Below are 56,273 nucleotides of genomic sequence, written 5' to 3'. Positions count from 1 at the left end.
TCTGCGTTAAAAGCCTTGGAAGGGGACCCAGATGCTGAAGCAGCGATCTTAACGCTGATGGATACAGTAGATGAATATATCCCAACGCCTGAACGTGATACAGACAAACCATTATTGTTACCAATCGAAGATGTCTTTTCGATTACAGGACGGGGAACCGTTGCTTCTGGTCGGATTGATCGTGGCATGGTAAAAGTCGGGGATGAAGTAGAGATCGTCGGAATCAAACCTGAAACACAAAAAGCAATTGTCACTGGGGTAGAAATGTTTCGCAAAACGATGGACTTTGGCGAAGCTGGCGATAACGTAGGGGTATTGTTACGGGGGATCACCCGTGATGAAATTGAACGTGGCCAAGTGTTAGCAAAACCAGGTTCCATCACACCACATACGAAATTCCAAGCAGAAGTCTATGTGTTGACGAAGGAAGAAGGCGGTCGCCATACCCCATTCTTTAATAACTATCGCCCACAATTTTACTTCCGTACAACGGACGTAACTGGGAATATCGTTTTACCAGAAGGAACGGAAATGGTGATGCCTGGTGACAACGTAACGATCGATGTGGAATTGATCCATCCGATCGCTGTAGAAAATGGAACGACCTTCTCCATTCGTGAAGGTGGACGAACAGTTGGTTCTGGTATCGTGACCACGATCGAAAAATAAAAAATAGTGAAACAGTGCTTCCATTATCTGAAGGAGCACTGTTTCCTTTTTTCATGTCAAACCATCAACAATCCCTCCATCAGCTTAGGATTGCTTGTTTTTTTCTAAATAATCTTGTGATTTTATTAAGGATTTTTTAGGAGAGAAAAAATTCTAGTCAGCCTGTTCATTTCATAGTACGATAGATTCTGACTTAGAAAAGATGGGATGTATTTGATGAGAAAAATTCGACGTTTCCTAGGATTTGTACTGAAGCTTGCGCTCTTGCTGCTGCTGATCGGAGCAGGGGTTTGGGGCTATCGAAATTACACGGCATTGAAAGCTGTCTATGCGTATGAAGAGGAAATCGCACAGCAGACACAAGCCCACGACATCTCTGAATATCAGTCTTTAGCAATGAGTATCATGCTGACGGAGTCAAAAGGACAAGGCAATGACCCGATGCAAAGTTCTGAAAGTGTATATGGAAAACAAAATCAATTTGATACGCCAGAACAAAGCATCGAACAAGGGGTTTCTTATTTAGCCGAGTTGATCGAAAAAGCCGAGCAAATGAACTGTGATCTTTGGACCGCAGTCCAGGCTTATAATTTTGGGACAGATTATATTGATTATGTCGCTGAACGGGGTGGCATGAACACCTTAGAATTAGCAGAAACATATTCCAGAGAGGTTTTATCCCCGTTGTTAGGCAATGATACAGAACAAACCTATCGTTATTGGGGCATCCAATCCGTTTTTTATAATGGTGGTCACTTGTATCATAACGGCGGCAATTTATTCTACGCTGATTTAATAAAAATGAATCAATGGAAGATCAATGTTACGGCGCGTTTCTTTTCATAAGCGTTGTAAAATAAGTGAAACAAAAAAGCTTGAAATACAAATAAAATATGGTAAAATCATTATGAGTGATTCTGTCTAATTATTCTTCGCACTGATATCTATTAGTGCGTTTTTTTACCTAGTAAACCGATGAATACTTACCAAATGGAGGTGAGTGGATGGCACGAATTCCTCAAACGGTCATTGACGACATTCGCGAACGTAGCAATATCGTCGATATCGTGGGACAGTATGTCCAGTTAAAGAAGTCTGGAAAAAATTATTTTGGTTTGTGTCCGTTCCATAATGAAAAATCACCTTCTTTTTCCGTTGCAGAGGACAAACAAATTTTTCATTGCTTTGGTTGTGGTCGTGGTGGAAATGTGTATGGTTTCTTACAGGAGCTTGAAGGGATCAGTTTTCCAGAAGCAGTCGTCAAAGTAGCAGAAATGAACGATATTCCTCTTGATCCGCAATATCAGCAGTCTGAAGGCATCAATGAAGCGACCTCACAAACGAGTCAATTGATTGCGTTACATGAAAAAGCCGCCGAAGTCTATCATCACATGTTGGTGAATACGGCTGCTGGACAAGAAGCGCTTGATTATTTATTAGATCGTGGCTTGACGATGGCACTGATCGAAGAGTTCAATATTGGCTTTGCACCGAATGAACGCTCGTTTTTGGAGAAAGTTTTTTTGAATGAAAAAGCCAAAGCAGAGTTTTTTCCTGATACAGGACTCTTTGTTCAGCGCAACGATGGCTCACTGGCGGATCGCTTTTACCAGCGAATCATGTTTCCGATCCGCAATCCTCAGGTAAAAACGATTGGTTTTTCTGGTCGTTGGTTAGCAAGCGAAAAAGTCGGTGATCAAGACCAACCAAAATATTTAAATAGTCCTGAAACGATTCTTTTCAATAAACGCGAGGTTCTTTTCAACTTTGACAAAGCGCGACGAGCGATGCGTAAAGATGGCCAAGTGTATTTATTTGAAGGATTTATGGACGTGATCGCCGCTTGGCAAGCAGGGATCGAAAATGGGATCGCCTCGATGGGGACCAGCCTGACCAATCAGCAGATCGCCCACATCGAGCGAGTGGCACAAGAAGTGATTCTTTGTTACGATGGAGATAGTGCAGGGGTTGAAGCCACGAACCGTGGGATCGATCTTTTGCAAAACAATAGCCGCTTGAAATTATCTGTGGTTCGAGTGCCGGAACGGATGGACCCAGATGACTATTTGCGCAAATATGGGACAGAAGCTTTTTATAAATTAGCTGTACATGGGAAAGAAACCGTCTTTGCTTTCAAAATGGATTACCATCGAGCGAATCGAAATTTGGCCAATGAGAAAGAGCAGCTAGATTATGTCCAAGTAGTATTAAAAGAATTACAGCGGGTGGATTCTTTGCTGGAGCAAGACCGTTATTTGACTCAGTTGTCCACAGAGTTCAACTTGAGCCGTGAGACCTTGCAGCAGCAGCTCAAGCAAAACCGGCAAGAGCAGCAGCCGCGGCAAGATGCACCGCCGCCAGCGCCAACAACCAATAATCCTATGGTCTTTACGCCGCCAACGCGGCAACAGCCCAAAACACAGGTAGAAAAAGCACAAGAATTATTATTGTACCGTTTGTTTCATGACAGTACGTTAAACCATCGCTTTCGAGCGAGTGGCATATCCTTTATCCATGATCGTTACCAACAGCTTTATCTGCTGTTTGATGCGTATATGGAAACAGAAGAACACTTTGTTTTAGCAAAGTTCTTAGATTTTTTAAAAGAAGATTCAATGAAAAAAATGGTGATCGATATTGCAGATCTTAAAGCTTCTGAGGAAGGGACTGAACAAGAATTTCAGGACATTCTGCAGGTATTTCAAAAGTCGGGCATTGCTGAAGAAATCAATCAAAAACGAATCCAGCAGCAAGAAGCAAGACAAAAAGGAAACCAGCAATTAGAACTTGAACTTGCGATCGAAATCATTGATTTGACCAAACGGTTGAAACAAGCTAAATAGCGAACTGAAAGGGGCTTTCTTTCATGGCAGAAGAAACAAAAAAAACGTATGACAAAGCAGTTGCCGAATACATCCGAGAAAACAAAACAAAGGGGCAAGTTGTTTACGATGACATTACGAATCGTTTAGCAACGCCGTATACTTTGGATGCTGATGCAATGGACAAATTAATTCAAAAACTGGAGGATTCAGGCATCAGTGTCGTGGATGAAAATGGAGAGCCTTCAGTCCATAGTCTAAAGAGCAATGAAAAACGACAAGAAACACAACCTCAAGAAGATCTGTCTGCACCAACTGGTGTGAAAATCAATGACCCCGTTCGGATGTACTTGAAAGAAATCGGTCGTGTGCCGTTATTGACCGCAGAAGAAGAAGTGGCGCTCGCACTGAAAATCGAAGAAGGCGATCAAGAGGCAAAACAGCGTTTGGCAGAAGCCAACCTACGTTTGGTCGTTAGTATTGCCAAACGTTATGTGGGTCGAGGAATGCAATTCCTTGATTTGATCCAAGAAGGAAACATGGGCTTGATGAAAGCCGTTGAGAAATTCGACTACCGCAAAGGGTTCAAATTCTCGACCTATGCGACCTGGTGGATCCGTCAAGCGATCACCCGTGCGATCGCTGACCAAGCGCGAACCATTCGTATTCCTGTGCATATGGTGGAAACCATCAACAAATTGATCCGTATTCAACGGCAATTGCTGCAAGACTTAGGGCGCGAACCGACACCAGAAGAAATCGGCGCAGAAATGGATCTGCCGACGGAAAAAGTTCGTGAAATCTTGAAGATCGCTCAAGAACCTGTTTCATTAGAAACACCGATCGGTGAAGAAGACGATTCTCATCTAGGTGATTTTATTGAAGACCAAGATGCCACAAGTCCAGCAGAGCATGCGGCTTATGAGCTGTTGAAAGAGCAGCTAGAAGATGTACTGGATACGTTGACTGACCGTGAAGAAAACGTGCTGCGCTTGCGTTTCGGAATCGATGATGGTCGTACTCGGACATTAGAAGAAGTCGGCAAAGTCTTTGGGGTAACGAGAGAACGGATTCGTCAGATCGAAGCAAAAGCATTACGGAAACTACGCCATCCATCTCGTTCAAAACAATTGAAAGATTTCTTAGAATAATCAAGGTTTATCGACTTTCCAAAGGAACCCTTTGGAAAGTCTTTTTTATTCAGATTCTGTCCTCTCGACACAAGATTGGTAAAGAACTTAATAAAAACGTAACCAAGCAAGTGTTGGCTAATTGCCAAGAATGTGATAAATTTAATTTTGTGCATCTGCATCAAAACGTAACAAACAACGAAGTGTCAAAAAAGACCCATTATTTGCTGGTCTAAAAAAAGAAGCAGTAGGTACAGCAAGCGTCTGATGAAAGAGGCGACTGCTTCATAAAAGGAAATGCAAAAAACAAAAGGAGTCAGTTTGAATCAATGAAGAAGACATGTCCTGAATGTGGATTTCAAGCAATAGAAGAAACACCCGTTTGTCCCAATTGCGGGTTCCAATGGAACCAGGCAAAGGAGAATGAACTGGAACCAACATCTGACTCTTCCGTTACGCCAGAAGAGCCACAGAATAAAAATGATGATATTCGCTGGTCAGACTTTAAAAACGTCCCGATCGGAAAAATGGAGGAGCACTTAGGTGATCGGCCATCCTCAAATGAAGAAACGATCGACCTCGCGCAGCAAGGGACTTTTTCCGATGAGCAACATGTAACCCCCACATCAGCCTCTAAGAAAGAAGCTGAGGAAAAAACGGAAGTAGAAAGTTCTAGCGCAACGCAAGAGCATGCGACATCAGCCAGTGAGGAAGCAAGTGAAACCGATGCATTAAGTACGGAGGAACAGCATGACGCTGATATTTTGGCTGCTTATATCCGCCAACACAAACTTGATGAAGAAGAAAAAGCCGCTGCTCTAGAAGCAGAAGCCGCCACTGATGATTTGTCTGCTACTGAAGAAGAAAGTCAGGAACAAGCCAGTGAGGAACCTCTACTGATAAGCGAAGATGAACCAGTGACGGATCCAGTCATTGAAGAAGCGAAGAAGCAGCCAGAACCAGTGATCGATCCAATTCCTGAGCCGATCACCGCAGCGGATGAAGCACCGAAAAAGGCGACTACTGAAGAAAAAACGTCGACGCCTAGCGAAAAAAAGAAGAGTCCTCGCAAAGCACTCTATATTACAGCGGCTTGTTTATTAGTGGCAGCTGGTGGCGGTTGGGCGTATTACTATCAACAGCAGCAACAAGAAACAGCCCGAGAAACGCAACTGGCGCAGGAAAACCGTACACTCGATCAAATTGAAAATGAGCTGAATGATTTTTATACAAATGATGAACGAGTGTTCATTAAAAACGACAAAACATCAGAACAGCTGACGGCTGTGACGAATCAGTTGGCAGAGTTTCAAGACCATGAACGGTACGATGCCTTGTCACAAGAAGCTGCGACGATCGCTGACAAACTAGCAACTTTGACCGAGATCAACAGCTATTTTAGCAGTCCTGCCGTTGTGGAAGATCAATTGGAAGAAGTCTCATTGAAAGAAGCGGCTGCCGTCACAATGGCGAAGCGTGAGAACGGGGATGCCTTTGATGAGTTGATCAATCAAGCCATCGACATGGGACAAAAAGAGTTCAGTGCGATCGAGGAAGTTCAAAATGCGGTGAAGAGCATGGTGGCTTTAAGTGGTGATGGTGAAGCACCTGCAAGTGTCACCCGTGAGAACTACAATGCCTTGATGAAAAAAGTCCAAGCTTTACCGATCGATTCATTGGTGGAAAGTCTCACTGCTGATCTGCGCAAAGTCGATACTGCGTTGACGAAGCGTGAAACCGCTACGCAAGAAGCAGCGGCACAACAACAAGCGGCCCAAGAAGCAGCACAAGCGGCGGCTTCTGAGAACACCGCTTCCGCTTCAAGCGGCGGTTCTACAAGCGCTGCGACGCCTGCACAAAGCACGTCTGAAGAAGAGTATGTGCTTTCGCCAAATACGCCAACAAATACCAATAATCAGCCAATTATTCCAGCCCGTCAAAGTGATTTGAATGATGTAAACAATAGCGCTTGGGTGTGGGCAGATGGTGTCCAAGAAAAAATCATTGCCACAGCGATTGCCCGTGGTTACGTGGTTGATGGTGGTTATACTTTTGAACGCGTGCGGATCGTCAACGGCGAAGGCTATTACAATTTTTATGCGACAAATGCCCAAGGCAGCTTGCTTAAAGGAACGGATGATTCAGCGTTCCCGCTATACTTATTTACGGTAAACGCCAAAACTGGCTATTTCAGAGGCAATGGGAACGATCACACCGTTCGCTAAGTCTCCTGAGTCACTAGAAAACTTTCAGAGTTATTACATGCACATGTGAAAAATACTTGTTTCCCCTCCCTGTTTTCGATATGATGAAAGATAATCGTTCAAACAGGGAGGTTTTTTTGTGCAGAAAATAGAAAGATATGATCGCTTTGAAGATGGGGTCATTGCTTGTGTACCAACGATTCTTGGGTACTTAGGGATTGGTTTTGCGATGGGGGTCGTAGGAAAAGGTGTTGGGTTGTCGATTCTTGAAATTATTTTAATGTCTATTATTGTCTATGCAGGCAGTGCTCAATTTATTATTTGTGCATTACTCGCGATTCAAGCACCTTTCATGACGATCGTCGCAACCGTCTTTTTAGTGAATTTACGACATTTCTTAATGAGCTTATCAGTGGCTTCCTATTTTAAAAAGACTCCTTTGCTTTCTGCTATTGGGATTGGGACGCTTTTGACTGATGAGTCCTATGGCGTTTTGACGACGGCACTGCAACAAGACAAACCAGTCACAGCGAAATGGACCCATGGGTTGAACGTGATGGCGTATTTGAGTTGGATCTTCGCAACCTTTTTGGGCGGACTATTAGGCTCGTTTATTCCAGATCCAGAAGCGTTAGGCTTAGATTTTGCCTTGGTAGCCATGTTTGTTGGTCTTTTTTTATTTCAAGTAGAGCGACCCCTCAAGAAGAAAACCCAGCAAACGCTCTTCGTACTCGGGGCAGTTGTGGGGACATTGATTTTATTTATGCGTTTTTCTACTGCTGAGATCGCGGTAATTGCTGCGACCTTGGCAGGATGTTTGGTTGGGACGGTGACACATCATGACTAATTTTGTTATACTAATGCTAGCATGTGGGTTGGTTACTTGGATTCCGCGGATCGTTCCTTTTTTATTTTCTAAAAAGCTCGTATTTCCGAAACCTTTCACCATCTTTTTGAGTTACTTGCCGTTGTGTATTTTGGCGGCATTGTTGGTTCAAAATTTGCTGATCTTTCGAGAAGGGCAATTTCCCATCTTGAAAGTCAAAGAAACTGTTGCCTGTATCCCAGCATTGTTGGTGGGGTATTATACAAAAGATTTGATGAAGATCGTTATCACAGGCGTTATTGCTATGGCACTGCTGCGTTTCTTTTTCTAGCAACGGGCAGTTTTTATGAAGAAGGAGAGAATAGATGAAAGACTTATTAGCATCCGTATTTAGCGGATTGATCATTGATGAAAATGAACAGAATTATTTTGTTCAAAAAGGCGGGGTTACCTTCCGACTAGCCAAGGAAGAAGGCGAACATCATTTAGGTGAAGCCGTCGAAGGGTTTGGCTATCAAAACCAAAAGCAAGAAAATGTACTCACTACGAATATTCCGAAAAGCCGCAAAGGGCATTATGCCTTTGGTACAGTCACAGGAAGCCGTCGCGACTTAGGCGTTTTCGTCGATATCGGTTTAAAAGACAAGGACATGGTGGTTTCATTAGATGAATTGCCAACAATGCGGGAACTTTGGCCCAAAAAAGGCGATCGTTTGATGGTCAGCTTGCGCGTCGACGACAAAGAGCGTATATGGGCTTCGTTAGCAGATGAGAAAATCTTCAAGGCACTGAGTAAGAATGGTACGGAACAGATGAAGAATCAAGATGTTACAGGTACCGTGTATCGCTTAAAACTAGCGGGAACCTACTTGTTGACGGATGATTTTTATATTGGCTTTGTCCACCCATCAGAGCGCTATCAAGAGCCGCGTCTTGGGGAAGTTGTCAAAGGACGAGTGATTGGGGTTCGTCCAGATGGCGTCTTGAACCTTTCGTTGAAACCAAGAGCCCACGAGGCGATTTCAAATGATGCCGCCATGGTCCTAACCTTTTTAGAACGAGCACCAGAAAATAAAATTCCTTTCACCGATAAATCAGCACCAGAAGAGATTTTACAAACATTTGGTATTAGTAAAGGCCAATTTAAACGGGCGTTAGGAACCTTGATGAAACAGCGTTTGGTTGAGCAAAAAGACGGCTTTACGATTCTTGTTAAAAAACCTAATTGAGAATACTTGTTTCTTTTGCTGTTCTAATTTATAATGATTACAATGTTTGTCTTGGGTGATTCTCACTCAAATTAGAATCGTTATAAATTAGCGGCATACGGAGGCAACTATGAACACAACAGCAGCGTTAAAAAAGACCAAGAAACAATTGCACGAGTCGGGGTTCAAATTAACTCCTCAGCGAGAAGCGACGTTGTTGGTCTTATTAGAAAATGAGAAAGATCATTTATCCGCCGAAGAGATTTTCTTCTTTGTGCGCAAAAAAAATTCTGAGATTGGCTTAGCAACCGTCTATCGAACATTGGAGATTTTGACGGATTTGAAAATCGTCGATAAAGTCAGCTTTAATGACGGTGTCGCTCGTTATGACCTACGTAAAGAAGGCGCCAAACATTTCCATCATCATTTGTTGTGTTTGGAATGCGGCAATATCGAAGAGGTTGAAGAGGATCTGTTGGGCAGTGTCGAAGAGATCGTCGAACAAAAGTACCATTTTTTAGTGAAGGATCATCGGTTGACATTTCATGGTGTCTGCCAAAAATGCCAAAACAAAGCCTAGTGTCTGTAGCTGGGCAATTTGAAAAGATTTTTTTATCACCCGAATGATAGTCAGATGGTTTCAATAGGAAGAGAGCTATTTTTTCCGATTTGAAAGAAACCAAAAAATCTGCTATGATTCGGGTGTTTCCTTTGGCAAAAGATACGGGTAGATGCCTCTTTTTTGTTGGCAAGCTACTATCTAAACGAGCCAGAATTTGATATGATAAAAAAGCTGAAAGTAGAGGAAGCCCCATGAACGAACAAATTATTGATTATCTTCATTATTTGACCATTGAGCGCGGGCTATCCCAAAATACCCGTGCCAGCTACCAGCGGGATCTGCAACAGTATCTTGCATTTTTACAAAAAAAACAAGTGACGCAGTGGCAACAGATCGACCGAGTGATCGTTTTGTCTTTTTTGCAAAGTCTGCAAGAGGCGGGAAAATCCTCGGCAACCGTGATTCGGATGGTTTCCAGTTTGCGAAGATTCCATCAATATTTGCGTCAAGAACGGTTGACAGATCATGATCCGATGCAGCATATTGATTCGCCGAAAAAACAGCAGAAGCTACCTGATACTTTGAGTTTGCAGGAAGTGGAGCGCTTGATCGAAACACCAGATACTCGAGCGGTGTTGGGTATTCGTGATCGAGCGATTTTGGAAGTGATGTATGCGACAGGCTTGCGCGTCAGCGAGTTGATCGGTTTGAAATTGAATGATTTGCATTTAAGTATGGGCTTGTTGCAAACAACCGGGAAAGGCGACAAAGAACGGATCGTCCCACTAGGGGATTTAGCGATTCAATGGATCGAAACATATCTCAGCGATGCACGTCCGTATTTGACGAGAAAAACACCGGATGAAAGCCACCTGTTTGTAAACAACCATGGCAGGCAGCTGTCTCGTCAAGGAATCTGGAAAAATTTAAAAGCCTTGGTTCGACAAGCTGGGATCACCAAAAATGTGACTCCCCATACGCTGCGCCATAGTTTTGCGACTCATCTATTAGAAAACGGCGCAGATCTGCGAACGGTTCAAGAGCTGTTAGGACACGCAGATATCTCGACCACTCAGATTTACACGCATATAACGAAGAAACGGATGACGGAAGTGTACAAGCAGCACTTTCCGCGCGCCTAGAAATCGAGGATGGAATGGAAGAAATCAAAATAAAATTAGCTGTCTTTGAAGGACCGTTGGATTTGCTGCTTCATTTGATCAAAAAACTGGAAATCGATGTTTATGACATTCCAGTTGCAACCATCACCGAACAATACATGCAGTATATCCATGCCATGAAAATTTTAGAATTAGAAGTCGCTGGTGAATATTTAGTCATGGCGGCAACTCTGATGGCGATCAAAAGCCAGATGCTGTTACCGAAACAAGAGCTGATTGCTGAAGTGGAAGAGTACGAAGAAGATCCACGGGATATGCTGGTGGCACAGCTGCTAGAATACCGCAAATTTAAGTATGCAGCCGAACAGCTTTCCGAAAAAGCGGAAGAGCGCAGTTTGTATTATACGAAAGATCCGATGGATGTCGATGAATACAAAGAGGAAGAAGATCAGTTAAGAGCCAATCAATTCAATACGATCGATCTCTTTTTGGCTTTTCAAAAAATGATCGAGAAAAAGAAAAATCGCCAAGTGCTAGAAACCAAAATTTCTCCTGATGAAAGCACCATCGATGAAAAGATGGCGGCGATTCAGCTGGAGATGCAGCATGTCAGTGCCAAAAAAGGCCGCAGCTTTGATTCGTTTTTTACGACCTACAATAAAACAGAAGTTGTGGTAACTTTTATGGCACTATTAGAATTAATGAAAAAAGGAACGATTCGAGTAGAGCAAACAGACAATTATGCGTCGATTCTGCTCTATCCAACAGGTAAAGAAGATGAGTAAATATAGTGAATTAGAAGCGATCTTATTCGTCGTCGGTGATGAGGGGATCGGACTTGAAGAATTGAGTTACTTAGTCAAAAGCAATACTGCCAGTGTCTATCAGCATTTGCAGGAACTAAATCAGCAATATGAAGAAAATGAACATACTGCGTTGCATATTCTTGAAGTGGGCAATCATTTCATTTTGACCACCAAGAAACAATTTGCCCCTTTATTGAAGAAATATGCTGAATCACCGATGGGCAGCTCGTTGTCTCAGGCCGCTTTAGAAACGTTGTCGATCATTGCTTACAAGCAACCGATCACTCGGATGGAAGTAGAAGAGATCCGCGGCGTCCAATCCAGCGGTTCGGTTCAAAAATTGGTGGCAAAACGACTGATTGAAGAAAAAGGCCGCGTTGACGGACCAGGACGAGCGATCCTATATGGTACGACGGAATACTTTATGGATTATTTTGGCTTAAAAAGTTTGGCTGAATTACCCGATATCCAATCCATGGAAGATGAACTTGAAGAAGATGCACCGTTTGATCTTTTTTACGACCGCTACAAACAAGCAGAAACAGAAGGAGAATGAAGATGGAACGTTTGCAAAAAGTGATTGCCCATGCTGGCATCACCTCAAGAAGAAAAGCTGAAGGATTGATAACCGAAGGCCGAGTGCGCGTCAACGGGCAAGTGATCAAAGAATTAGGGGTCCAAGTTAGCTCAAAAGATGTCGTTGAAGTCGATGGTGTACCGATCGAACAAGAACAACACGTCTATTATCTATTCTACAAACCTCGTGGCGTGATCTCAGCTGTAACGGATGATAAAAAACGCAAAGTCGTTTTGGATTATTTTGCTGAAGTCCCTGAACGGGTGTATCCCGTCGGGCGCTTGGACTATGATACCTCTGGTTTGTTATTGCTGACAAATGATGGGGAATTGTCACAGACACTGATGCATCCGAAACACGAAGTCGACAAAGTGTACGTTGTCAAAGTCAAAGGGATTGCGGATAAAAAGCAGCTGCTCCCATTGACAAAAGGGATTCGGATCGAAGGCCGTAAGACGGCACCTGCTCGCTTTGAGATCTTGTCGACAGACCAAACGACGCAATCTAGTATTGTGCAATTGACGATCCACGAAGGACGCAACCATCAAGTCAAAAATATGTTAAAAGCAGTTGGTTTGCCTGTGCAAAAATTAAAACGGGAAAATTATGGTCCGTTAGATTTGAAAGGTCTTCGTCCAGGGGAATACCGAGAGCTGACGAAGAAGGAAGTCAGCCAGCTGAAAAACAGTGCAAAATAATTGAAAAGTATCTGAAAACGTAACTATTGTTAATTTTTAGATTTTGTGTATAATAGAACATGTAATAAATAGAATAAAGGTTCGTCTTCAGGGGCAGGGTGCAATTCCCGACCGGTGGTTATAGTCCACGACCTATTTCTTCGGAAATAGCTGAATCGGTGAAATTCCGATACCGACAGTACAGTCTGGATAAAGAAGATAGAGCGTATTTGATTTGCTTATGGCTATTTCGAATGCCCTCTTTTTTCCCTGTGGAAAAAAGAGGGCATTTTTTGTCTGGCGCCGACAAGAAAGCCGAGGAAATTTAATAGGTTCGTTTGAAGAGGAATCCTGAACTTAGGAGGATTTATACTGATGAACAACAAAACAAGAAAAATGGTGACGATCGCCATGTGTGCTGCTATGGGAACAATTTTGCAATTTATCGCTTTTCCGATTTTCCCAGCATTCAGCTTTTTAAAGATCGATTTTAGTGATATTCCCGTGATGATCATGATGTTTTTATTTGGTCCTTGGAGCGGGGTATTGACTGCTTTCATTCGTTCGGTGCTGCATTTGTTCTTATCTGGTTTTTCACCTGCTGATATGGTGGGGGATACGGCAAGCTTTTTAGCATCATGTGCCTTTACTTTGCCAATGTACTACTTTTTCCGCAAAGGTATTCACACCAAAAACAAAATGGTTGGTGTCATCAGCGGTATCTTGTCGGTAACGATTTTTATGAGTGTGGCGAACCTATTTGTGATCACACCGCTTTACCTGCGCTTTTTCGGGGTCACAGCCGATCAATTTTTAGGAATGTCTTTGCCGCAATATGTGGCGATCGGGATCTTACCTTTCAATTTGGTCAAAGGCGCAATCGTCAGTGCCGTCTTTTTAGCACTTCACGCCAAACTGCTGCCATGGTTGGCTCGTAAGCAGCCCCATCATTCTGCTATAGGAAAATAAAAAAATGAGCCGACTTGCTGTTGCAGACGAAAGGTCTGTCAATGGCAAGTCGGCTTTTTTTATTTTTCCATGATAATCGCACGGGTAGGGCATTTGCGATAAGCAGTTTTGACTTTTTCTTGTTGGTCTTCTATGATAAACTGTTGCCGAGCATTCGGTTCTTGGGCAAATAAAACGATCCCGTCTTCATCATAATCGAAGATCTCGGGGGCATAGATCGCACATAGGCCACAAGCAATGCAGCGCTCAGGAATAATTTTACAGCGTTGTGACATTTTTTAGTCCTTTCTGGAGGGGAAATATGGATTCTTTTATTTTAGCGCTGTTTTCTGATACTGACAAGCTGCGCCCATCGACACTTTATCAAATTCTCATTGGTAAGCGTACTAGCTCTGTCTTGAGTTATGCCTTTTTTTATGATCGCTTAGGTCTCTTTCAAGCGTTGCCCCAGTTCAATGAGAAAGCGTATCAACAGACGCTCGCGGACTTGATCCAACGAGGGGCTCTAAGTCGAGATTCAGATGGTCTGCTGCTCAAAACGACCGCTATAAACAGCCAGCAGCCAGGTGAACGATTGTTGCGGTATGCGAATTACTTTCGTTATGGACGAACGACGGAGGAGGCTTGGCGTTTTGTTCGGCTGCTGGTTCAAGCAGCTGCGTATCAAGGCGTGACCAATCAGTATATTCCCGTTGAAAACACGCCACTCTATACAGAACCTGTCCGTCAGCTGATCCGTCACGATCCTGACATCAAAAAGTGCCTGTATCAAGAGCTATCAGCAATTTTTGACCAGCTTCCCGCAGAAGTGGCAGATTTTTTAGCGGGCACCTTATCGGGTCCAGATATTCTAGGGCAGGCGTTTTTTCAGCTTTTACCAGAAAATGTTCAAAGTAAGCCTTGGGACACTCTTTATGTAGGAGCTTCGATCCATCAATTTTTAACCTTGATCGAAAAAACGCCCCTGACGATCCTGTTTCGAGGATTGTCGCCTTTTCTAAAGAGAAATTTAAACCAAAGCATGGTGGAAAGCCGATCATTGTTTTTGCGAGGCGATTCTGTCGAGCAGATTATGGAAAAAAGAAGGATCAAACGAGGAACTGTTAATGATCATTTGATTGAGTGGGCATTGCTTGATCCAACGTTTCCTTTTCAGCGCTTTGATACAGCGTTGTTGAAAAAGCTGCCAGAAGCTTCTTGGAAAAATAGCTATCAAGAATTACAGGCGCTTCTTACGACTGATTTTTTGACGATTCGTTTGTTACAGATTGCTCAGAAGCGGGGGATTCGATGTTAGAAGATGCACTGAATCAGTATTTTGGTTTCAAAACATTCCGCCAAGGACAAAAAGAAGTCATCGAAAGTGTTTTAGCACAGCAAGATACGTTAGCGATTCTGCCTACTGGGAATGGCAAAAGTCTGTGCTATCAGCTGCCAGGGTACCTAGTAGACGGGATCGTGATCATTATCTCGCCGTTAGTCTCTTTGATGGAAGATCAAGTCTACGGCTTACAAAAGCAAGGGGAAAAACGCGCGATTGCGTTTAATAGTCAATTGGACCTTGCTGATCGCCAGTATGTGATGCAGCATTTGCAGAAGTACAAGTTTTTGTTTTTAAGTCCAGAAATGATCGTACAAGAAGCTGTTTTGCATCAATTGGAACAGGTTAAGATCGCCATGCTCGTGGTGGATGAAGCCCATTGTGTTTCGCAATGGGGCATTGATTTTCGACCAGAGTACTTGCAGCTTGGTGAAGTAAAGAAACGCTTGAAGGCACCCGTTACGTTAGCATTGACGGCTACAGCAACAGCACAAGTGGAAGCAGACATACGGCAAGTATTATTAGCAAAGAACGCCAATGTCTACCGTTATTCGATGAACCGCAGCAATATCGGCTTGTTCGTAGAGCAAACGACAGACAAAGATGCGGCATTAGCAGACTATCTCAGCCGCTTAGGCGGGGCTGGGATCATCTACTGTTCCACAAGAAGCAAAGTCGAAGAAGTCTATAACAAACTGCGTCAGCGCTATTTGGTAGGCTATTATCATGGTGGTCTCGCGAGTGATCAAAGAAAAACGTTGCAGCAGCAGTTTTCTCAGAATAAATTAAAATTACTCGTTGCTACCAATGCGTTTGGGATGGGGATCAATAAGGAAGATATTCGCTTTGTGATCCATTATGATCTACCTGATTCATTAGAGAATTACAGTCAAGAAATCGGGCGAGCTGGTCGTGACGGCAAACAAAGCAATGCGATTTTGCTTTATCAGGAACATGATGAGCAGATCCATTACTTCTTTCAGCGAGAAAACAAAGAAGAACGCCTTGCTTTAGAACGAATGGTTCAGGAGAAGAGGAAAGAACCCTTGACACCGTTGCAAGAAAAGTGGCAGCAAAAAATGAAAGAGTTGGGAACTTCCTTTTGGCTGGAAACATTAAAACGCAATGAACAGCAAAAACAAGAACAATTACAGAAAATGTTGGCTTATATTCATTTTACAGGTTGTCGCCGACAATTTTTACTGGCGCATTTCGGAGAGGAAGCCCAGGAGAATCCTTATTGTTGCGACAATGACGGGATCGAAATAGCGGGTGAAGAACAGCTGCCCGAGAAAAAGGAAGCCCATCATTGGCAGGAACGTTTAATAAAAATTTTTAAAGATATAAATTGAATCGTATTTTGTAGGACAGTTTTTATTTACCTATGGTATAATACATCGGAAGGAAACTAGGAGGGAATACGAGTGAGCAAGAAAGACAATGACTACAATTCAGAAAATCAAGAACCGTGGGAACAACCAATCTATGATACAGAATACGATGATTCTGCATCAAGATCCCAACAAAGAAAACAAAAGCGTGGGAATTCACTCTTTTTGACGATCGTTTTAGTTTTGCTTTTCTTGATCGTGGCAATTCCGGTTGGTGCCGGTATTTGGGTATTGAACCATAACAATGATGCCCCAACCACAGCAAGTTCGAGCAGTACTGTAGAAAGTACGACAGAGTCTTCAACAACCGAATCATCAACGACGGAATCATCCACTACGGAATCGACAAGTGAAACGAGTTCGTCAACAAGTGAATCAAGTTCTTCTAGCAGTTTTTCTGCGCCAGCTTCATCAACACCTTCAAGCAGTGAGCCGGCACAAGAACAAAACAATGCTGGACAAGATACTACCCAAAATAACCAAGGGCAAGGCGCTGCTGGTAATGAACAGTATACCACTGTGCAAGCAGGTGAAGGTCCTGAACAAGTGGCAGCTCGTACAGGTATCTCAGTTGAAACCCTATATCAATTAAATGGGATTGATCCGAACAACTACATGCTTTACCCTGGCGACACGTTAAGAGTTAAATAAAAAACCGCTTTGGCGGTTTTTTTTCTTGAAAGAGAGAAGCCAAGGTGGACGATAAGCAGAAACGATGAAGGAATACACATCGTTGGGAAACGAGGAGTAAGAAAAATGAAAAAAATCAACATCGCTATTGATGGTCCTGCGTCATCTGGGAAAAGCACAGTGGCAAAAATCATCGCGAATGACCTGGGATTTATTTATACGGATACCGGTGCCATGTATCGAAGCATCACGTATTTAGCTTTAAAAACGGGCTGTTCACTTGAAGATGAAGCGGCGATCGCTGCTTTGATCGATCAATACCCCATCACTTTTGAACCGACTGAACACGGTCAAGAGGTCTTTGCGGGAGGAGAGCAAGTCACAGAAGCGATCCGTCAGCCAGAAGTAACCAACGCAGTTTCGAAGGTGTCGGCATACCCTGCGATCCGCGAAAAACTCGTCCAACAACAGCAGATGATCGCTAAAGATGGCGGTGTCGTGATGGATGGCCGCGATATTGGTACGGCGGTTTTACCACAAGCAGAAGTCAAAATTTTTCTGGTAGCAAGTGTGGAAGAACGCGCACAGCGCCGTTTTAAAGAAAATCAGCAAAAAGGGATCAAAACCGATTATGAGACGTTGAAAGAAGAGATCCAGCAAAGAGATTATCTGGATTCTCACAGAGAAGTCTCCCCTTTGAAACAAGCGGAGGATGCGGTTCGAATCGATACGTCTGGTTTAACGATCGAGCAAGTCGTCGAAGCAATCAAAAAAACCATCAAAGAAAAAATTGATTAACAAAAACAATGGGTGTTCCCCATTGTTTTTTTATTTATTGACTTTAGTCAGTTTCGTTCGCGTAGCGTACGAAACAAAAAAACCGCGCGTTTCTACGCGTGGACGAAATAGCTTTAGCGATAAAAAACTCCTTTCGATATACTAATAGTGGCTACCAACCGCATATCAGATCGAAAGGAGTTTTTTTATGTCTAACGACGATAAAAGTTTAGCACATACCAGATGGAATTGTAAGTATCACATAGTCTTCACCCCGAAGTATCGACGAAAAGTGATTTATGGAAAGTTAAGAGTAAGTATTGGTCAGATATTAAGAAAATTGTGTGAGATGAAAGATGTTGAAATCATTGAAGCTCATGCCATGCCTGACCATATTCATATGTTAGTAAGAATACCACCAAAGATTAGTATTTCTAGTTTTATGGGCTACTTAAAAGGACGAAGTGCAACCTTAATCCATGAAAAACATGCGAATTTGAAATATAAGTATGGGAATAAAAGCTTTTGGTCCAAAGGATACTACGTGAGTACGGTTGGGTTAAATCAAAAAACAATTGAAAAATATATTCGAGAACAAGAAGCAGATGATCGAATAAGAGATAGTATAAGTAAACAAGAATATGTAGATCCATTTAAATAGTTAAAGAGAGATAGGGCTGTGAGCGGTTGGTGGTCATTTAAAAAGCCCCTTTTAAGGGGCTAGCGAGTGGTAAGCCCTTCTAGGGCTGTTAAAAAGCCACCCGTTTCACGGGTGGATATTTACTTTTCGAAACCAAAAGATGAAAGTGAGTAAGAAAACAGAGGTGAAAAGACTTTTTTAACGAAAAAACCGTAGCTTTTTAGGAAAATAAGAGAAATCGCTTTATTTTTTTTTCATTCTATTTTAAACTAAAAGATGTAGTGCAATTATTGCAGAATTGTTGGTTAGGAGGACATGAGAGATGACAGAATTTGAAAATAATCAGGTTGAGAGTGGAAATGAATCAATGGAAGCCGCTTTAGACAATTTCCAAGAAGTAAAAGTTGGAGATATCGTTAAAGGTGAGGTATTGGCCATTGAGGATAAACAAGCGATCGTAGGGATCGAAGGCGCCGGCGTTGAAGGCGTTGTTCCTGCAAAAGAATTATCAACTTTACCTGTTGAAGACATCAACGAAGCAGTCAAAGTTGGGGATGTCTTAGAATTGGTTGTGATTTCAGCAATTGGTAAAGACAAAGAAAACGGCAGCTATCTCCTTTCTAAACGTCGCTTAGACGCGAAAAAAGTTTGGGAAGATATCGAAAAAGATTTCCAAGAAGGAAAAATCATTGAAGCACCAGTCACCAACGTCGTTAAGGGCGGGTTAGTGGTTGATGTAGGTGTTCGTGGGTTTGTCCCAGCATCAATGGTCGAAGACCATTTTGTTGCGGATTTCGAAGATTACAAAGGGAAAACATTGACCTTCAAAATCGTTGAGATCGAGCCTTCAGAAAACCGTTTGATCCTTTCTCATAAAGCAGTTGTCGAAGCAGAAAAAGCAAAACAAAAAGAAGCTTTATTAGCTGATTTATATGAAGGACAAGAAGTAGAAGGAAAAGTAGCGCGTTTGACCGACTTTGGTGCCTTCGTAGACCTTGGCGGCATCGATGGACTTGTCCATGTCTCTGAAATTTCTCATGGACATGTTGGCAAACCGAGTGATGTTTTATCTGTTGGCGATACCGTCAATGTGCGTATCTTATCTGTTGATGCAGACAAAGAACGTGTGTCACTTTCGATCAAAGACACATTGCCTGGACCTTGGACCAATATTGAAGAGCAAGCGGCTGTTGGCAGTGTCTTGACGGGGACTGTTAAACGCTTGACAAGCTTCGGTGCGTTTGTGGAAGTCTTCCCAGGTGTTGAAGGGCTGATCCATATTTCACAAATCTCCCATAAACACATTGCGACACCACATGAAGTCTTACAAGAAGGTGATGAAGTGCAAGTGAAAGTGCTTGAAGTGAACCCTTCAGAACACCGAATCGCATTAAGTATCAAAGCATTAGAAAAAGCCGAAAACACCAATGAAACACAAGAGGTTTCAGAGGATGATTATCAATTGCCAGAAGAATCAACTGGTTTTACTATGGGTGATATCTTAGGCGATGCCTTAAAAGACAGCGACGAAGAGTAATTGTATGCCATCAGCTTATAACGATTCGATGTTTGAATTTGTTATAAGCTGGTTTTTTGTTTGTCAGGAAAGCTTGCAACTTTCCATGGCTTTAGGTAAACTAAGTAAGATTGAATACAAGAAGCAGCGTACAAGGACTGCTTTTTTAAATGGAGGGTAAAAAATGTCAAATCCAACAATAGCGATCGTTGGACGTCCGAATGTGGGGAAATCGACCATTTTCAACCGGATAGCTGGAGAACGAATTTCGATCGTTGAGGATACTCCAGGAGTGACCAGAGATCGTATTTATGCCACTGGTGAATGGCTAGGCCGTGAGTTTAGCGTGATCGATACAGGTGGGATCGATTTAAGTGATGAGCCGTTTATGGATCAAATCAAGCATCAAGCAGAAATCGCCATCGATGAAGCAGATGTCATTGTTTTTATTACGAGTGCTCGTGAAGGAGTAACCGATGCTGATGAGCTTGTGGCTCGTTTGCTGTACAAAAGCAATAAACCCGTGATTTTAGCCGTCAACAAAGTTGATAATCCCGAGATGCGTACCGACATCTATGAATTTTATGGTTTGGGTCTAGGCGATCCATACCCAATCTCAGGAAGTCATGGATTAGGGATCGGGGATGTCCTTGATGAAGCTGTCAAACACTTCACCAATGAAGCAGAAGAAGAAGATGATTCCATCATCAAGTTTAGTTTGATTGGTCGACCAAATGTCGGTAAATCCTCTTTGATCAATGCAATTCTTGGGGAAGAGCGAGTGATCGTTTCTGATATCGAAGGAACGACTCGTGATGCGATCGATACCCATTTTACCAGCGAAAGCGGTCAAGAATTTACCATGATTGATACGGCAGGGATGCGTAAAAAAGGGAAGGTCTACGAGTCTACTGAAAAATACAGTGTGATGCGGGCGATGCGGGCCATTGAACGCTCAGACGTCGTCTTGATGGTCTTGAACGCCGAAGAAGGGATTCGCGAGCAAGACAAACGGATCGCTGGCTATGCCCATGAAGCAGGCCGTGGAATCATTATTGTTGTCAATAAATGGGATACATTGAAAAAAGAAACGAATACGATGCGTGATTTTGAAGAAGAAATCAGAGATGAATTCCAATATTTGGATTACGCGCCAATCATTTTTGTTTCCGCAGTGACGAAACAGCGCTTGAATAAGCTGCCGCAATTGATTGAAGAAGTCAGCATGAATCAAAACATGCGTATTCCATCTGCGTTGTTGAATGACGTCATTATGGACGCTGTGGCGATCAACCCAACCCCAACAGACAAAGGCAAACGTTTGAAGATTTTTTATGCGACGCAAGTAGCTGTCAAACCGCCAACTTTTGTTATTTTTGTCAACGAAGAAGAACTGATGCATTTCTCTTATGCACGTTTCTTAGAAAATCAAATCCGCAAGGCATTCACTTTTGAAGGAACGCCGATTCGGATCATTCCTCGCAGAAGAAAATAGAGATTTTATCATACTTTGTTTCTTTTTACAAAGAAATCTGTCCTTTTCTAGAAAAATGGGAAAAAACCAAAAAAAAAACCCCCTAAAAACGTTAAAATCCTTGATATTACAAGGTTCTTATGATAACGTTATATCAGAATATTGATGGTAATCAATATTTGACAAAAACCTTGGACCACTCAAGATTTTTGTTGATGCATGACATCAAAAAAAATATCAGGAGGTGAAACCATCCATGGCAAATAAAGCAGAATTAATCGAAAAAGTTGCAGCAGCTACTGACTTAACTAAGAAAGACGCAACTGCAGCAGTAGACGCTGTATTCTCAACAATTCAAGACGCTTTAGCTAACGGTGAAAAAGTTCAATTGATCGGCTTTGGTAACTTTGAAGTTCGTTCTCGTGCAGAACGCAAAGGACGCAACCCACAAACTGGTGAAGAAATCAAGATCCCTGCTAGCAAAGTACCTGCATTCAAACCAGGTAAAGCTCTTAAAGACGCAGTGAAATAATTGAGTCTTGTAGAAACCCTTGAGTAATCAAGGGTTTTTTCTTTTGTCTAACTAGGAACTGCCACCATGCAGGCGGATCGAATGGGAAAAGAAACGGTTATTATTGTCAGAAAATTCAAAAATATTTTTTGTTTTTCTTTTGATCTAAAAAAAACAAGGGTTGCGGGCACACCCTAAATTCTCAAGCAAGAATAAAGGTGATTTAAAAGTCATTTTTATCAAAAGAAGCAAGCGATTAAATGACATCTAATGTGAGGAAGGGTTCCTTGAAATTGTCATTATTGAAAAAAAATTCAGAAAATTCGTTGACAAGTGTTTTTGCAAAGGGTATATTGGTAAACAATTACAAGAACGTTACTATTTCTAATGAAGGAGCCATTTTCTATGCGCAATTTTAATCAATATTTATTAGTCATTATTATTGATACCAGGACTTAGAACACGGAAGCAAAAATTATCCGTTTGTTTGAGTCCTATTTGCGTAAGTAAAATGGGATTCTGGCAAAGCATCCCAGTTTTTTATAACCGGGATGCTTTTTTTTATTCCAAAATGCAGGAGATGATGAGTGTGAGAAGTGATCAGATTAAAAAAGGGATCGATGCAGCGCCAGCTAGGAGTCTGCTCTATGCCACAGGACAAGTAAAAAATATCCATGACATGAACAAGCCATTTATTGCGATATGTAATTCCTATATCGATATTGTGCCTGGACATGTGCATTTACGGGAGTTAGCAGATATCGCTAAGGAAGCGATTCGTGAAGCTGGCGGCATCCCTTTTGAGTTCAATACGATCGGTGTGGATGATGGCATTGCGATGGGCCATATTGGCATGCGTTATTCGCTACCCAGCCGAGAATTGATCGCTGATTCCGCAGAAACCGTGATCAATGCTCACTGGTTTGACGGCGTATTTTATATCCCGAATTGCGACAAGATCACTCCTGGCATGATTTTAGCAGCGATGCGGACGAACGTACCGGGGATCTTTTGTTCTGGCGGTCCGATGAAAGCCGGTATTGATCCACGGGGCCACCAGATAACCTTGTCTTCCATGTTTGAAGCCGTGGGGACTTACAAGACTGGCAACATGACGAAAGAAGACTTTGAATTTATGGAGCAAAATGCCTGTCCGACTTGCGGTTCCTGTGCAGGGATGTTTACTGCCAATTCAATGAACTGTCTCTTAGAGATCTTAGGATTGGCAATGCCAGGCAATGGTACGATTCTTGCCGTGTCTGAAGAACGACGAGAACTAGTTAGACAAGCCGCCTTTAAGTTGATGGATCTTGTTGAAAAACAAGTGAAACCTCGAGACATCGTGACCAAAGAAGCTATTGATGATGCCTTCGCTTTAGACATGGCGATGGGGGGTTCCACCAACACAGTGCTGCATACCTTAGCGATCGCCAATGAAGCTGAGATCGATTATGACTTAAGACGGGTCAATGAAATCGCTAAAAGAGTGCCTTATCTCTCAAAAATCGCGCCATCATCAGCCTATTCGATGCACGATGTTCATGAAGCTGGCGGCGTTTCGGCAATCATAAGGGAGCTTTGTGATATCGAGGGAGCGATTCATCCTGATCGACCGACTGTCACAGGCAAGACGTTACGAGAAAATGTCGCTGAAGCGAAGATCCACAACGAAGAAGTTATTCATCCCAAAGAAAACCCGTATAGTCCTGTGGGTGGTCTATCGATCTTGTACGGTAATATCGCCCCAGAAGGCAGTGTCATCAAGGTCGGTGGGGTCGATCCAAGTGTCCAAGTGTTCAAAGGCAAAGCGATCTGTTTTGATTCACATGATGAAGCAGTTGCTGCCATCGACAATCATACCGTACAAAAAGGACATGTTGTAGTGATCCGCTATGAGGGACCAAAAGGAGGACCAGGTATGCCAGAAATGTTGGCGCCTACCTCAAGTATCGTTGGACGTGGGTTAGGCAAAGATGTCGCCTTGATCACCGATGGCCGCTTTTCAGGAGCGACCCGAGGAATCGCCGTGGGCCATATTTCGCCAGAAGCCGCTGCAGGGGGTCCATTAGGCCTTGTCAACGATGGCGATGAAATCATTATAGATTTACCAAATCGAACGCTGAATCTGCAAGTATCCGATGAAGAGCTTGCCGAGCGCGCGCAAGAACGACCGAAGTTTCGTTCAAAAGTGAAAAAAGGATGGCTTGCACGTTATACCGCTTTAGTGACTTCTGCCAATACGGGCGGGATTATGCGAGTACCTGATGAGGAGGAGTAGCAATGGAAAATATCGAGTATCAAGCATCGCATCTAAGGACTGGCGCACAAGTATTAGTGGACAGCTTACAAGAGCAAGGCGTCGAAATGATCTTTGGCTATCCGGGCGGCGCCGTCCTGCCGTTATATGATCAATTATATGATGCAGCGATTCCGAATATTTTGACGCGTCACGAGCAAGGCGCGATCCACGCCGCTGAAGGCTATGCCAAAGCTACTGGCAATGTTGGGGTCGTTTTAGTGACGAGCGGACCAGGTGCTACAAATGTCGTCACGGGCATTGCCGATGCTATGAGTGATTCCGTACCATTGGTAGTTATCACGGGACAAGTGGCGGTACCAGGAATTGGCAAAGATGCCTTCCAAGAGGCGGATATTCTGGGTATCACGTTGCCGATCACGAAGCACAACTACCAAGTCCGCTGTGTCGATGAGCTGCCAAAAGTGATCGCTGAAGCCTTTCATATCGCTTCCACAGGGCGAAAAGGACCGGTTGTCATCGACCTTCCGAAAGATATTACCTTACAAGAAACCGCTGAAACCTGCTCGTTGCCAATCACAAGGAAAAGCTATCAACCAACGGCAGAGCCTTCCCGTCTGCAAATCGAAAAACTGATGCAAGTCTTGGAAAAAGCTCAGCGACCAGTGGTATTGGCGGGTGCAGGCGTGATCGCTGCCGAAGCTGCGGCTGAACTAAATGCATTTATTGCCAAGTACAAGTTGCCGACAGTGACAACGTTGCTTGGCTTAGGCTTACTGCCAAGTGATCATCAATTTTTCTTAGGCATGGGCGGTATGCATGGCACCTATGCGGCGAACATGGCTTTATCAGAAGCCGATTTGATTATCAATATCGGCTCTCGCTTCGATGATCGCTTAGCAACGGCCGGCAGTCAGTTCGGCAAGCAGGCCATCGTTGCTCATATCGATATTGACCCAGTGGAGATCGGCAAGATCGTAGAAACAAAGATCCCAATCGTCGGCGATGCCAAGGCTGCTTTGCAGCAAATGCTGCGGTACCCACCAACAAGAGGAACCTGGACGACTTGGTTGGATCTATGCCAAAAACGGAAAAAGGAAAAACCTTATCGCTATGATCGCACTCAGACACAAGAAATCAAACCACAAAAAGTCATCGAAGAAGTAGGGCGTTTGACCAAAGGAGAGGCTTACGTCATCACCGATGTTGGTCAGCATCAAATGTGGGTCGCGCAGTATTATCCTTTTCGCTTTCCCAAACAATTGATCACCAGTGGCGGACTAGGGACGATGGGCTATGGCATCCCTGCAGGAATCGGCGTTCAATTTGCTCATCCAGAAAAAATGGTCGTGGTGTTCGTTGGCGATGGTGGATTTCAAATGACGAACCAAGAATTTGCGATTTTGAATGAGTATGGCTTGAATGTCAAATTTGTGTTATTGAACAACTGCTCTTTAGGAATGGTTCGCCAATGGCAAGAAACATTCCATGGCAAGCGGCGCTCTGCCTCCGTTTTTGCGCAGCAGCCTGATTTTGTCAAACTGGCACAGGCTTATGGCATTGAAGGCTGTCGGATCGATGCCCCAGAGCAACTGGCTGATCAATTGGCAGCAGCTTTTTCTCAAGCAGGGCCGCAGCTGATCGAAGTAATGGTCTCGCCATCTGAGCATGTGCTACCGATGATCCCACCGGGGAAAGCCAATCATGAAATGATGGGGGTCTAAGGGGATGAAACGGGTATTAGCAGCAATCGTCCATAATGAAGCAGGTGTTTTGAGCCGTATCACGAGTGTCTTAAACCGCCGGCAGGTCAATATCGAGAGTATCTCTGTCGGCACAACGGAACGGCCAGAATTTTCACGAATGACGATCATTGTCAACGTGAACGATTTGGCAGAAACAGAACAAGTGACTAAGCATTTGAACAAGCAGATCGATGTCTTGAAGGTTTCTGATATTACAGAAGTTCCTCATATCGAACGGGAGCTGGTGCTGATCAAAGTCAATGCGCCAACCACAAGCCGTTCGGAGATCCAAGCAGTGATCGATCCATTTCGAGCACACATTGTCGATGTGGCACTGAAAACGATCGTTGTGCAAGTTGCCGGCGATACGAAAAAGGTAGAAGCATGCATCGAAGTTTTACGTCCATACGGCATCAAACAATTGGCACGGACGGGTGTCACTGGCTTTACAAGAGGGTAAGTGCAATTTTGAATTGCTTAAAATAAAGAAAGAATTCGGAGGAAACAAGTATGGTAAAAGTATATTACAACGAGGAAGTTACAGATAATCTAGGAGACAAGAAGATTGCGATCGTCGGCTACGGCTCTCAAGGGCACGCTCATGCGCAAAATTTACGGGACACAGGTCATGAAGTCTTTATCGGCATTCGTGAAGGAAAATCAGCGGAAGCCGCAAGAAACGATGGATTTGAGGTTTTCCCAGTAGCCGAAGCCGTTCAAAAAGCGGATGTAGTCATGATCTTGGCACCCGATGAGATCCAAGGATCGTTGTATAAAAATGAGATCGAACCGAATCTTTCTGCGGGCAATGCATTAGCATTTGCTCATGGTTTCAATATTCATTTTGATGTGATCGCGCCACCAAAAGAGGTGGATGTTTTTCTAGTTGCGCCAAAAGGACCAGGTCATTTGGTGCGTCGAACCTTTACCGAAGGGTTTGCGGTACCAGCCTTGTTTGCAGTTTATCAAGATGCGACTGGTAACGCACAAGCAACGGCTTTATCCTATGCAAAAGGCATTGGTGCCACAAGGGTCGGCGTTTTGGAAACGACCTTTAAAGAAGAGACCGAAACCGATCTTTTCGGTGAGCAAGCCGTACTTTGTGGCGGTTTGACCAGTATGATCGAAGCGGGCTTTGAAACATTGGTAGAAGCGGGGTACCAACCGGAATTGGCTTATTTTGAAGTTTGTCATGAATTGAAACTGATCGTTGACTTGATTTATGAAGGAGGCTTCAAAAAAATGCGCCATTCGATCTCGAATACGGCTGAGTATGGTGACTACGTTTCTGGTGCTCGGGTGATCACTGCACAAGCCAAAGAAAACATGAAAGCCGTATTGACAGACATCCAAAACGGCCAATTTGCGAAAGGATTCATTGAAGACAATCAAAACGGCTTCCCTGAATTCCATAAAATGCGTGAGGAAAACGGCAATCATCAAATTGAAAAAGTCGGCAGCGAGTTACGGAAAATGATGCCGTTTGTTGCGAAAGATTAGGAGGGACGCGTTTGTTGGTGACAGTTTCTGCAATCGAACAAGCCTACGAGCGACTGCGGGGAGCAGTTAGTCATACGCCGCTGCAGTATGATCGCTTTTTATCTGAGAAGTATCAAGCGACGGTCTTGTTGAAGCGAGAGGACTTGCAAAAAGTCCGCTCCTTCAAATTACGCGGTGCCTACTATGCGATCACCCAGGCAGATCCTGAACTGACTCGTCGTGGCGTCGTCTGTGCCAGTGCCGGAAACCATGCGCAAGGTGTTGCTTATACCTGTCAAGAACAGCAGATCCGAGCGGTTATTTTCATGCCGACAACGACGCCACAGCAAAAAATCGCGCAAGTCCTCTTTTTCGGTGGAGATTATGTCAAAATCGAATTGGTGGGAGATACGTTTGATGCGGCAGCCCAAGCGGCTAAACACTTTGCAAAAGAACAGCAAATGGCCTTCATTGCTCCCTTTGACGATCCTAATATTATCGCAGGACAAGGAACCGTTGCTGTGGAGATGCTGGCGGATGCTGAAAAAAAACAAGTAACGATCGATCTGGTCGTGGCAGCGATTGGCGGGGGCGGCTTGATCAGCGGAACCGCAGCCTATTTGAAAGAAAAGCAACCGAAGATAAAAGTTGTTGGAGCAGAACCTGTAGGGGCCGCCTCGATGCAAGCCGCCTTTGATCATCAAGGACCAGTGGCGCTGGAGCATATTGAAACCTTTGTGGATGGTGCAGCGGTCAAACAAGTCGGAGCTCAAACCTATGCCCATGCCAAACGCTACGTGGATCAATTGGTAGCTGTGGAAGAAGGCGCAATCTGTCAAACGATTCTGGAATTGTACAGCAAGCAAGCGATCGTCGCTGAACCAGCTGGTGCCTTGAGTGTGGCAGCTTTGGATCTGATCAAAGAGCAAATCAAAGGCAAAACAGTCGTCTGTATTGTGAGTGGTGGTAACAATGATAGTTCCCGTATGGCAGAGATCGAAGAGAAATCACTGATCTATCAAGGATTGAAACATTATTTTATCGTCAATTTCCCACAACGTCCCGGTGCGTTGAAGGAATTTGTTAGCCATGTATTAGGTCCCGATGATGATATCACTAGGTTTGAATATACAAAAAAAATCAATCGTGGAACAGGACCAGTAATGCTGGGAATCTTGTTGAAACACAAAAAAGATCTCCCCGCATTACTGTCACGAATTGAACAGTTTGACCAAAACTATATCAACCTTCAGCAAAATCAATCACTCTACTCACTTTTGGTTTAAGAAAAAACATGATTTTCCTTTGGAAGAAGAGGAAATCATGTTTTTTGCTTTTTATCGGATCGTTGAACCAATCACAGGAAAATACTTCCTAATCATTAGCGATTTAGTAGGTGTTTAAGCGGCTTCTTGTTATAATAGAAAGTAGTAGCAAAGGAGTGAGCCGATGGAAGCTGTTTTTTTCCGAAATGAACAAGAAACCCAAATTTCTTATGGTGAAACACTAGCATCGGTCATGAGAGAACAGTCGATCGAGCCGCAGCAGGTGATCATTTTGACGAATCAGCGCTATTATGACCGCTTTTCAGAAAAATTGACCCGCCTGTTTTTGCCACGAGAGGTCAATTGGTATATTTGTACCAATCAAATGTATTGCAACAACTTTAGCGAGTTTAAAGCTGCAATGGATTTCTTCGGTCGCTTTTCAAAACAAGAGCCGCTGTTGATCGTCGGTTTTGGGAATGAAGGCGTGTTGGCATTGAGCAGTTTTATCCACGCGACGTCGGTTCTGACGACACAGCTTTGGCTGATTCCCGTTTCCTTGCGGGCCTTAGCTAAAAGTGTGAAAGAAACAGCGATCGTTGTGAAAAAGCCAGATATCCCGATGCTGGAAAATCCTAATACACCCGAATTTGTTATTTACGATCAGACGATCGCAGAAAAACAGATCGATGGGAAATTGGTCGATTTTTTGACTCTGATTCGTTGTGGCGTGCTTGCCGATAGTGAGTTTTTAAAAGAGCTTTATCGAACCTATCCCAGTCATCAGGCGTTGATGAGACATTCGTTGGCTGCGTATACCGATCGGTTGATCCAACTATACCAGCAATCAGGCAGCGAATTGGAAGAGTTTGGCCAACTCTTTGCCGATGCTGCTTATCGAACGGAAAATGGGCACTTGTTGTCTGATGCGATGAAATTATTCTTTGGCTTTTTGTTTCATTTTATGTGGACCGTCCAGCAGCAGCAATTGACTGTCGATCTGCCCGTGTTCTGCCAATGGCTTGCCCGATTGGGTTTTCCTATCGAATTGCCCGAGTCTTTTTCATTAAGCGAATATTTCAGTCATGTACTGGAATTGCAGCAAAAAGAAAAAAAACTGTTATTTTTGGCAAAAGTTGGTACAATAGGGGGCAGAACGAAAATCGAGGAAAAAGATCTCGTCCAGACGATGGAGACTTATCAGCGATTAATCAATGAGATTCGAGGGGTTTAAATGGAAACATATAGTGAAAAAATGTTAAAAGCATTAGCCGCGGAAGAACTGGCTGAAGCACAATTAAATTTTACCGAAGCTCTGCAAAAAGATGATGATGAGACATTAGGCGCTTTAGGTGATGAACTATTGCAGATCGGCTTTTTGGAAGAGGCGAAAACGTTGTTTGAAACCTTGCAGCAACGACATCCTGATAATGAAGCTTTGCTGCTTCCTTTAGCAGAAATTGCGATGGAAGAAGACCAGATCGAAACGGCTTTTGCCTATATTGATCAAATACCACCGACCAGTGAAGCGTATTTGCAAGCCTTGCTATTGAGTGCGGATCTTTACCAATTGATCGGTATCCCTGAAGTTAGTGAAGCCAAACTAAAAGAAGCGCAAAGCATTGTGCCAGATGAACCTTTGATACGGTTTGCCTTAGCTGAGTTAGCCTTTTCGACTGATCGCTATCAAGAAGCCGTTGACCTTTATCAAGGATTGCTGGAAGAAGAAATCACGGATATTTCGGGGATCTCGATCGTTGAACGGACTGGTACATCATTGAGTATGGCGGGCAAGTTTGAAGAGGCATTGGAATATTTTGAAGCAAGCCTAGAAGACGAACAGACCGATGAGCGTCTCTTTCAAACAGCTTTAGTCTATTTGCAGCTAAAAGAAAATGAACAAGCGATTCGCTACTTGCAGCAGTTGCGGGTCATGAATCCGCAATACCGTGCCTTGTATCTTTATCTTGCAGAAGCATTGCAAGAAGAAGAGCAGCTGGAAGAAGCGCAGCGTGTGATCGAAGAAGGGATTCATGAAGATCCATATCAAGTGGATTTCTATCATTTTGCTGCCGAGAATGCTTACCGACTTCATGACAGTGAAGCAGCAGAATCATTTTTACTGAAAGCACTGGAGACTGGTGACAAAGAAGATGATACGTTACTGACCTTAAGTAATTTATACTTGAATGAAGAGCGTTGGCAAGAAGCGATCTGGACCATCGAACGAATGGAAGACAATGAACAGCCGCATGCCCTTTGGAATTTGGCGCAAGCGTATAATGCGCTGGAAGATTTTGACAAAGCAGCAAACTATTACGAAGAAGCCAATGCTGATTTGCACCATGAGCCAGCATTTATGAAAGAATATGGCATTTTCTTACGTGAAGAAGGGCGTTTGCCTGAAGCACTTCATTTGCTGCAGCATTATTTGGCGCATGAGCCAGGTGATTTAGAAGTACAGTCGATCGTGGAGGACTTATTAGAAAGATAGGTGAGAGAAATGAACATCAATGTACAAGAAAAGAAAAAGTTTCTTAATTGGTTAGTTTCGACCGTTTCCTTCAGCCGCCGAGAAGTCTCTTGGGTGTTAAACTATCTGGCGAACCATGAAGCGATCTTGACCAATGTTCATTTTGTAGAAGGGGCAGCCGCAGCCAAACGGGGCTTGAGTGTCCGCAGTACAGAAATTGGGGGCGAACCGTTTGTCTTGAGCATCGAAGGGCAGACCTTTCATGACATTGATCAGATTTTTCATGAGATTCGCATGAATTGGAAACAACCTTTGTATCTTGAATGTCTCTTCCCAGATTCTTGGTCGCAATCCTTTTATTTAGCAGTTTTAGAAGACAATCCTTATGAACGTTGGAACGACCACTTGGATCAAGAAATGACCCAACATGTTACCCAGTATCTTGAAAAAGAAGAAACAAAAACCAAAATCGATACCTTGTATCGGCAAATCGATCTAGCCTTGGAAAATGGGGATCGTGATGCCTTCTTAGAACTTTCGGATGAAGTAAATAGACACTTGCTCCAGCAAAAAGAAGAAAGCCGTTAACAAGCAAAAAGCAGCCCTTTAACCGGGGCTGCTTTTTTCAGTCTCTATTTTGTTTTAGAAACAGCGGTTTTGCGCTGTAAGAACCGCGACTTAGGTCTTAAGTAGGTAAAGCCTTCACCTTCGACTTCATGGACATTAATGACAGAAACAAACGCTTGCGGATCAAAGTCATGAACGATGCGCTTGACTTCAGAAATCTCCCGCCCGCTGACCACCATATAAATGATTTGTTTCGACACTCTTGAGTAAGCCCCTTCGCCCTGTAAAAACGTGACGCCTCGTTCTAATTCATCCATTAAAACAGGAGCCATCTCTTCGCTGTGATTGCTGATCACTAAGATCCCTTTGGCTGAATAGCCGCCATCTAGGATCGAATCGATCACGCGCGTGAAGACATAAGAAAAAATCAAGGTATACATCATGCGGTTCAAATCTATATAAGTCAAAGAAAGCAACAGGACGAACACATCAAAGATCAAAAGGGAACGACCGATTGTCACCCCAAAGTTTTTCTCTAAAATACGTGCCAATACATCGACTCCACCAGTCGTTCCCCCGACTTTGTAGACGATCCCACTACCGATCCCTGCAATCAAACCAGCCAAGAGCGCAACGATCAGCAGATCGTGCTGCAGATCGATCAACAGGGGAACACTCTGCCAAAATGCCAACCAAAAAGACAAACCAAAAGTTCCTAAAATCGTATACACTAATGAGCGTCGACCAAGAATTTTGCCACCGATCAAAATGATCGGAATATTTAAGATCAGTGTACTGATGGCAGGATTGATTCCCCATAAGGCTCGCATGATCAAGGTGATCCCCGTCACACCGCCTTCTGCTAAGTCATTTGGGATATTTAGATAGACTAGACCGAAGCCATAGATACTTGTACCAAAAATAATCAAAACAATATCGCGAATCGTTCGCCATGAAAAAAATGCCCGCATCCTGTTTCCTCCGTTATTCAACTTCCACAAGTATCAATGTAGCACGAAATCATTGAATGCACAACAAATCCTGAAGGGGGATCTATCTAGGCAGGCAGCCATTCTTTTGGTAAGATAAACGAGAAAGGGTGGAGAAAATGACAGAAAAACGTTCTTTGGCATCGATGCAAGAAGAAGTCGATGCGTATATTCAGCAATTCAAAACTGGCTATTTCAGCCCCCTCGCCCAAATGGCTCGTTTGACCGAAGAAGTCGGCGAATTGGCGCGAGAAGTGAATCACTATTACGGGGAAAAAAATAAAAAAAGCGATGAAGTTGAAAAAACAGTGGCAGAAGAGCTCGGTGATGTACTCTTTGTGACGATGATCATGGCCAATTCACTAGACATCGACCTGACTGAAGTGTTTGAGGAAAATATGGCAAAATTCAATCAGCGGGATGCGTATCGTTTTGAAAGAAAAGATGGGAAAGTAAATGAAACTGACTAAACTACCAAAAGAATTTGCAGAAGCTGCACCGCTTTTAAAAAAAATCGAAGCCGCAGGCTATGAAGCATACTTTGTCGGCGGCAGCGTGCGAGACACGATCTTAGGCCAGCCGATTCATGATGTCGATATTGCTACCAGTGCATTTCCAGCCGAAATCAAGGCGCTTTTTCCTCGAACCATTGACATTGGCATCGAGCATGGAACGGTGTTGGTTTTGTGGGAGCAGGCGCAGTATGAGATCACTACGTTTCGAACGGAAGCAGCCTATCAAGATTACCGCAGACCCGACAAAGTGGATTTTGTCCGTTCCCTGAAAGAAGATCTAAAACGGCGGGACTTTACCATCAATGCGTTGGCACTTCAAGAAGATGGTGTCATCATTGATCTTTTCGATGGTCTGGCAGATATCGATAATCAAATCTTACGAGCAGTGGGTCACCCCCAGGAACGTTTCCATGAGGACGCCCTACGAATGATGCGGGGGCTGCGTTTTGTCAGTCAATTGGGCTTTGTTTTAGAAACAGAAACATTGGCTGCTATCCATGCGAATCATGCCTTGTTGGGAAAAATCTCTGTTGAACGGATCATGATTGAATTCGTGAAATTGCTGTTAGGCAATCATCGGAACCAAGCACTACGGGCGCTAGTAGAAACCGAATGCTATATCTATTGCCCAGGCTTGCGGGAATACGGTGAGGCGTTACTGCGGATGGCAGACCTGCCAGCGATCCCATTAGAAAACGAAACGGCGGCCTGGGTTTTGCTCATTGACCAAATGGGTTTAGCGCCAGAGGCAGTCCGCAGCTTTTTAAAAGCTTGGAAATGTTCCAATGACTGCATCCGCCAAGTACACACGGCTTATCAAGCACTGCTCGCGCGTCGAAATGGCGAATGGAATGACCTAGTGTTGTATCAGTTCGGTCTAGAAGCAACCTGTTTAGCCGAAGGATTATTGCGTTATGACAATCAGCCCAACGATCCAGCAAAAATCAGTCAGCGCTATCAGCAGCTGCCGATCCATTCACTGAAGGAGTTGGCGATCAATGGACGTGATTTACTACAAACGATCGATCGTTCTTCTGGTCCGTGGCTCAAAGAAGTCTTGACCGCTGCCGAAGCTGCAGTCATCACACGAAAAATCCCTAATGAAAAAGAAGCACTATTAGCGTTTGTCCAAGCGTATTTAGCAAAGGAGGGATAACTGAAAAATGGAAAGCAAAAAAGAATTTATCGTGGGACAGCAAGACACTGCGGCTGTTTTGGGTTCTGGGGGATTAGACGTTTTAGCAACCCCACGATTGGTAGCAATGGTGGAAAACACCTGTTGGGAAGCCCTTGAGCCTACTTTAGATAAAGGGTTTACTACCGTCGGTACAAAGTTTTCGATCAATCATTTGAAGCCTTCACCAGTTGGAGCGACAATCACAGTTCTTGTGCAGTGGGAAAAAGAACAGGGGCTCCAATTTCATTATCAGGTAATAGACGCGAAACAACAGATCATTGCCAATGGGACGCATCAACGAGCAGCAGTGGAAATCTCTCGGTTCATGAAAAAAGTCAACGAAAAACAAAGTTAATTTGTGTCCCGATGGCGACTATGTGTTAGAATTAAAGTGTATTACTAATAAAAAGGAGCGTTTTGTCATGGCTAGAGAAATGAAAGCTTTAAAATTTTATTTCCGTAATGGAGAAACATGGACGATTGAGCGCCGTTACATCGGTGACTTGTGGATCAAACAAATCACGACCAGTTTTGGCCGCATCCACGGAAGCGAATTTGTTGAGATTCATCCATGTGCTGGGTTCAAAATTGAAATCTTCCAAGAAGGCGATCATGTGGCAACGCATGACATCAACTTAGGTGGGCTTGAATTAGGGATGTTTGCCCGTGCGTTGAAATATGAAGATATCGAACGGATGGAAATTCTTTACCGTAACGGTACACCGGATCTTGTGTATTTCCCATATAAGGACAAAGATACGGAAGGATTGGATAACGTATACCAATCAACAAAAATCAGTGAGAAAACGAAGAGCCTTTATATCGTGATCGACCCGAACCAGACAGTCGATGATGTTTATAAAGAACATTTCGAAGAATAAGAAAAACGCAGAACCAGTTGGTTCTGCGTTTTTTTTTAGAATGATTCTTGGAACATATCCGTATACTTTTTTAATAAAAGATAATCTTCGGCATATTCATCTTTTAAAACGATCGTATCGCCAAAGAAACTCTTACGCGCATGTTGGATGATACGATGCTGAATATCTTTTTCTAAAAGGTAATCGATCTCAGACTGTTTCAGGTTTTGTGCAGCAGTCGCCCGATTCTTTTCTAAATATTGCAGCAAATCGTACTCAAGGTGTCCCGCACCGTTGATGACTCGTTTGTATTCGATTTTGTCAATTTTCATCTGCTCACACTCCTTGCTATTAAAGTACCTTAGAAAAGAACAAAGGGGGAGGTGGGCGAATCGAAATTACATAAATCTTTAAAAAATGGACCGTTTGTTAATGTTATCTTAAGATTTGTCAGCAAAAAGGAAAGAAAAACGAATCAAGTGCCAGTATTTTTCGAACCATCAGCAAACGGTTCTTTTTCCTTTTGCTGATGGACGGGTCCTATATTAGCGATCCCATCTAGACCACCGGCATGTCCGCCGACTAATTTGCTGCGAGCAATGGCGCGAGCGCCTTCCATTCGGCTTGTGGCATGAACGATCGAAGTGAAGCCATATTTCTCACGAATCTTATCGATGATCAAATCTAATTTACGCTGGCGCAACTGCGTTTCTGCTTGCTCAAAAAGATCCAACTGGACATTTTCTGTATAGAACAATTTTGAATAGGTAATACCAATGTGGCGAACGACTTGCCCCGTATAAAATTTTCGAAAGAGAAACAGGCAATGAGCCACAAGTTTGCGGGTATTGTCAGTTGGCGGGATCTTCATTTGTCGGGAAAAACCAGAGGCAGTTTCACCAAAGGCTACGCCGATGTAAACATTGATACAAGCGGTCTGACAATGATGACGGCGAATCCGAGCGGCAACTTGCTCCGCCATTTCCTTGATGACGATCTCGATTTCTTCTTGTAAATAATAATTGCGATGTAGGACTTGGCTATTGCCGTAGCTTTTTTCCATCACTTGTGGTGTCGGTTCAGATAAAATCGTGCGATCAATGCCATGGGCGTGATGATAGAGCTGCTCGCCAATGATCCCCATGCGACTGCGTAAAAGATCAGGACTGGCGTGAGCCAATTGCTCGATCGTTTCAATCCCCATCAAGTGAAGTCGTTTTTCTGTGCGCCGACCGATCCCCCAAAACTCTGTCATAGGGGCGATCTGCCAAACTTTTGTCGGTACATCGTCATAGGTCCATTCAGCGATCAAGGAACGATTGTGTTTGGATTCGTTATCTAAAGCTAGTTTTGCTAACAATGGATTGTCGCCAATGCCGATGGTGACATACAATTTCGTTGTTTCGTAAATGTCTTTTTGAATTTGCTGGGCAATCAACCAACGTTTTTCTTCGCGAGAGATCGTTTTATCGGGAATGAAAAGATCCAATGTACGGGTCAGATCCATCATCGTTTCGTCGATCGAATAGAGCAGCAAGTCGTCTTGTCCAACATATTTGCGAAAGACATTATTGACTTTGGTGTTTTCTTTGATATAAAAACTCATACGCGGCGATGCTTTGTACAAATCGGGATGTGTCGGCAGGTTGTCATTGCGAGTCACATTTGAAATCCCCAATACCGATTTTGCCTTTGGGGAAGCTGCTAAGACTAAGCCGTTACCAGTATTGTCAGAATGTGACATGACGACCAGCATCGCTTGGATAGGATCTAATCCACGAGAGATGCATTCGACAGAAGCATAAAAACTTTTGACATCAATAAATAAGATATCGCGTTTTGGCTCGAGCGCATAATTAAAACCACCCATTTTTATCACTCCTTACCGAAATTATACGAACGTTTGTTCTTTTTTGTCAAGCGAACAGGAGCGGATGAGGGGGATTTGTTTTTTTATAGAGAAGTTATTTTTGTTTTATAATGATGGGAAACGTTGGTTTATAAGGAATACATTCATTTCAGATTATCAGAATTCGATTGGACATAAATACGGGGTTTTGTCTTTTTACCCGAAAAACGGATAAAAAAACAGCCGCTCCATTGGACCGACTGTCGTAGCTTAAATCAATTTTCGGCAGGTAGGGTTGCAAACAAACTTAAGAGATTGCCGTCTATGTCTTTGACAATGGCATAGCGTTGCCCCCAAAAGGCAGACCAAGGTTCTTTGAAAGACTGATACCCAGCAGCAACGACTTTTGCATGAAGGGCATCAACTTCTTCAGGAGAATCACATAAAAAGGCTAATTCAATCGTATCACCCACAGTCATTGGTGCATGTCCGTAGATCCCAGCAACCATCTGGCGGCTATTCAAGGAGATACGAACCCCGTCGTTTGCTAATTCCATATAATCTTCTGAGTGCTGACCTAATGGCGTGAAGCCAAGTACTTGATAAAAAGCCAGTGCCTGTTCCATGTTTTTTGTGATAATACCGACCATATCTAGTTTCATTGTTTACTTCCTTTCATGTGGGCGTTCTTTACATAACAGTCAATGCAGCTGCTAGCAATGAAGATCACCTCGTTTCTGTCAGACGGTAATGGTGCAACCGTTCAGCCAACGTACCAGTATGCAATTCAAATAAATGGTTGTCATCGTCATAAAAATAAATAGAAGCACCTTCGCCTTTGATGCGGGAACGATCTTTTTCGATCTTCAATCCTAGTCCTTGGATGCGCGTAATCAAGGAATCGATTTGAGCTTGATCGATTTTAAAGGCAATATGGTTATACGTTTTCGGCAGCTTCTGGGAGGCATCCTCCATGACAGCAAGCCATAAGCCATCGATCAAAAAGAATTTTTCTGGGAAGTAAGAATGGGCCTGGTCTTGACTATCATAAACTTCCTCTGCATCAAACAATGTTTCCAGCATCGTTGTTGTCTTTGCTAAATTCTGTACGATCAACGTGATATGGGAAATCTCCATCGCATCAACACTCCTTTGTTATGACGAAATAGGGGAAAGAGAAACAATCAGTATCAAAAGAAGCATTATGTTAGTGATTGTGAAATACCAATAGGAAGAGCAGAACATAAAACAGTGCATCTGTTGCGCAAGGAATAAGTTTCTTCGTGTATTTTGTCCAAAAGAAGACATTTATTAAGAAGAGGACAATCACCGTCGGTAGGCTAAAGGTCCAAGCAGGGTGTTTGATGAAAATGAAAAGCATATTTCCAATAAGTGCAAAAAGAAAAGCGCCATAAAACAGACGATAGTTACTAGGTAGATACGCAAAATTGCCAAGCATGGGTTCACCTCCTATAGGCAGTATAGCATGAAAGGGTCGATCGGAGATCAAAGTATACAGAAAAGGTGGCAACGGGAGAGAGCGGCTTCATATTATGGTTATTGCCAAAATCATCTCGCGCATAATCGCGGGAGAGATACTGCAAAAAATTTCGGAAAATAAAGCTGCCGCTTAATCGCCCCTGAAATCTTTGTTGCTGCTCATGCGTTCTCCTGATGCTTATTCAAAAAAGCAGCAATACATTCACTAAGTGAATTTGGCTACTGCCTGCTCTTTTTTATGATGGACAAAGAGAGACAATAAAACGATGAAAAGAATAGTTACTCGAGGTGTTCCAGGAGAAGCTTTTCTGAGCAATTTAGGCAAAGGATCGGCGCGTTTATCAGTGCTAATTCTTTTCTGGGTTTTAGTTGGTAAGCAGAAGCTTTCGGCGGAAACGGCCATTTTGTCCAAACGACTTCCCCTGTGTCGATCACTTTTTTGCAATGGTTGCAACGAAACTCATTTCCTTCTTTGTTAAACATTTAATTTCTCCTTTTTTCTATACATTATACATTAAAATTTATTTTTGTGACTTTACAAAGAATTGGCTTAAAAGTCCAAAGAAGAGAAGTCAAGAAGCAGCTAAAACAAAGAGTAATCAAGGAGACGATGCAATTACTATCTAAGTTTGAAAGAACAAGGGCTAATAGAAGGGGAGTTCCATTCAAAACCATCACCTCAAAGCTAGTTTTTACAAAAAAAGAAGTTCGCAAACGCCTTGGTTATCAGCGTTTGCGAACTTCTTAAATAGCATTATTTTGTTTCGCGGTGTAAAGTAACTTTTCTTTCGCGTGGGCAATATTTTTTCTTTTCCAAACGATCAGGATTGTTACGTTTGTTTTTGTTTGATAAGTAGTTGCGTTCTTTACAAGAAGTGCACTCTAATGTGATGTTTACGCGCATGATTTTCCCCCCTAACGATACAAGAATCCTCTAAGAAATCTCTCAGACTAAAATATAATAGCATGTTTCGTGAGGGAATGCTAGCTTTTTCCTGAAATTTGTTAAGTAGTTTTACTTGACGAATTTCTTGAAACGCATTAGTCCAATTTGCTCTGGATATCTTCGATCATTTTGGTGTAGGCGATCGGACCGTTGTAGAGCCAGCTTGATTCAGGGCCGAATTCCCATAAATGATTGTTTTTGACTGCATCAAGATTTTGCCAGACTTGTTCACTGAAAAAATCAGCGCCTTTATCACTATTCACTAAAATCAGGTAATCGGCATCCAATTCTGCTAATTTTTCCAGAGAAACGGCAGACCAATCAGCAGTGGCACTTTCACTGATTTCCGAAACCAGTGCGGGAACTTCAAACCCGAGTTCGTGATACAGCAGCTGACCGCTTGATTTTGTTTCTGAAACCATGAAGACAGAGTTATTGACCACCCATAAAGCAGCGATCGACTTGCCTTGGATTTGATCAGCGTACGTTTCCTTGGTAGCAGCGACTAAGTCATCATAATCAGCTTCTACTTGGGCAGCTTGCTCTTCTTTGTGTAACACCTTTGCAATATCTGTCAGACGTTCCCGCCAGGTCACGTCTTCGCCATTTGTGACCACATAGGTCGGCGCGATTTTACTGTATTGATCATATTTGTCACCTTCCACCATGGAATTGCTATCCATCAGTAGCAGGTCTGGCTCAAAGCTCAAGACATCTTCAAAGGGCAGATCGTAGTTGATCCTTGGAACCTCCGCCAGTTTGTCTTGCAAGTATGCTTGATCACTGTCATTGCCGACGGTCCATTGAGCAACCGGTGTTACCTCTAAAGCGACCAAATAATCTTCCAAATAACTACCAATCACCCGCTGTGGGTTTTCGGGAACAGTGACTTCATTTCCCATCGCATCGGTAAAGGTTGTTGCTATTTCTGAAGAAGTAGTGGCTGATCCACTGCTATCCGTTGAGTCATTATTCGTGCTGCAAGCACCCAGTAGGGTAAGGGAGCAGGCAGCTAGCAGGGTAAGCCAAGTACTTCTTTTTGACCATTGTTTCATAAAAACACTTCCTCCTTTGTTACATGTTGAGCACTTATTGTTTTAATTGAGAATAGTTCTCATTTGCTGATAGCTATTATCACGAAGAAACGCTTCTTTGTCAATCTTATTTTTTTATTTCCTTTTTTTAGAACTATTGACGAATAGTAGGATTACATTCATAATTGATAAGCATTATCAATCATTTATTTTGGGGACGAATATGGCGAAATTACGAACAGTTGACTTGAGTGTCGGCTATCAAAAACAAAAAATTGTGCAAAATCTAACAATTGAGATGCCAGAAGGGAAAATCATCGGCTTGATTGGTCCGAACGGCAGTGGGAAATCGACGTTTTTAAAGGCACTTGCCCGAATTTTACAGCCATTGTCTGGTGAGGTCCTCTTAGATGCACAAAACCTGCAAAACATCAAAACCAAAGAAGTGGCGAAAAAGATTGCGCTGCTCTCACAAGTTAGCGATTCATCGATTGGCTTGACGATTCGCGAAATTGTTTCTTATGGTCGTTTTCCCTATCAAAAAGGACTAAATAGTTTATCGGAACAAGATCTTGCGGCGATCGAATGGTCTTTGCAGGCAACGGGTTTGACGGCACTAGCAGATGAAACGATCAGCACGCTGTCAGGGGGACAAAAACAGCGCGTTTGGATCGCCATGGCACTTGCGCAAGATACGGATATCGTGATTTTAGATGAACCAACGACCTTTTTAGATCCAGCGCATCAATTAGAAATTTTGCTCTTATTACAGCAAATCAATAAAACCTACGGAAAAACGATCATTATGTCGATTCATGACCTGAATCATGCCTCTCGTTTTTCTGATTATATTTATGCATTAAAAGGTGGAGAACTGTTGGTCTCTGGTACACCAGAAACAGTGCTGACCAAAGAGTGGCTACAGCGTTTGTTTGAGATCGACGCCATGTTAGGAACCTTTCCTAATAGCACAAAGCCATTGGTCTTGACCTATGAGTTAGGAGCCCAAGCATGAAAAAGTTTTCTTGGTTGCTGCTGCTTTTTAGCGGCTGCTTTATTATCTGTTTCTTTTTGGCGATCACCCAAGGCGCTGCAGACCTTTCCTTTGAAACGATCTGGAATGCTGTCTTTGCTTTTGATTATGAGAATCAGCTGCATCAAGTCTTGCGCAATATTCGATTGCCCCGTGTGTTGGCTGCTTTTCTAGTAGGAAGTTGTTTTGCTGTTACGGGAGCTATCATGCAGGGAATTACGAAAAACGCTCTGGCAGATGGCGGTCTTTTAGGTGTCAACAGTGGGGCTGCGATGGGATTAGCGATCGCATTTATCCTATTTCCTAGTATTCAACCGAGTCAAGCGGCGCTATTTTCGTTTTTTGGTGCCTTTGCGGCAACTGCGCTGCTTTTTTTATTGACTCGCTATGCCAAATTGGGTATGTCACCTACAGGTTTGATTTTGGCTGGTGTGGCACTAAGTTCTTTTTTCTCAGCCATCAGTCAGACCCTGTCACTGCAATTTGATTTAAATCAAGAGTTAGCCTTTTGGTTTATCGGTGGTGCCGCAAATGTGACTTGGCAGCAACTGCGTTTTGTGGGCCCCATCTATCTGATTGCCATCGTTTTTGTGCTACGTCTAGGAAAAGCGTTGAATCTGTTAGCGCTAGGAGATGACACCGTCATTTCATTAGGCAAGCACCCGCATCTGATTCGGGCATCTGCCTTACTGTTAGTCGTAGTTTTGGCGGGAATGGCAGTTTCGCTTGTTGGACCGGTCAGTTTTGTCGGCTTAATGGTTCCTCATGTCGTGCGGGGAATGGTGGGCAAAAACTATCAACTGATTTTGCCTTTGACGATCCTTGGAGGGGGAACACTGGTGATGGCCGCTGATCTGGCTGGCCGCCTGATCAATCCGCCCTTTGAGACACCCTTTGGGATACTGATGGCATTGATTGGTGTGCCTTTTCTATTGATCAAGATACGGAGGGAAGGCTGATGAAAAAAACACTCTCTGTTTTTTTCCTACTGCTGATGGTCGCTTTTTTAGGAAGTGTCATGGTGGGAAAAACAATTTTATCCTTTCAGACATTAGGGGCAATCTTTCAAGGAACGGCATCTTCGAGTCAAGTACTGACTTTTACTGAGTTTCGACTACCACGGGCTTGTCTAGCGCTGATCGCTGGTGGTGCCTTTGGTTTTTCTGGGTTTGTCTTGCAAGGAGTAACGAGAAATGAGTTGGCTGATGCAAGTATCGTAGGAATCAACAATGGGGCAGGGCTCTTTGTGTTGATCTACTTAGGTTTTTATACCCAAGGATCGCAGCTTTTGCCTGTCGTTGGGATCATCGGTGGTTTATTAGCTGCTGTACTGGTCTATTTGATTGCCTATAAGCACCGCCAATTGTTATCGATGGAGCGAGTACTGCTGGCGGGAATCGCCGTCAATGCAGGGCTGGCGGCGGCTACCTTACTCTTTACGGTGGAATTATCAAAAGACCGCTATCGCTTTGTAACAGCGTGGCTTTCTGGTTCGATTTGGGGAACTTCTTGGCAGCAAATCACCAGTCTGCTTCCTTGGGTCATCGTATTGTCTGCCGCAGCTTTCTGGACCGTACCAAGGTTTAACTTACTTGGCTTTGGCGAGGAGCAGGCAATTAGCTTAGGGGTTTCTTTGACCCGTTTGCGGACGTGGTTTTTAGTGATCGCGGTTGGTTTGGCTGCCAGTACGGTTGGCTATACTGGTAATTTAGCCTTTGTGGGCTTATTGGCGCCTCATATCGCTAAGGGACTCATCGGCAGAGAATCTCGCAGTGCCTTTTTCTTAGCGGGAATGATCGGCAGTCTGCTAGTCTTAGTCAGTGATACGATCGGTCGTTTGCTATTGACAAGCGGCGAGATCCCAGCTGGTATCATCATTTCTATCGTGGGGGCACCGTACTTTGTCTTTTTGCTGATCCGACGTAAAGAAGAATGAGCAACTAGTCATGATCTTGCCAAGAAATCTGCGATTCTAGTTTGCTATTTGGACACAGTTTTTGGTACTATTTCTGAGAGGAGTGATCCAATGGAAAAACCAGTCATTAGAGAGCACATGATCCAAACATTAAAACAAATGCCAATCAAACAAAAGCAGCAGAAAGAAACGCTGATTTTGCAGTTGCTGTTTTCTTCTCAGATTTGGCAAACAGCTGAGTCAGTAGGTGTGATCCGTTCGTTGCCATTTGAATTTGATACAGCGGCTATTTTTGCTAAAGGATTTGAACAAAACAAACGAATCGCAGTGCCGAAAGCACAACAGAAAAAATTGCAGTTTTATCATGTGGAGCCGACAACACGTTATGAAGCGTCGGCATTTGGAGTTGAAGAGCCGATCTGTGAGCAAGAAGCCCATCACTTGGATTTGCTGATTGTTCCCGGTTTGGCGTTTTCTAAAAACGGCTATCGCATCGGCTTTGGCGGTGGCTATTATGATCGTTTCTTGTCAGCTTTCGATGGCAAGACCGTTTCTTTGGTCTTCGGAGAGCAATTCAACGATCAATGGACACCAGATGTATTCGACATCCCAATCGATAAAATCTATACGGATTCTCTTATTCGCACGTAAAGGAGCACGTCAATGAATTCTCAAATGAAAAGATGGCTGAATCAGCCGGTCTTCACGTATCTGTTTTTAGCTATCCAAACAATTGTGTTTATCTTAGGTTATTTTAGTCCCTCTATTCAATCAGGCGGGGTGATGTTTGGTCCGTTTGTCGTTTATTTAAATGAATATTGGCGTTTCGTTACCCCGATCTTTCTACATTTCGGTTTGGCTCATTTTGCGATCAATTCTGTGATTCTGTATTATATGGGGCAGCAAGTAGAAGCCATCTATGGTCATAGCCGTTTTTTTGCCTTGTATTTGCTAAGCGGCATCATGGGCAATACCATGAGTTTTGCCTTCAACCAAATAGGGATTCAATCAGCAGGCGCTAGTACTTCTTTATTCGGACTTTTCGGGGCATTTTTGATTTTAGGTTGGCATTTTAGAAATGATTACCGCATCCAAGCAATGGTACGGCAATTTGCCCTATTCGTTGGATTGAACCTGGTTTTTGGTGTGTTTGATCAAACGATCGATATGTGGGGACACATTGGGGGGATCCTCGGTGGGTTATTACTAGGGAATCTTTTGGCATTGCCAAAGAACTACGGAAAATATTCGATCCACACCAGAATCCTCTCTGGCGTACTCTTTGTTTTCTTATTGGCTATTTTTGTGATATATGGTTTTAAAAAATATTAATTACTTGTATAATAAGCAGGAAGTGGTTAAATGGAAACGTTATATGACGTACAACAATTACTGAAACAATTTGGTGTTTACGTATATGTCGGCAAGCGGATCTACGATATAGAACTGATGCAAATCGAGCTGAAAAACTTTTATGACAGTCGCTTGATAGATCGGGATGTATATCTGACTGCCCGGCGAATTCTTACGCGGGAGCATCGAATTGAAGAAAGCCGGGAGGAAAACAAGTGATGGACAAAAAAATCATCGGAATTGATTTAGGCGGAACAACGGTGAAATTCGCTATTTTAACGAGCGAAGGCGAGATTCAGCAAAAATGGAGTATTGACACCAATATTCTTGATGAAGGCTCACATATTGTGCCAGAAATCGTGGCATCGATCAATCATCGCCTAGAATTATATGGCTTACAGCCAGAAGCATTTATCGGTATTGGTATGGGGACACCAGGAAGTGTCGATCGTGACAAAGGAACCGTCATCGGTGCCTACAATCTGAACTGGAAAACACTTCAGCCAGTCAAAGAACTGATTGAAAAAGGCACAAAAATCCCCTTTGCCATCGATAACGATGCCAATGTAGCAGCTTTAGGTGAGCGCTGGAAAGGGGCAGGGGATAACAATCCTGATGTCATCTTTATCACACTAGGTACAGGTGTTGGCGGCGGTATCATCATGGAAGGGCAATTGCTTCATGGGGTTGCTGGTTGTGCTGGAGAAATCGGTCATATCACTGTTGATCCTGAAGGGTTTGAATGTACTTGCGGCAAACGTGGTTGTTTAGAAACGGTTTCTAGTGCGACGGGTGTTGTGCGAGTTGCTCGACAGTTGGCAGAAGAATATGCTGGCGATTCGGCATTGAAACAGCAGCTGGACAATGGGGAAGATGTTTCAAGTAAAGATATTTTTGAAGCGGCTCAAGCAAACGATCCATTTGGCTTGATGGTCGTTGATAAAGTGTGCTTCTACCTTGGGTTGGCATGCGGAAACTTAGGAAACACATTAAATCCATCGAGTATCGTTTTAGGTGGAGGCGTATCAGCAGCCGGTGAATTTTTACGTGAACGGGTTGCTGCCTACTTTGCTCAGTTTACCTTCCCACAGGTAACGGAAAGTACCGAAATCAAATTGGCAGAACTTGGGAATGATGCCGGTGTGATCGGGGCAGCATCATTAGCTTTGCAATTTGCAGCAAAAGCTTAGATGCCAAGCTGCTAGGCAATGATACATTCAAGCAGCATAAATCAAAAAAAGAATGATTGTTACAATAGAGAGGAATAGAAGAAATGACACCAATTATGTGGCTAAACTTGGTTTTGGGATTAATCATCTTAGCAATCGCTTTGAACTGGGCGTATTTTCAAATCATGGGACGCCGTTCAGCAACGATCATCTCAGAAGATGAATTCAAAGCAGGAATGAAGAAAGCCCAAGTGATCGATGTTCGGGAAAAAAATGAGTTTGACAGTGGACATATTTTAGGGGCGCGTAATATTCCTTTTACTGTTTTAACCAATTCCTTCAGCGCATTTCGTAAAGATCAACCGATCTACTTATATGACACGCGTAAATCGTTGAGTATTCGCGCAGCGAATAAATTACGTAAAGAAGGCTTTACCAATGTCTATATCCTAAAAGAAGGATATGAAGGCTGGAGCGGCAAGACGAAAAAGAAAAATAGTTTATAAAACAGAGAACTCAAGGCAAAAGAACACAAGCAAATTTGAATGAGTGACGAAACACCAAACGGAGTGTTTCAAGTAAGTCATTGTTCAATTTACATTGTGGGCTTTTGCCTTTATTTGAACTTAGGTCTATCAATAAGGAGAGTGTGCGTTGATCAAGCGAAAAAGAATTTATGAAGCGGCGGAAACGACAGATGGCTATCGGGTATTGGTGGATCGCATCTGGCCTAGAGGGATGAAAAAGGAAACAGCTCAGATCGATCTATGGCTCAAAGCAGTCGCACCAAGTACTGAATTGCGCAAATGGTTTGGGCATGATCCTGAACGTTTTGATGCGTTTAAAGACCGCTATCTACAAGAATTAGAGAAAGCGCCCGCAAAAGTTGCCCTGGCACAGTTAAACGCGTTGGTTGCTGAACAAGAGACCGTTACCTTACTATACGGAGCGAAAAATGAAGAACAAAATCAAGCCGTGATTTTGCAGGACTTACTGGAGAAGGAAGAATGATTACCTAAAAGAGCCGCCAGCCTATTGAAGGCTGACGGCTCTTTTGTAGCAAATGATTAACGGGCAACGCTTTTACGCATCGCACGTTTCCGTTTTTCATCATGATCCGCTTGTTGTTCATCAATTGGATCAATCACTTGTTTCTTGACCGTCATAACAACACTTGCAGCTGCAGCAACCGTTGCGACTGTTCCTACTAAAAATCCTGAAAGAAATCGTTTCATCATTAAACACCTCGCCTTTAGTTATAGGTTCATTATGAATGAAAACGGAAAAAATATCAAAAAAAATCACTTTTGGGATTGAAAACGCTTGAAATAATTTAGTAAATATTTTACAATAAGTTTACTAAAAAGAAAGTGGGAGTGAGAGAAATGGAGCAATTGCAACAGATATTTATTGATAAATTTGGAACAGAAGGCACAGGCATGTATTTTGCACCAGGGAGAATCAACTTGATCGGTGAACACACGGATTACAATGGCGGTTATGTTTTCCCGGCGGCGATCACATTAGGGACGTATGCAGTAGCGCGAAAACGTGAAGACCAGTTGATCCAACTCTATTCAGAGAACTTTCCAGAAAAAGGCGTGATCTCCTTTTCGTTAGATGAGCTGGATTACCGAAAAGAAGATGATTGGACAAACTATCCGAAAGGAGTCGTTCGTTTCCTAAAAGAAGCGGGGCAAGTGATCGATCGAGGCTTTGACATCGCTTTTTATGGCAACATTCCGAATGGCGCAGGTCTTTCTTCTTCGGCATCGATTGAATTGCTGACGGGGGTTTGTCTAAAAGATCTCTTTGATTTAACCCTGACGACCTTGGACTTAGTTAAAATTGGCAAAAAAGTCGAAAATGAGTTTATTGGCGTTAACTCAGGGATCATGGATCAATTTGCGATCGGAATGGGTCAAAAAGACCATGCACTGCTTTTAGATACGAACACGTTAAATTATGAAGTCGTACCAGCGGCATTTGGCGATTATGTCGTAGCGATCATGAATACCAATAAGCGACGCGAATTGGCTGATTCTAAATACAATGAACGACGTGCAGAATGTGAAGAAGCATTGGCTCGTTTGCAAAAATCATTAGCCATTGATTCATTGGGCGCATTAGACGAAGCAACCTTTTTTGCAAATACAGCATTGATCGATGATCCACGCTTGATCAAACGGGCGAAACATGCGGTGACGGAAAACCAACGGACATTGAAAGCAAAAGCTGCTTTGACTGCTGGTGATCTTGAAAAATTCGGCCAGTTATTAAATGCCTCCCATGCTTCATTGCGAGATGATTATGAAGTGACAGGGCATGAACTAGATACACTAGTCGCAGCCGCTCAAGCGCACCCTGCTGTTCTAGGTGCGCGGATGACTGGTGCGGGCTTTGGCGGTTGCGGGATCGCATTGGTCAAAGCAAGTGAATGGGCTGATTTCGAAGCGTCAGTCAAAGCAGCCTATTTAGCAGAAATCGGCTACGCAACCGACATTTATCAAGCAAGTATTGATGATGGTGCACGAAAACTGTAGAATAAGAAACGATGAAGGAATGAAGAAAGAAGGCTGAAAATATGGCGATTTTAGTATTAGGAGGAGCCGGCTATATCGGTTCTCATGCAGTCGATCAATTGATCGAACAAGGAAAACAAGTCGTTGTCGTTGACAATTTGCTGACAGGACATCGCCAAGCGATCCATCCAGCAGCAACCTTTTATGAAGGAGATATTCGCGACAAAGCATTTTTACAATCGGTATTTGAAAAAGAAACGATCGATGGCGTGATTCACTTTGCTGCCAGTTCTTTGGTGGGAGAATCTGTGGAAAAACCATTGAAGTATTTCAACAATAATGTGTATGGGATGCAGATCCTCTTAGAAGTGATGAAGGAACATCAAGTGAAACATATCGTCTTTTCCTCTACAGCAGCAACTTATGGGGAACCTGACCATAGTCCAATCACGGAAGAAATCCCAACAAATCCTAAAAATCCATATGGCGAAAGCAAGTTGATCATGGAAAAAATGATGCGTTGGTGCGATGAAGCCTATGGAATGAAGTATGTCGCATTGCGTTATTTCAATGTGGCTGGCGCGAAGTCGGATGCTTCGATTGGTGAAGACCATGATCCAGAAACACACTTAGTACCGATCATCTTGCAAGCTGCTTTAGGACAACGCAAAGAGGTAGCGATTTTTGGGGAGGATTACGATACTCCAGATGGTACTTGTGTTCGCGATTATGTCCATGTCGAAGATCTGATCGCTGCTCACCTGTTGGCATTAGAATATTTACAAAAAGGCAATGAGAGCAATGTTTTCAATTTAGGCAGCAATCATGGGTACTCTGTGAAAGAAATGGTGGAAGCTGCTCGCAATGTAACGAAAAAAGAGATCCCAGCCAGAGTGGCGCCTCGCCGTGCCGGTGATCCAAGTACCTTAGTGGCATCGAGTGAAAAAGCACGAAAGGTTTTAGGCTGGAAACCAGTCTATACCGACGTCGAAGCAATCATCGAGACTGCTTGGAATTGGCATGTCAGCCATCCAAATGGGTATCAAGGGCAGGAGGAATAACCAATGACGATCAGCCAAACAATCAGCGATTTCGTCACTTTAGCAATCAAGGCTGGCGGCTGGATGGAAATGGATCGTATTTATTTGCAAAACCGAGTACTAGCCATGATCGGGGAAGCTGTTTTTGAGCCCAGCGAAATTCGTTCTGTCGATCGTTCCTCCATTGATTTGATGGACGAGCTGGTGGCATGCGCTTTGAGCAATCAGCAAATTGGCGATTCTCACGCAGAAAGAGAAATCTTTGAAGCCCAGTTGATGGACTTTTTGACGCCACCGCCTTCAGTAGTCAATGCTTTTTTTGCGCAGCATTATGCCAATGATCCTAAAGAAGCGACGGATTATTTCTTTGAGCTGTGCCGTCAAAATGATTACATCAAGACTCGGGCCATCGCAAAGAATATCGTGTTCCCAGTTGATACCGAATATGGGGAGATCGAGATCACGATCAATTTATCAAAACCTGAAAAAGATCCCAAGCAAATAGCGAAAGAAGGAGCTGCTGCTTCTGTAGATTATCCGAAATGTATGTTGTGTTTGGAAAATGAAGGCTACCAAGGACGAGTCAATTATCCAGCGCGGACCAACCATCGGATCATCCGTATGAATTTGGATAATGAAGCATGGGGCTTTCAATATTCGCCCTATGCCTACTACAATGAGCATTCGATTTTTCTCTCTTTAGACCATCGTCCTATGAAAATCAATTTGCAAACCTTCGCTCGCTTGTTGCAGATCATTGAAGTGATGCCGCATTATTTTGTCGGGTCCAATGCCGATCTGCCGATCGTTGGGGGTTCGATCTTGTCTCATGACCATTATCAAGGGGGACGGCACACGTTTGCCATGGCAAAAGCGCCGATCGAGCAACACTTTTCTTTAACTGGTTTTCCTGATGTCGCTGCGGGGATCGTGAAGTGGCCAATGTCGGTGATACGACTACAAGCGAAAAACAAACAAAAATTAGCCGCCGCTTGCCAATATGTGTTAGCCCAATGGCAACAGTACTCAGATCCAAGTGTTTCGATCAATGCCTTTTCAGAAGATGGAACGCCTCATCATACGGTGACACCGATCGCACGCAAGCAAGGAGAGCTGTTTGAAATGGACTTAGTCTTGCGGGATAATAATGTTTCCAAAGAACATCCTGACGGCATTTTTCATCCGCATCAAGAAGTGCAGCATATCAAAAAAGAAAATATCGGATTGATTGAAGTCATGGGCTTGGCAGTTCTCCCGCCGCGTTTAGCTCCGGAACTAGAAGAAGTGACTGCTTATCTATTGGATCAGCCCAATCAAATCGCGGCATACCATATTCCTTGGGCAGATGCGATCAAAGCCCAGCACCCAGAATGCAATGCCGATAACGTGTCGCAGATTTTGCGTAATGCATTAGGGGAAGTCTTTACGCAAGTATTGACGCATGCAGGCGTCTTCAAGCGAGACCAGACAGGGCAAGCGGCCTTTGCTCGCTTTATAACTACTTTATAAAAAAGTTCCCCGCAAAAAAAGGAGGCTGGAAGATGGCAACGATCAAAGATATTGCACAACAGGCTGGCGTCTCGCCAGCCACTGTATCACGGGTGCTGAATTACGATTCAGAATTATCGGTCAGTTCTGAAACCAAAGAGAAAATTTTTAAAGCCGCAGAAGCACTCAATTACACAAAACATAAAAAAAAGAGTCAGCCAGAAACCAGTAGTATGCGCTTGATCCAATGGTTTGATACCGAGGAAGAATTAGCAGATCTTTACTATTTAGCGATCCGTATCGGGATTGAAAACAAAACCGAAGAATTAGGGATTCGTTTGCTGAAAGAACCCTACGAAGGATTGACTGATACCGCAGTCGATGGAACGATTGCACTAGGGAAATTTGATGATCACCAGATTCGACAATTGAAAAAAAGCCAAGCCAATTTGTTGATGGTCGATTTTGACGCATTGGCTCAGGGCGTCAATTCTCTGGTGGTGGACTTTCAACAAGCGGTGGATTTAGTGATCGATGACTTTATTGCAAAAGGCCACCAAAGGATCGGCTTGTTATCAGGCGTTGAGTTTACCAAGGATCATCACCAAGAAATCGAAGACCCTCGGCGCCGAATTTTTGAGGAACGGCTCCGTCGGTTGAAGCTGCACCACCCGCAATATCACCTCAGCGCACCGTTTACAGTAGAGGGCGGTTATGAGGCGATGAAAGAGTATTTGCAGCAAAACAAAGAGTTGCCAAGTGCTTTATTTGCTTCCAGTGATGCCTTAGCGATTGGCGCTATGCGTGCTTTGCAAGAAAAAAACATCAAGATTCCTGAGGAGATCGCAATTATCGGCTTCAACGATGTCAGTGTTGCAAAGTACGTCTTTCCGACGCTGTCAACCATCAAAGTTCATACGGAATGGTTGGGGGAGCTGGCAGTGACGACCTTGCTGGATATCATTACGAATGCAGCACCCGTTCCTCGCAAAGTTACGATCGCAACGGAACTGATCACGCGCCAATCCTCCTAGCAACCAGTTGAATCACCGAAGGATGTCGTTACACACGTCAACTGAGTTTTAATGGAATAACAAAAAATGACTATCGTCTTACCCGAACCTTTAAACAGCCTCGTCGGTTTGCAGCTGCAGCCGTGCTTGCTTTTTTCAAAGGTTCGGGTATTGTTGTCCTATTGCTTTTTTTCTAAACGCAGGCATCTTTTTGGAGACTTGGTTGGGCATTTGATTAGAATATGGTAGAATATGAGAGAGTTTTTTGAATGGGGAGAAGATAGATGAAAACATTAGCGATTGATACCTCAAACCAGACACTGGCGGTTGCGGTGGTCGATGGTCAAGAAGTGTTGGGACAAAGCCAGACGATGGCGATCAAAAACCACAGCACAGCATTGATGCCTGCCATTGATGGATTGATGCAAGCGGTGGGGATGGCACCTAAAGAGCTGGAGCAAATCGTTGTTGCGAAAGGTCCTGGTTCGTATACAGGTTTGCGAATCGGCGTCACAACAGCAAAAACGCTGGCGCAAACATTGAACATCCCGCTGATTGGTGTTTCTAGTTTGAAAGCAGTCGCTGCCAATTGTGTGGGCGTATCGCAAGTGATCGTGCCGTTGTTTGACGCTCGCCGTCAAAATGTCTACGCAGGTGCCTACCAATGGCATAATGGGACCTTAGAAACAAGGATCAAAGACCAGCATATCTCACTGTCTGAATTATTGACCCAGTTAAAAGCAGTCGATGGTCAAGAAGTGCTATTTGTCGGCGCCGATACCATCAAATTTAAAGACATGATCGAGGCGGAACTGCCGACAGCCCATATCAATCAAGTATCGTTATGGAATTACCCGAATGGCGTTGTTTTAGCTGCTATTGCGAAAGAAGAAGCGCCGGTCGCTTCGATCCATGATTTTGTACCAGACTATTTAAAATTAGTTGAAGCCGAAGAAAAATGGTTAGCCTCGCATGAACCGGGAGTGGATGCCTATGTTGAAAAAATTTAAAACGATGACGGGAAAGCTGGCCCTTTTCCGTCAGATTCAATACCCAGAGCGTAAAAAAGAGATACGAGGGGAAATGTACGTTGTTCGTGAATTAGTCGGAGATGACATTAAAGAGCTGCTGCAGGTGGAGCGTCTCGTGTATGCGGGGGAACTGCCTTGGACCAAGAGCGCCTTTTTGTCAGAACTTTATTCACGGGTCAAACATCTTTATTTGGGCATCTTGCATAATGAGCGGATGATTGGGTTTATCGGGGTGCGGATTTTAGGCGCTGATGCCCATATCACCAATATCGCGATCATTCCTGATTATCAAGGAAAAGGGATCGGTTCTTTCTTGCTAGGAGAAATCGAACGTTATGCACGGAAAAACAAATGCGACCGTTTGACATTAGAAGTTCGCCTGGGCAATCGTGATGCGCAACGTTTGTATCGGACCCTCGGGTTTGTTTCACAGGCGATCAAAACGGCGTACTACACCGAAGGCAATGAAGACGCATTGGATATGGTGAAATTTTTAAATGACTAACGAACAAGCAGATCAAACGATCCCGACACCGCAAATGCTCTGGTCATTGGCAGATCAGAGCTATCCCTTTGGCTCGCCTTGGAATGTGCAGCAATTTCAACAAGATTTGCAAAACAGCAACAGTCGCTATTTGTTCCGTTATGGAAAAACCAATCAAGAGCTAATGGGGTTTCTCTGTTTTCAGCAAGTGCTGGATGAAGCAGAGTTGTTTAATGTAGCGGTTTTACCAGCGTATCAAGGTCGTGGTTTGGCGAAAGAATTGTTGAAGCAAATGGAATCGCTCGTGGAACAAACCGATGGTCGGCGCATCTATCTTGAAGTGCGTGTGTCGAATTTGCAAGCACAAGCTCTTTATTTACGTATGGGCTATACAGTCATCGGTCGTAGAAAAAAATATTACAGTCATCCAGAAGAGGATGCGTTGATTATGGAAAAGAAAGTAGGCGGACAAAAATCAAATGAATGAATTGATTTTAGCCATTGAAAGCAGTTGTGATGAAACCAGTGTGGCAGTGATTAAAAACGGCGACACCATTTTAAGTAACATTGTTGCTTCGCAGATCAAGAGCCACCAGCGCTTCGGCGGTGTCGTACCAGAAGTCGCTAGTCGTCACCATGTCGAACAGATTACTTTATGTATCGAAGAAGCATTGACACAGGCCGACACCCAACCTGAAGAGTTGTCAGCTGTTGCTGTTACCTATGGTCCAGGGTTGGTTGGGGCACTGTTGATTGGGCTTTCTGCAGCAAAAGCCTTTGCGTGGGCCCACAGCTTACCGCTGATTCCGGTCAATCACATGGCAGGACATATTTATGCAGCTCGCCTAGTGAAGCCATTGGTTTTTCCTTTAATGGCGTTATTGGTCAGTGGTGGCCACACCGAATTGGTGTATATGGCAGAAGATGGCTCTTTTGAGATCATCGGTGAAACGAGAGATGATGCCGCTGGTGAAGCCTATGACAAAGTCGGTCGTGTTCTAGGTTTGCCTTATCCTAGTGGGAAAGAAATTGATCGCCTTGCGCATCTAGGCAGTGATACGTATCACTTTCCTCGAGCAATGATACAAGAAGATAATTTTGATTTTAGTTTCAGCGGCTTAAAGAGTTCCTTTATCAATTTTGTGCATAATGCACAGCAAAGAGAGGAAGCTTTGTCAGTAGAAAATCTAGCAGCTAGTTTCCAAGCCAGCGTTGTCGAAGTATTGGTTCACAAAACGTTGCGGGCATGCCAAGCTTATCCTGTAAACCAGCTGATCGTTGCTGGGGGAGTCGCGGCGAATCAAGGCTTGCGTGACGCTTTACAAAAAGCGATGCAGGAATTGCCGGAAGTGGAATTGTTGATTCCACCGTTGAGTCTTTGCGGAGATAATGCGGCCATGATTGGAGCTTATGCCCATGTTGCGTTGAAAAAGCAGCGCTTAGCAGATCTTTCATTGAATGCTGATCCAAGTGTCAGCTTTGCCCATACGATTTCTTAAGATGATTGCACCTAAGATCCGTTCTTAGGTGTTTTTTTTTGGTTTCTTTATGAGCAAATAGAAGATTTTGTTGTATTTTATTTCATAATTTGATATTATCATGTATAATTATTAGTTAATTGAAGGGCGGGTATGCAATGACATCGGTTTTTAAAGGACGCAGTTTTTTAGCAGAAAAGGATTTTACAAAAGAAGAACTACAATATTTGATTGATTTTTCCCAGCACTTGAAAGGGATGAAGGCCAACAATCAACCACATCGCTACTTAGAAGGAAAAAATATTGCACTTTTGTTTGAAAAGAATTCGACACGGACGCGAGCAGCCTTTACGGTTGCAGCGGTGGATCTGGGGGCACATCCGGAATTTTTAGGGGCCAATGATATTCAGTTGGGGTCTAAAGAATCCGTTGAAGATACCGCCAAAGTATTCGGCCGTATGTTTGACGGGATCGAGTTTCGCGGCTTTAGCCAACAGGTTGTCGAAGATCTGGCCAACTATTCAGGCGTACCTGTTTGGAATGGTTTAACGGATGAATGGCATCCAACGCAAATGATCGCTGACTTTTTAACCATTCAAGAAAACTTCGGTGAGCTGACTGGCTTGACCATCGCATACTGTGGGGATGGGCGCAACAATGTCGCTAATTCTTTATTAGTGACCAGTGCGATTTTAGGGGTCAATATTCATGTCGTCACTCCGAAAGTCTTGCAGCCAGAAGCAACCATCATCGCACAGGCACAAGCCTATGCCAAGCAATCGGGCGCAAAGATTTTGGTGACTGATGATGTGGATCAAGGTGTTTTAGGCGCTGATGTCGTGTATACCGATGTTTGGGTATCAATGGGTGAAGAAGAAAAATTCCAAGAGCGGATTGAACAGCTGCTGCCGTATCAAGTCAACCAATCGTTGATGAAAAAAACACAAAACGATCAAGTGATTTTTATGCATTGTTTGCCAGCATTTCATGATGATCAGACCACGTATGGCAAAAAAGCAGCGCAGGCGTATGGAATTTCTGAGATGGAAGTCACTGATGAGGTCTTTCGTAGCAAGTATGCCCGTCAATTTGATCAAGCCGAAAATCGTTTGCACTCAATCAAAGCGATCATGGCAGTGACTGCTGGAGATCTATTTATTCCTAAAGTATAAAATAATTTTTTTTTGAAAATGCCAAAATCTCGCTAGCCAAACAAACATTTCTTTGCTATACTTTCTGGGAAGTAAATAGCCTTGATTT

At 43.5% G+C, this 56,273-nt stretch carries 63 protein-coding genes, 1 riboswitch and 1 other annotated feature (2 of these 65 running past the window's edge); of the genes, 52 read left to right on the top strand and 11 right to left on the bottom strand.

All coding sequences use genetic code 11. The features are described 5' to 3' along the window. The 14 genes from tuf to IGI76_RS11305 all read left to right on the top strand — a co-directional run. Window positions 1–669: the 3' portion of an elongation factor Tu gene (gene tuf / locus IGI76_RS11370; RefSeq protein WP_231435158.1), read on the top strand. It extends 519 nt beyond the left edge of the window; only the last 669 of its 1,188 coding nucleotides appear in the window; its start codon lies beyond the left edge, outside the window; the stop codon is at window positions 667–669. Window positions 670–885: 216 nt separating this feature from the next. Beyond that, window positions 886–1,515 (top strand): lysozyme family protein, encoded by a 630-nt coding sequence (locus IGI76_RS11365; protein ID WP_231435157.1) that lies wholly within the window; start codon window positions 886–888, stop codon window positions 1,513–1,515. A 158-nt stretch (window positions 1,516–1,673) separates the two neighbouring features. After that, complete coding sequence (dnaG, locus tag IGI76_RS11360) at window positions 1,674–3,512, top strand: DNA primase (protein ID WP_438781552.1); 1,839 nt, start codon at window positions 1,674–1,676, stop codon at window positions 3,510–3,512. A 23-nt stretch (window positions 3,513–3,535) separates the two neighbouring features. Further along, on the top strand, window positions 3,536–4,642 hold the full coding sequence (gene rpoD / locus IGI76_RS11355; RefSeq protein ID WP_005229298.1) for an RNA polymerase sigma factor RpoD: 1,107 nt from the start codon (window positions 3,536–3,538) through the stop codon (window positions 4,640–4,642). Window positions 4,643–4,950: 308 nt separating this feature from the next. After that, window positions 4,951–6,846 carry a cell division site-positioning protein MapZ family protein gene (locus tag IGI76_RS11350; RefSeq protein ID WP_231435156.1) on the top strand — a complete coding sequence of 632 codons (1,896 nt, stop codon included), beginning with the start codon at window positions 4,951–4,953 and terminating at the stop codon, window positions 6,844–6,846. A 118-nt stretch (window positions 6,847–6,964) separates the two neighbouring features. Beyond that, complete coding sequence (locus tag IGI76_RS11345; protein ID WP_231435155.1) at window positions 6,965–7,672, top strand: AzlC family ABC transporter permease; 708 nt, start codon at window positions 6,965–6,967, stop codon at window positions 7,670–7,672. Continuing rightward, a complete protein-coding gene (locus IGI76_RS11340) occupies window positions 7,665–7,982 on the top strand; it encodes an AzlD domain-containing protein (protein WP_010749225.1) in 318 nt (105 codons plus the stop codon). The genes IGI76_RS11345 and IGI76_RS11340 overlap by 8 nt, the downstream gene beginning before the upstream one ends. Before the next feature lie 34 nt (window positions 7,983–8,016). After that, window positions 8,017–8,880, top strand: a complete 864-nt coding sequence (locus IGI76_RS11335; RefSeq protein WP_231435154.1) for a CvfB family protein — start codon at window positions 8,017–8,019, stop codon at window positions 8,878–8,880. A 109-nt stretch (window positions 8,881–8,989) separates the two neighbouring features. After that, entirely contained in the window at window positions 8,990–9,439 is a 450-nt protein-coding gene (gene fur / locus IGI76_RS11330) for a ferric iron uptake transcriptional regulator (RefSeq protein WP_010749227.1), read from the top strand. Window positions 9,440–9,672: 233 nt separating this feature from the next. After that, window positions 9,673–10,563 (top strand): site-specific tyrosine recombinase XerD, encoded by an 891-nt coding sequence (xerD, locus tag IGI76_RS11325; protein ID WP_128488653.1) that lies wholly within the window; start codon window positions 9,673–9,675, stop codon window positions 10,561–10,563. Between the two features lie 14 nt (window positions 10,564–10,577). Further along, complete coding sequence (locus IGI76_RS11320; RefSeq protein ID WP_005229314.1) at window positions 10,578–11,327, top strand: segregation/condensation protein A; 750 nt, start codon at window positions 10,578–10,580, stop codon at window positions 11,325–11,327. Beyond that, window positions 11,320–11,904 (top strand): SMC-Scp complex subunit ScpB, encoded by a 585-nt coding sequence (gene scpB, locus IGI76_RS11315; RefSeq protein ID WP_005229316.1) that lies wholly within the window; start codon window positions 11,320–11,322, stop codon window positions 11,902–11,904. The genes IGI76_RS11320 and scpB overlap by 8 nt, the downstream gene beginning before the upstream one ends. A 2-nt stretch (window positions 11,905–11,906) precedes the next feature. Continuing rightward, window positions 11,907–12,623 carry a pseudouridine synthase gene (locus tag IGI76_RS11310; protein ID WP_333718630.1) on the top strand — a complete coding sequence of 239 codons (717 nt, stop codon included), beginning with the start codon at window positions 11,907–11,909 and terminating at the stop codon, window positions 12,621–12,623. Between the two features lie 79 nt (window positions 12,624–12,702). Beyond that, window positions 12,703–12,827: riboswitch (FMN riboswitch) on the top strand. A 150-nt stretch (window positions 12,828–12,977) separates the two neighbouring features. Next, entirely contained in the window at window positions 12,978–13,571 is a 594-nt protein-coding gene (locus tag IGI76_RS11305; protein ID WP_010749232.1) for an ECF transporter S component, read from the top strand. A gap of 59 nt (window positions 13,572–13,630) precedes the next feature. Here IGI76_RS11305 and IGI76_RS11300 read toward each other — a convergent pair whose 3' ends face one another. Beyond that, complete coding sequence (locus IGI76_RS11300) at window positions 13,631–13,846, bottom strand: ferredoxin (protein WP_005229322.1); 216 nt, start codon at window positions 13,844–13,846, stop codon at window positions 13,631–13,633. 26 nt (window positions 13,847–13,872) lie between these two features. On the opposite strand from IGI76_RS11300, the gene IGI76_RS11295 reads away from it, so the two are divergent. From IGI76_RS11295 to IGI76_RS11220, 16 genes are all read left to right on the top strand, one after another. Next, window positions 13,873–14,868, top strand: a complete 996-nt coding sequence (locus tag IGI76_RS11295) for a helix-turn-helix domain-containing protein (protein WP_194194029.1) — start codon at window positions 13,873–13,875, stop codon at window positions 14,866–14,868. Beyond that, on the top strand, window positions 14,862–16,244 hold the full coding sequence (locus IGI76_RS11290; RefSeq protein WP_010749234.1) for a RecQ family ATP-dependent DNA helicase: 1,383 nt from the start codon (window positions 14,862–14,864) through the stop codon (window positions 16,242–16,244). Before IGI76_RS11295 ends, IGI76_RS11290 begins: the two co-directional genes overlap by 7 nt. Window positions 16,245–16,316: 72 nt before the next feature. Next, window positions 16,317–16,934 carry a LysM peptidoglycan-binding domain-containing protein gene (locus tag IGI76_RS11285; RefSeq protein WP_010749235.1) on the top strand — a complete coding sequence of 206 codons (618 nt, stop codon included), beginning with the start codon at window positions 16,317–16,319 and terminating at the stop codon, window positions 16,932–16,934. A gap of 105 nt (window positions 16,935–17,039) precedes the next feature. After that, a complete protein-coding gene (gene cmk / locus IGI76_RS11280; RefSeq protein WP_010749236.1) occupies window positions 17,040–17,711 on the top strand; it encodes a (d)CMP kinase in 672 nt (223 codons plus the stop codon). 187 nt (window positions 17,712–17,898) lie between these two features. Next, window positions 17,899–18,351, top strand: coding sequence for an IS200/IS605 family transposase (tnpA, locus tag IGI76_RS11275; RefSeq protein WP_008382269.1), 453 nt, complete (start codon window positions 17,899–17,901; stop codon window positions 18,349–18,351). A gap of 301 nt (window positions 18,352–18,652) precedes the next feature. After that, complete coding sequence (gene rpsA / locus IGI76_RS11270; RefSeq protein WP_005229333.1) at window positions 18,653–19,867, top strand: 30S ribosomal protein S1; 1,215 nt, start codon at window positions 18,653–18,655, stop codon at window positions 19,865–19,867. A gap of 163 nt (window positions 19,868–20,030) precedes the next feature. Continuing rightward, on the top strand, window positions 20,031–21,341 hold the full coding sequence (der, locus tag IGI76_RS11265) for a ribosome biogenesis GTPase Der (RefSeq protein ID WP_005231911.1): 1,311 nt from the start codon (window positions 20,031–20,033) through the stop codon (window positions 21,339–21,341). A gap of 235 nt (window positions 21,342–21,576) precedes the next feature. Then, window positions 21,577–21,852 carry an HU family DNA-binding protein gene (locus IGI76_RS11260; protein ID WP_003126821.1) on the top strand — a complete coding sequence of 92 codons (276 nt, stop codon included), beginning with the start codon at window positions 21,577–21,579 and terminating at the stop codon, window positions 21,850–21,852. 568 nt (window positions 21,853–22,420) lie between these two features. Next, window positions 22,421–24,109 carry a dihydroxy-acid dehydratase gene (ilvD, locus tag IGI76_RS11255; protein WP_010749291.1) on the top strand — a complete coding sequence of 563 codons (1,689 nt, stop codon included), beginning with the start codon at window positions 22,421–22,423 and terminating at the stop codon, window positions 24,107–24,109. 2 nt (window positions 24,110–24,111) lie between these two features. Continuing rightward, window positions 24,112–25,812: a biosynthetic-type acetolactate synthase large subunit gene (ilvB, locus tag IGI76_RS11250; protein WP_010749292.1), complete on the top strand. Its 1,701-nt coding sequence runs from the start codon at window positions 24,112–24,114 to the stop codon at window positions 25,810–25,812. Window positions 25,813–25,816: 4 nt separating this feature from the next. After that, complete coding sequence (ilvN, locus tag IGI76_RS11245) at window positions 25,817–26,293, top strand: acetolactate synthase small subunit (RefSeq protein WP_005229349.1); 477 nt, start codon at window positions 25,817–25,819, stop codon at window positions 26,291–26,293. Between the two features lie 50 nt (window positions 26,294–26,343). Next, on the top strand, window positions 26,344–27,333 hold the full coding sequence (ilvC, locus tag IGI76_RS11240; protein WP_005229350.1) for a ketol-acid reductoisomerase: 990 nt from the start codon (window positions 26,344–26,346) through the stop codon (window positions 27,331–27,333). 11 nt (window positions 27,334–27,344) lie between these two features. Further along, window positions 27,345–28,598, top strand: coding sequence for a threonine ammonia-lyase IlvA (gene ilvA / locus IGI76_RS11235; RefSeq protein ID WP_034695989.1), 1,254 nt, complete (start codon window positions 27,345–27,347; stop codon window positions 28,596–28,598). Window positions 28,599–28,761: 163 nt separating this feature from the next. Next, complete coding sequence (locus tag IGI76_RS11230) at window positions 28,762–29,811, top strand: hypothetical protein (protein WP_005229354.1); 1,050 nt, start codon at window positions 28,762–28,764, stop codon at window positions 29,809–29,811. Then, complete coding sequence (locus tag IGI76_RS11225) at window positions 29,812–31,071, top strand: tetratricopeptide repeat protein (RefSeq protein WP_060792286.1); 1,260 nt, start codon at window positions 29,812–29,814, stop codon at window positions 31,069–31,071. Window positions 31,072–31,080: 9 nt separating this feature from the next. Beyond that, window positions 31,081–31,638, top strand: a complete 558-nt coding sequence (locus IGI76_RS11220) for a YpiB family protein (RefSeq protein ID WP_333718579.1) — start codon at window positions 31,081–31,083, stop codon at window positions 31,636–31,638. 44 nt (window positions 31,639–31,682) lie between these two features. Here IGI76_RS11220 and IGI76_RS11215 read toward each other — a convergent pair whose 3' ends face one another. After that, entirely contained in the window at window positions 31,683–32,588 is a 906-nt protein-coding gene (locus IGI76_RS11215; RefSeq protein WP_060792285.1) for a YitT family protein, read from the bottom strand. A 137-nt stretch (window positions 32,589–32,725) separates the two neighbouring features. Here IGI76_RS11215 and IGI76_RS11210 point away from each other — a divergent pair, with 137 nt between their 5' ends. From IGI76_RS11210 to IGI76_RS11195, 4 genes are all read left to right on the top strand, one after another. Then, entirely contained in the window at window positions 32,726–33,076 is a 351-nt protein-coding gene (locus IGI76_RS11210; RefSeq protein WP_005231912.1) for a nucleotide pyrophosphohydrolase, read from the top strand. Beyond that, complete coding sequence (locus IGI76_RS11205; protein ID WP_005229364.1) at window positions 33,063–34,277, top strand: CCA tRNA nucleotidyltransferase; 1,215 nt, start codon at window positions 33,063–33,065, stop codon at window positions 34,275–34,277. The genes IGI76_RS11210 and IGI76_RS11205 overlap by 14 nt, the downstream gene beginning before the upstream one ends. 7 nt (window positions 34,278–34,284) lie before the next feature. Then, complete coding sequence (locus tag IGI76_RS11200) at window positions 34,285–34,653, top strand: thioesterase family protein (protein ID WP_005229366.1); 369 nt, start codon at window positions 34,285–34,287, stop codon at window positions 34,651–34,653. A gap of 67 nt (window positions 34,654–34,720) precedes the next feature. Then, window positions 34,721–35,179, top strand: coding sequence for a hypothetical protein (locus IGI76_RS11195; RefSeq protein WP_005229368.1), 459 nt, complete (start codon window positions 34,721–34,723; stop codon window positions 35,177–35,179). Window positions 35,180–35,214: 35 nt separating this feature from the next. Here the strand turns inward: IGI76_RS11195 and IGI76_RS11190 are convergent, their stop codons facing one another. From IGI76_RS11190 to IGI76_RS11155, 8 genes are all read right to left on the bottom strand, one after another. After that, window positions 35,215–35,490, bottom strand: coding sequence for a hypothetical protein (locus IGI76_RS11190; RefSeq protein ID WP_005229370.1), 276 nt, complete (start codon window positions 35,488–35,490; stop codon window positions 35,215–35,217). Window positions 35,491–35,633: 143 nt separating this feature from the next. Continuing rightward, complete coding sequence (locus IGI76_RS11185) at window positions 35,634–37,028, bottom strand: Y-family DNA polymerase (protein ID WP_060792284.1); 1,395 nt, start codon at window positions 37,026–37,028, stop codon at window positions 35,634–35,636. Between the two features lie 254 nt (window positions 37,029–37,282). Beyond that, entirely contained in the window at window positions 37,283–37,669 is a 387-nt protein-coding gene (locus IGI76_RS11180) for a VOC family protein (protein WP_086338038.1), read from the bottom strand. A 64-nt stretch (window positions 37,670–37,733) separates the two neighbouring features. After that, window positions 37,734–38,144 carry a FosX/FosE/FosI family fosfomycin resistance hydrolase gene (gene fosX, locus IGI76_RS11175; protein ID WP_060792282.1) on the bottom strand — a complete coding sequence of 137 codons (411 nt, stop codon included), beginning with the start codon at window positions 38,142–38,144 and terminating at the stop codon, window positions 37,734–37,736. 70 nt (window positions 38,145–38,214) lie between these two features. Beyond that, window positions 38,215–38,466: a hypothetical protein gene (locus IGI76_RS11170; RefSeq protein ID WP_005229381.1), complete on the bottom strand. Its 252-nt coding sequence runs from the start codon at window positions 38,464–38,466 to the stop codon at window positions 38,215–38,217. 246 nt (window positions 38,467–38,712) lie between these two features. Further along, window positions 38,713–38,919: a hypothetical protein gene (locus IGI76_RS11165; protein WP_172462577.1), complete on the bottom strand. Its 207-nt coding sequence runs from the start codon at window positions 38,917–38,919 to the stop codon at window positions 38,713–38,715. Between the two features lie 342 nt (window positions 38,920–39,261). After that, the gene (rpmG, locus tag IGI76_RS11160; RefSeq protein ID WP_005229384.1) at window positions 39,262–39,411 is read right to left on the bottom strand and encodes a 50S ribosomal protein L33; all 150 of its coding nucleotides are present in this window, start codon (window positions 39,409–39,411) and stop codon (window positions 39,262–39,264) included. 137 nt (window positions 39,412–39,548) lie between these two features. Continuing rightward, window positions 39,549–40,508, bottom strand: a complete 960-nt coding sequence (locus IGI76_RS11155) for an ABC transporter substrate-binding protein (protein ID WP_060792280.1) — start codon at window positions 40,506–40,508, stop codon at window positions 39,549–39,551. A gap of 202 nt (window positions 40,509–40,710) precedes the next feature. Between IGI76_RS11155 and IGI76_RS11150 the strand changes: the two genes are divergently transcribed. The 9 genes from IGI76_RS11150 to IGI76_RS11110 all read left to right on the top strand — a co-directional run bounded on the left by IGI76_RS11150 (window position 40,711) and on the right by IGI76_RS11110 (window position 46,968). Then, the gene (locus tag IGI76_RS11150; RefSeq protein WP_060792279.1) at window positions 40,711–41,502 is read left to right on the top strand and encodes an ABC transporter ATP-binding protein; all 792 of its coding nucleotides are present in this window, start codon (window positions 40,711–40,713) and stop codon (window positions 41,500–41,502) included. After that, entirely contained in the window at window positions 41,499–42,479 is a 981-nt protein-coding gene (locus IGI76_RS11145) for a FecCD family ABC transporter permease (protein WP_333718578.1), read from the top strand. Before IGI76_RS11150 ends, IGI76_RS11145 begins: the two co-directional genes overlap by 4 nt. Next, complete coding sequence (locus tag IGI76_RS11140) at window positions 42,479–43,456, top strand: FecCD family ABC transporter permease (protein WP_060792277.1); 978 nt, start codon at window positions 42,479–42,481, stop codon at window positions 43,454–43,456. Before IGI76_RS11145 ends, IGI76_RS11140 begins: the two co-directional genes overlap by 1 nt. Before the next feature lie 90 nt (window positions 43,457–43,546). Next, on the top strand, window positions 43,547–44,086 hold the full coding sequence (locus IGI76_RS11135; RefSeq protein WP_231435243.1) for a 5-formyltetrahydrofolate cyclo-ligase: 540 nt from the start codon (window positions 43,547–43,549) through the stop codon (window positions 44,084–44,086). Window positions 44,087–44,098: 12 nt separating this feature from the next. Then, on the top strand, window positions 44,099–44,767 hold the full coding sequence (locus IGI76_RS11130) for a rhomboid family intramembrane serine protease (protein WP_096742436.1): 669 nt from the start codon (window positions 44,099–44,101) through the stop codon (window positions 44,765–44,767). 30 nt (window positions 44,768–44,797) lie between these two features. Then, the gene (locus IGI76_RS11125; RefSeq protein WP_005229394.1) at window positions 44,798–45,007 is read left to right on the top strand and encodes a YqgQ family protein; all 210 of its coding nucleotides are present in this window, start codon (window positions 44,798–44,800) and stop codon (window positions 45,005–45,007) included. Further along, window positions 45,007–45,978, top strand: coding sequence for an ROK family glucokinase (locus IGI76_RS11120; RefSeq protein ID WP_005229395.1), 972 nt, complete (start codon window positions 45,007–45,009; stop codon window positions 45,976–45,978). The genes IGI76_RS11125 and IGI76_RS11120 overlap by 1 nt, the downstream gene beginning before the upstream one ends. A gap of 83 nt (window positions 45,979–46,061) precedes the next feature. Then, a complete protein-coding gene (locus tag IGI76_RS11115; protein WP_005229396.1) occupies window positions 46,062–46,463 on the top strand; it encodes a rhodanese-like domain-containing protein in 402 nt (133 codons plus the stop codon). Window positions 46,464–46,611: 148 nt separating this feature from the next. Further along, complete coding sequence (locus IGI76_RS11110) at window positions 46,612–46,968, top strand: DUF488 domain-containing protein (RefSeq protein WP_016610725.1); 357 nt, start codon at window positions 46,612–46,614, stop codon at window positions 46,966–46,968. 56 nt (window positions 46,969–47,024) lie between these two features. Here the strand turns inward: IGI76_RS11110 and IGI76_RS11105 are convergent, their stop codons facing one another. Then, entirely contained in the window at window positions 47,025–47,192 is a 168-nt protein-coding gene (locus tag IGI76_RS11105) for a DUF3042 family protein (RefSeq protein ID WP_017144401.1), read from the bottom strand. Between the two features lie 150 nt (window positions 47,193–47,342). Between IGI76_RS11105 and IGI76_RS11100 the strand changes: the two genes are divergently transcribed. The 9 genes from IGI76_RS11100 to argF all read left to right on the top strand — a co-directional run bounded on the left by IGI76_RS11100 (window position 47,343) and on the right by argF (window position 56,185). Next, a complete protein-coding gene (locus IGI76_RS11100; RefSeq protein WP_231435242.1) occupies window positions 47,343–48,500 on the top strand; it encodes a galactokinase in 1,158 nt (385 codons plus the stop codon). A 41-nt stretch (window positions 48,501–48,541) separates the two neighbouring features. Beyond that, window positions 48,542–49,540 carry a UDP-glucose 4-epimerase GalE gene (gene galE / locus IGI76_RS11095; protein ID WP_231435241.1) on the top strand — a complete coding sequence of 333 codons (999 nt, stop codon included), beginning with the start codon at window positions 48,542–48,544 and terminating at the stop codon, window positions 49,538–49,540. A 3-nt stretch (window positions 49,541–49,543) separates the two neighbouring features. Continuing rightward, window positions 49,544–51,028, top strand: a complete 1,485-nt coding sequence (galT, locus tag IGI76_RS11090) for a UDP-glucose--hexose-1-phosphate uridylyltransferase (RefSeq protein ID WP_231435240.1) — start codon at window positions 49,544–49,546, stop codon at window positions 51,026–51,028. 32 nt (window positions 51,029–51,060) lie between these two features. Further along, complete coding sequence (locus tag IGI76_RS11085; protein WP_005229404.1) at window positions 51,061–52,041, top strand: LacI family DNA-binding transcriptional regulator; 981 nt, start codon at window positions 51,061–51,063, stop codon at window positions 52,039–52,041. Between the two features lie 263 nt (window positions 52,042–52,304). After that, window positions 52,305–53,030, top strand: coding sequence for a tRNA (adenosine(37)-N6)-threonylcarbamoyltransferase complex dimerization subunit type 1 TsaB (tsaB, locus tag IGI76_RS11080; protein ID WP_010749312.1), 726 nt, complete (start codon window positions 52,305–52,307; stop codon window positions 53,028–53,030). Beyond that, window positions 53,014–53,556, top strand: a complete 543-nt coding sequence (rimI, locus tag IGI76_RS11075) for a ribosomal protein S18-alanine N-acetyltransferase (RefSeq protein ID WP_142968309.1) — start codon at window positions 53,014–53,016, stop codon at window positions 53,554–53,556. The genes tsaB and rimI (IGI76_RS11075) overlap by 17 nt, the downstream gene beginning before the upstream one ends. Next, window positions 53,549–54,022, top strand: coding sequence for a ribosomal protein S18-alanine N-acetyltransferase (gene rimI, locus IGI76_RS11070; RefSeq protein ID WP_010749314.1), 474 nt, complete (start codon window positions 53,549–53,551; stop codon window positions 54,020–54,022). Before rimI (IGI76_RS11075) ends, rimI (IGI76_RS11070) begins: the two co-directional genes overlap by 8 nt. Further along, entirely contained in the window at window positions 54,015–55,034 is a 1,020-nt protein-coding gene (gene tsaD / locus IGI76_RS11065; RefSeq protein ID WP_438781544.1) for a tRNA (adenosine(37)-N6)-threonylcarbamoyltransferase complex transferase subunit TsaD, read from the top strand. Before rimI (IGI76_RS11070) ends, tsaD begins: the two co-directional genes overlap by 8 nt. 137 nt (window positions 55,035–55,171) lie before the next feature. Continuing rightward, window positions 55,172–56,185: an ornithine carbamoyltransferase gene (argF, locus tag IGI76_RS11060; protein ID WP_231435238.1), complete on the top strand. Its 1,014-nt coding sequence runs from the start codon at window positions 55,172–55,174 to the stop codon at window positions 56,183–56,185. Window positions 56,186–56,265: 80 nt separating this feature from the next. Further along, window positions 56,266–56,273 (top strand) — a binding site (T-box leader); it runs 186 nt beyond the window's last position.

Source organism: Enterococcus sp. DIV2449a, from assembly GCF_051711225.1.
In the GTDB taxonomy this organism is placed as follows: Bacteria; Bacillota; Bacilli; order Lactobacillales; family Enterococcaceae; genus Enterococcus_D; species Enterococcus_D casseliflavus.
The sequence above is the reverse complement of the archived record's forward strand: the minus strand, read 5'-3'. Positions and strand labels throughout refer to the sequence as shown.

What these genes read in the sequence shown, in the direction of transcription:
- IGI76_RS11205 (WP_005229364.1), top strand. Translation starts at nt 33,063, where the DNA reads ATGAAACTGACTAAACTACCAAAAGAATTTGCAGAAGCTGCACCGCTT.
- IGI76_RS11145 (WP_333718578.1), top strand. Translation starts at nt 41,499, where the DNA reads ATGAAAAAGTTTTCTTGGTTGCTGCTGCTTTTTAGCGGCTGCTTTATT.
- rpsA (WP_005229333.1), top strand. Translation starts at nt 18,653, where the DNA reads ATGACAGAATTTGAAAATAATCAGGTTGAGAGTGGAAATGAATCAATG.
- argF (WP_231435238.1), top strand. Translation starts at nt 55,172, where the DNA reads ATGACATCGGTTTTTAAAGGACGCAGTTTTTTAGCAGAAAAGGATTTT.
- IGI76_RS11085 (WP_005229404.1), top strand. Translation starts at nt 51,061, where the DNA reads ATGGCAACGATCAAAGATATTGCACAACAGGCTGGCGTCTCGCCAGCC.
- dnaG (WP_438781552.1), top strand. Translation starts at nt 1,674, where the DNA reads ATGGCACGAATTCCTCAAACGGTCATTGACGACATTCGCGAACGTAGC.
- rimI (WP_010749314.1), top strand. Translation starts at nt 53,549, where the DNA reads ATGACTAACGAACAAGCAGATCAAACGATCCCGACACCGCAAATGCTC.
- ilvB (WP_010749292.1), top strand. Translation starts at nt 24,112, where the DNA reads ATGGAAAATATCGAGTATCAAGCATCGCATCTAAGGACTGGCGCACAA.
- IGI76_RS11200 (WP_005229366.1), top strand. Translation starts at nt 34,285, where the DNA reads ATGGAAAGCAAAAAAGAATTTATCGTGGGACAGCAAGACACTGCGGCT.
- IGI76_RS11115 (WP_005229396.1), top strand. Translation starts at nt 46,062, where the DNA reads ATGACACCAATTATGTGGCTAAACTTGGTTTTGGGATTAATCATCTTA.
- IGI76_RS11210 (WP_005231912.1), top strand. Translation starts at nt 32,726, where the DNA reads ATGACAGAAAAACGTTCTTTGGCATCGATGCAAGAAGAAGTCGATGCG.
- IGI76_RS11365 (WP_231435157.1), top strand. Translation starts at nt 886, where the DNA reads ATGAGAAAAATTCGACGTTTCCTAGGATTTGTACTGAAGCTTGCGCTC.
- IGI76_RS11320 (WP_005229314.1), top strand. Translation starts at nt 10,578, where the DNA reads ATGGAAGAAATCAAAATAAAATTAGCTGTCTTTGAAGGACCGTTGGAT.
- scpB (WP_005229316.1), top strand. Translation starts at nt 11,320, where the DNA reads ATGAGTAAATATAGTGAATTAGAAGCGATCTTATTCGTCGTCGGTGAT.
- IGI76_RS11260 (WP_003126821.1), top strand. Translation starts at nt 21,577, where the DNA reads ATGGCAAATAAAGCAGAATTAATCGAAAAAGTTGCAGCAGCTACTGAC.
- IGI76_RS11105 (WP_017144401.1), bottom strand. Translation starts at nt 47,192, where the DNA reads ATGAAACGATTTCTTTCAGGATTTTTAGTAGGAACAGTCGCAACGGTT.
- tsaB (WP_010749312.1), top strand. Translation starts at nt 52,305, where the DNA reads ATGAAAACATTAGCGATTGATACCTCAAACCAGACACTGGCGGTTGCG.
- ilvN (WP_005229349.1), top strand. Translation starts at nt 25,817, where the DNA reads ATGAAACGGGTATTAGCAGCAATCGTCCATAATGAAGCAGGTGTTTTG.
- IGI76_RS11120 (WP_005229395.1), top strand. Translation starts at nt 45,007, where the DNA reads ATGGACAAAAAAATCATCGGAATTGATTTAGGCGGAACAACGGTGAAA.
- galE (WP_231435241.1), top strand. Translation starts at nt 48,542, where the DNA reads ATGGCGATTTTAGTATTAGGAGGAGCCGGCTATATCGGTTCTCATGCA.
- IGI76_RS11140 (WP_060792277.1), top strand. Translation starts at nt 42,479, where the DNA reads ATGAAAAAAACACTCTCTGTTTTTTTCCTACTGCTGATGGTCGCTTTT.
- IGI76_RS11350 (WP_231435156.1), top strand. Translation starts at nt 4,951, where the DNA reads ATGAAGAAGACATGTCCTGAATGTGGATTTCAAGCAATAGAAGAAACA.
- IGI76_RS11310 (WP_333718630.1), top strand. Translation starts at nt 11,907, where the DNA reads ATGGAACGTTTGCAAAAAGTGATTGCCCATGCTGGCATCACCTCAAGA.
- cmk (WP_010749236.1), top strand. Translation starts at nt 17,040, where the DNA reads ATGAAAAAAATCAACATCGCTATTGATGGTCCTGCGTCATCTGGGAAA.
- IGI76_RS11150 (WP_060792279.1), top strand. Translation starts at nt 40,711, where the DNA reads ATGGCGAAATTACGAACAGTTGACTTGAGTGTCGGCTATCAAAAACAA.
- galT (WP_231435240.1), top strand. Translation starts at nt 49,544, where the DNA reads ATGACGATCAGCCAAACAATCAGCGATTTCGTCACTTTAGCAATCAAG.
- ilvC (WP_005229350.1), top strand. Translation starts at nt 26,344, where the DNA reads ATGGTAAAAGTATATTACAACGAGGAAGTTACAGATAATCTAGGAGAC.
- IGI76_RS11295 (WP_194194029.1), top strand. Translation starts at nt 13,873, where the DNA reads ATGGATTCTTTTATTTTAGCGCTGTTTTCTGATACTGACAAGCTGCGC.
- tsaD (WP_438781544.1), top strand. Translation starts at nt 54,015, where the DNA reads ATGAATGAATTGATTTTAGCCATTGAAAGCAGTTGTGATGAAACCAGT.
- IGI76_RS11215 (WP_060792285.1), bottom strand. Translation starts at nt 32,588, where the DNA reads ATGCGGGCATTTTTTTCATGGCGAACGATTCGCGATATTGTTTTGATT.
- IGI76_RS11335 (WP_231435154.1), top strand. Translation starts at nt 8,017, where the DNA reads ATGAAAGACTTATTAGCATCCGTATTTAGCGGATTGATCATTGATGAA.
- IGI76_RS11230 (WP_005229354.1), top strand. Translation starts at nt 28,762, where the DNA reads ATGGAAGCTGTTTTTTTCCGAAATGAACAAGAAACCCAAATTTCTTAT.
- rpmG (WP_005229384.1), bottom strand. Translation starts at nt 39,411, where the DNA reads ATGCGCGTAAACATCACATTAGAGTGCACTTCTTGTAAAGAACGCAAC.
- IGI76_RS11155 (WP_060792280.1), bottom strand. Translation starts at nt 40,508, where the DNA reads ATGAAACAATGGTCAAAAAGAAGTACTTGGCTTACCCTGCTAGCTGCC.
- IGI76_RS11170 (WP_005229381.1), bottom strand. Translation starts at nt 38,466, where the DNA reads ATGCTTGGCAATTTTGCGTATCTACCTAGTAACTATCGTCTGTTTTAT.
- IGI76_RS11300 (WP_005229322.1), bottom strand. Translation starts at nt 13,846, where the DNA reads ATGTCACAACGCTGTAAAATTATTCCTGAGCGCTGCATTGCTTGTGGC.
- IGI76_RS11305 (WP_010749232.1), top strand. Translation starts at nt 12,978, where the DNA reads ATGAACAACAAAACAAGAAAAATGGTGACGATCGCCATGTGTGCTGCT.
- rimI (WP_142968309.1), top strand. Translation starts at nt 53,014, where the DNA reads ATGTTGAAAAAATTTAAAACGATGACGGGAAAGCTGGCCCTTTTCCGT.
- IGI76_RS11225 (WP_060792286.1), top strand. Translation starts at nt 29,812, where the DNA reads ATGGAAACATATAGTGAAAAAATGTTAAAAGCATTAGCCGCGGAAGAA.
- IGI76_RS11100 (WP_231435242.1), top strand. Translation starts at nt 47,343, where the DNA reads ATGGAGCAATTGCAACAGATATTTATTGATAAATTTGGAACAGAAGGC.
- der (WP_005231911.1), top strand. Translation starts at nt 20,031, where the DNA reads ATGTCAAATCCAACAATAGCGATCGTTGGACGTCCGAATGTGGGGAAA.
- IGI76_RS11220 (WP_333718579.1), top strand. Translation starts at nt 31,081, where the DNA reads ATGAACATCAATGTACAAGAAAAGAAAAAGTTTCTTAATTGGTTAGTT.
- IGI76_RS11185 (WP_060792284.1), bottom strand. Translation starts at nt 37,028, where the DNA reads ATGGGTGGTTTTAATTATGCGCTCGAGCCAAAACGCGATATCTTATTT.
- IGI76_RS11340 (WP_010749225.1), top strand. Translation starts at nt 7,665, where the DNA reads ATGACTAATTTTGTTATACTAATGCTAGCATGTGGGTTGGTTACTTGG.
- IGI76_RS11130 (WP_096742436.1), top strand. Translation starts at nt 44,099, where the DNA reads ATGAATTCTCAAATGAAAAGATGGCTGAATCAGCCGGTCTTCACGTAT.
- IGI76_RS11195 (WP_005229368.1), top strand. Translation starts at nt 34,721, where the DNA reads ATGGCTAGAGAAATGAAAGCTTTAAAATTTTATTTCCGTAATGGAGAA.
- IGI76_RS11180 (WP_086338038.1), bottom strand. Translation starts at nt 37,669, where the DNA reads ATGAAACTAGATATGGTCGGTATTATCACAAAAAACATGGAACAGGCA.
- tnpA (WP_008382269.1), top strand. Translation starts at nt 17,899, where the DNA reads ATGTCTAACGACGATAAAAGTTTAGCACATACCAGATGGAATTGTAAG.
- IGI76_RS11290 (WP_010749234.1), top strand. Translation starts at nt 14,862, where the DNA reads ATGTTAGAAGATGCACTGAATCAGTATTTTGGTTTCAAAACATTCCGC.
- IGI76_RS11135 (WP_231435243.1), top strand. Translation starts at nt 43,547, where the DNA reads ATGGAAAAACCAGTCATTAGAGAGCACATGATCCAAACATTAAAACAA.
- fosX (WP_060792282.1), bottom strand. Translation starts at nt 38,144, where the DNA reads ATGGAGATTTCCCATATCACGTTGATCGTACAGAATTTAGCAAAGACA.
- xerD (WP_128488653.1), top strand. Translation starts at nt 9,673, where the DNA reads ATGAACGAACAAATTATTGATTATCTTCATTATTTGACCATTGAGCGC.
- fur (WP_010749227.1), top strand. Translation starts at nt 8,990, where the DNA reads ATGAACACAACAGCAGCGTTAAAAAAGACCAAGAAACAATTGCACGAG.
- IGI76_RS11190 (WP_005229370.1), bottom strand. Translation starts at nt 35,490, where the DNA reads ATGAAAATTGACAAAATCGAATACAAACGAGTCATCAACGGTGCGGGA.
- IGI76_RS11125 (WP_005229394.1), top strand. Translation starts at nt 44,798, where the DNA reads ATGGAAACGTTATATGACGTACAACAATTACTGAAACAATTTGGTGTT.
- rpoD (WP_005229298.1), top strand. Translation starts at nt 3,536, where the DNA reads ATGGCAGAAGAAACAAAAAAAACGTATGACAAAGCAGTTGCCGAATAC.